The organism is Priestia sp. YIM B13491, assembly GCF_042787605.1.
GTDB lineage: Bacteria > Bacillota > Bacilli > Bacillales > Bacillaceae_H > Priestia > Priestia megaterium_E.
Genome location: NZ_JBHZOR010000006.1, coordinates 229,162 through 286,832, shown reverse-complemented (window position 1 = coordinate 286,832; position 57,671 = coordinate 229,162). Strand labels below are relative to the sequence as shown.

Annotated in this window: 52 protein-coding genes, 2 pseudogenes and 1 other annotated feature (2 of these 55 only partly in view); of the genes and pseudogenes, 45 read left to right on the top strand and 9 right to left on the bottom strand. The window is 38.8% G+C overall.

The window, feature by feature from the left end:
• From ACFX4E_RS21865 to ACFX4E_RS21850, 4 genes are all read left to right on the top strand, one after another.
• Positions 1 to 111, top strand: the 3' end of a protein-coding gene (locus tag ACFX4E_RS21865) for a hypothetical protein (protein WP_028408158.1). 300 nt of this gene lie to the left of the window's left edge; only the last 111 of its 411 coding nucleotides appear in the window; the start codon falls outside the window, past its left edge; it ends in the stop codon at positions 109 to 111.
• Positions 112 to 582: 471 nt separating this feature from the next.
• Entirely contained in the window at positions 583 to 861 is a 279-nt protein-coding gene (locus ACFX4E_RS21860) for a hypothetical protein (RefSeq protein WP_028408159.1), read from the top strand.
• Between the two features lie 255 nt (positions 862 to 1,116).
• A complete protein-coding gene (locus tag ACFX4E_RS21855) occupies positions 1,117 to 2,118 on the top strand; it encodes a DUF3231 family protein (protein WP_098249472.1) in 1,002 nt (333 codons plus the stop codon).
• 159 nt (positions 2,119 to 2,277) lie between these two features.
• Positions 2,278 to 2,625 (top strand): DUF805 domain-containing protein, encoded by a 348-nt coding sequence (locus ACFX4E_RS21850; protein WP_098333008.1) that lies wholly within the window; start codon positions 2,278 to 2,280, stop codon positions 2,623 to 2,625.
• A 32-nt stretch (positions 2,626 to 2,657) separates the two neighbouring features.
• Here ACFX4E_RS21850 and ACFX4E_RS21845 read toward each other — a convergent pair whose 3' ends face one another.
• Complete coding sequence (locus tag ACFX4E_RS21845; RefSeq protein ID WP_252123365.1) at positions 2,658 to 3,842, bottom strand: iron-containing alcohol dehydrogenase; 1,185 nt, start codon at positions 3,840 to 3,842, stop codon at positions 2,658 to 2,660.
• A 158-nt stretch (positions 3,843 to 4,000) separates the two neighbouring features.
• On the opposite strand from ACFX4E_RS21845, the gene ACFX4E_RS21840 reads away from it, so the two are divergent.
• From ACFX4E_RS21840 to ACFX4E_RS21815, 6 genes are all read left to right on the top strand, one after another.
• Positions 4,001 to 5,101, top strand: coding sequence for a sugar diacid recognition domain-containing protein (locus ACFX4E_RS21840; RefSeq protein ID WP_377259565.1), 1,101 nt, complete (start codon positions 4,001 to 4,003; stop codon positions 5,099 to 5,101).
• A 127-nt stretch (positions 5,102 to 5,228) separates the two neighbouring features.
• Entirely contained in the window at positions 5,229 to 6,497 is a 1,269-nt protein-coding gene (locus ACFX4E_RS21835) for a GntP family permease (protein WP_057235837.1), read from the top strand.
• 22 nt (positions 6,498 to 6,519) lie between these two features.
• The gene (locus ACFX4E_RS21830) at positions 6,520 to 7,656 is read left to right on the top strand and encodes a glycerate kinase (protein ID WP_377259568.1); all 1,137 of its coding nucleotides are present in this window, start codon (positions 6,520 to 6,522) and stop codon (positions 7,654 to 7,656) included.
• Positions 7,657 to 7,927: 271 nt separating this feature from the next.
• Positions 7,928 to 8,875 carry an alpha/beta fold hydrolase gene (locus tag ACFX4E_RS21825; RefSeq protein ID WP_377259627.1) on the top strand — a complete coding sequence of 316 codons (948 nt, stop codon included), beginning with the start codon at positions 7,928 to 7,930 and terminating at the stop codon, positions 8,873 to 8,875.
• Positions 8,876 to 9,045: 170 nt separating this feature from the next.
• Complete coding sequence (locus tag ACFX4E_RS21820) at positions 9,046 to 9,387, top strand: GNAT family N-acetyltransferase (protein ID WP_377259571.1); 342 nt, start codon at positions 9,046 to 9,048, stop codon at positions 9,385 to 9,387.
• Positions 9,388 to 9,576: 189 nt separating this feature from the next.
• Positions 9,577 to 9,792 carry a DUF3951 domain-containing protein gene (locus ACFX4E_RS21815; protein ID WP_323618950.1) on the top strand — a complete coding sequence of 72 codons (216 nt, stop codon included), beginning with the start codon at positions 9,577 to 9,579 and terminating at the stop codon, positions 9,790 to 9,792.
• A gap of 9 nt (positions 9,793 to 9,801) precedes the next feature.
• Here the strand turns inward: ACFX4E_RS21815 and ACFX4E_RS21810 are convergent, their stop codons facing one another.
• On the bottom strand, positions 9,802 to 10,554 hold the full coding sequence (locus ACFX4E_RS21810) for a uracil-DNA glycosylase family protein (RefSeq protein WP_377259574.1): 753 nt from the start codon (positions 10,552 to 10,554) through the stop codon (positions 9,802 to 9,804).
• 333 nt (positions 10,555 to 10,887) lie between these two features.
• Between ACFX4E_RS21810 and ACFX4E_RS21805 the strand changes: the two genes are divergently transcribed.
• The 6 genes from ACFX4E_RS21805 (at position 10,888) to abc-f (ending at position 18,693) form a co-directional block, all read left to right on the top strand.
• Positions 10,888 to 11,922: a LacI family DNA-binding transcriptional regulator gene (locus ACFX4E_RS21805; RefSeq protein ID WP_377238202.1), complete on the top strand. Its 1,035-nt coding sequence runs from the start codon at positions 10,888 to 10,890 to the stop codon at positions 11,920 to 11,922.
• 311 nt (positions 11,923 to 12,233) lie between these two features.
• Positions 12,234 to 13,493: an ABC transporter substrate-binding protein gene (locus ACFX4E_RS21800; RefSeq protein WP_377238203.1), complete on the top strand. Its 1,260-nt coding sequence runs from the start codon at positions 12,234 to 12,236 to the stop codon at positions 13,491 to 13,493.
• Between the two features lie 89 nt (positions 13,494 to 13,582).
• Positions 13,583 to 14,515, top strand: coding sequence for a carbohydrate ABC transporter permease (locus ACFX4E_RS21795; RefSeq protein WP_098524907.1), 933 nt, complete (start codon positions 13,583 to 13,585; stop codon positions 14,513 to 14,515).
• Positions 14,515 to 15,345, top strand: coding sequence for a carbohydrate ABC transporter permease (locus ACFX4E_RS21790; protein WP_377238304.1), 831 nt, complete (start codon positions 14,515 to 14,517; stop codon positions 15,343 to 15,345). The genes ACFX4E_RS21795 and ACFX4E_RS21790 overlap by 1 nt, the downstream gene beginning before the upstream one ends.
• A 26-nt stretch (positions 15,346 to 15,371) precedes the next feature.
• Positions 15,372 to 16,694, top strand: a complete 1,323-nt coding sequence (melA, locus tag ACFX4E_RS21785; RefSeq protein WP_014459694.1) for an alpha-glucosidase/alpha-galactosidase — start codon at positions 15,372 to 15,374, stop codon at positions 16,692 to 16,694.
• 370 nt (positions 16,695 to 17,064) lie between these two features.
• Positions 17,065 to 18,693, top strand: coding sequence for a ribosomal protection-like ABC-F family protein (gene abc-f / locus ACFX4E_RS21780; RefSeq protein ID WP_377259577.1), 1,629 nt, complete (start codon positions 17,065 to 17,067; stop codon positions 18,691 to 18,693).
• A 221-nt stretch (positions 18,694 to 18,914) separates the two neighbouring features.
• Here the strand turns inward: abc-f and ACFX4E_RS21775 are convergent, their stop codons facing one another.
• Positions 18,915 to 21,047, bottom strand: coding sequence for a GDYXXLXY domain-containing protein (locus tag ACFX4E_RS21775; protein ID WP_377259580.1), 2,133 nt, complete (start codon positions 21,045 to 21,047; stop codon positions 18,915 to 18,917).
• A gap of 336 nt (positions 21,048 to 21,383) precedes the next feature.
• Here ACFX4E_RS21775 and ACFX4E_RS21770 point away from each other — a divergent pair, with 336 nt between their 5' ends.
• From ACFX4E_RS21770 to ACFX4E_RS21710, 13 genes and pseudogenes are all read left to right on the top strand, one after another.
• Positions 21,384 to 21,737 carry a YwqH-like family protein gene (locus tag ACFX4E_RS21770; protein ID WP_377259583.1) on the top strand — a complete coding sequence of 118 codons (354 nt, stop codon included), beginning with the start codon at positions 21,384 to 21,386 and terminating at the stop codon, positions 21,735 to 21,737.
• A 6-nt stretch (positions 21,738 to 21,743) separates the two neighbouring features.
• Positions 21,744 to 22,016 (top strand): DUF5344 family protein, encoded by a 273-nt coding sequence (locus ACFX4E_RS21765; protein WP_216889627.1) that lies wholly within the window; start codon positions 21,744 to 21,746, stop codon positions 22,014 to 22,016.
• Between the two features lie 200 nt (positions 22,017 to 22,216).
• On the top strand, positions 22,217 to 24,625 hold the full coding sequence (locus tag ACFX4E_RS21760) for a T7SS effector LXG polymorphic toxin (protein ID WP_377259586.1): 2,409 nt from the start codon (positions 22,217 to 22,219) through the stop codon (positions 24,623 to 24,625).
• Positions 24,626 to 24,637: 12 nt separating this feature from the next.
• Positions 24,638 to 25,039, top strand: coding sequence for a ribonuclease toxin immunity protein CdiI (cdiI, locus tag ACFX4E_RS21755; RefSeq protein WP_098999515.1), 402 nt, complete (start codon positions 24,638 to 24,640; stop codon positions 25,037 to 25,039).
• A 269-nt stretch (positions 25,040 to 25,308) separates the two neighbouring features.
• Complete coding sequence (locus tag ACFX4E_RS21750; protein WP_377259589.1) at positions 25,309 to 26,046, top strand: DUF4261 domain-containing protein; 738 nt, start codon at positions 25,309 to 25,311, stop codon at positions 26,044 to 26,046.
• 135 nt (positions 26,047 to 26,181) lie between these two features.
• Positions 26,182 to 26,382: pseudogene (locus ACFX4E_RS21745) on the top strand (tetratricopeptide repeat protein); the annotation flags it as partial.
• A gap of 212 nt (positions 26,383 to 26,594) precedes the next feature.
• Positions 26,595 to 27,062, top strand: a complete 468-nt coding sequence (locus ACFX4E_RS21740) for a DUF6985 domain-containing protein (protein WP_377259592.1) — start codon at positions 26,595 to 26,597, stop codon at positions 27,060 to 27,062.
• Positions 27,063 to 27,447: 385 nt separating this feature from the next.
• Entirely contained in the window at positions 27,448 to 27,837 is a 390-nt protein-coding gene (locus tag ACFX4E_RS21735) for a hypothetical protein (protein ID WP_377259595.1), read from the top strand.
• A 504-nt stretch (positions 27,838 to 28,341) separates the two neighbouring features.
• Positions 28,342 to 28,655, top strand: a pseudogene (locus ACFX4E_RS21730) (hypothetical protein).
• Positions 28,656 to 28,929: 274 nt separating this feature from the next.
• Entirely contained in the window at positions 28,930 to 29,337 is a 408-nt protein-coding gene (gene imm48, locus ACFX4E_RS21725) for an Imm48 family immunity protein (protein ID WP_377259598.1), read from the top strand.
• A gap of 457 nt (positions 29,338 to 29,794) precedes the next feature.
• The gene (locus ACFX4E_RS21720) at positions 29,795 to 30,151 is read left to right on the top strand and encodes an Imm3 family immunity protein (protein WP_377259601.1); all 357 of its coding nucleotides are present in this window, start codon (positions 29,795 to 29,797) and stop codon (positions 30,149 to 30,151) included.
• Positions 30,152 to 30,385: 234 nt separating this feature from the next.
• Complete coding sequence (locus ACFX4E_RS21715; protein ID WP_377259603.1) at positions 30,386 to 30,982, top strand: DUF4352 domain-containing protein; 597 nt, start codon at positions 30,386 to 30,388, stop codon at positions 30,980 to 30,982.
• Positions 30,983 to 31,729: 747 nt separating this feature from the next.
• Positions 31,730 to 33,232 carry a malate:quinone oxidoreductase gene (locus tag ACFX4E_RS21710; protein ID WP_377259606.1) on the top strand — a complete coding sequence of 501 codons (1,503 nt, stop codon included), beginning with the start codon at positions 31,730 to 31,732 and terminating at the stop codon, positions 33,230 to 33,232.
• A gap of 114 nt (positions 33,233 to 33,346) precedes the next feature.
• On the opposite strand, the gene ACFX4E_RS21705 is transcribed toward ACFX4E_RS21710, so the two are convergent.
• Positions 33,347 to 33,913 carry a DUF6434 domain-containing protein gene (locus tag ACFX4E_RS21705; RefSeq protein ID WP_377259609.1) on the bottom strand — a complete coding sequence of 189 codons (567 nt, stop codon included), beginning with the start codon at positions 33,911 to 33,913 and terminating at the stop codon, positions 33,347 to 33,349.
• Positions 33,914 to 33,959: 46 nt separating this feature from the next.
• Positions 33,960 to 34,448 (bottom strand): DinB family protein, encoded by a 489-nt coding sequence (locus ACFX4E_RS21700; RefSeq protein ID WP_014459715.1) that lies wholly within the window; start codon positions 34,446 to 34,448, stop codon positions 33,960 to 33,962.
• 150 nt (positions 34,449 to 34,598) lie between these two features.
• Between ACFX4E_RS21700 and ACFX4E_RS21695 the strand changes: the two genes are divergently transcribed.
• The 4 genes from ACFX4E_RS21695 to ACFX4E_RS21680 all read left to right on the top strand — a co-directional run bounded on the left by ACFX4E_RS21695 (position 34,599) and on the right by ACFX4E_RS21680 (position 38,959).
• Positions 34,599 to 35,528, top strand: a complete 930-nt coding sequence (locus tag ACFX4E_RS21695; RefSeq protein WP_377259612.1) for an ADP-ribosylglycohydrolase family protein — start codon at positions 34,599 to 34,601, stop codon at positions 35,526 to 35,528.
• Between the two features lie 51 nt (positions 35,529 to 35,579).
• Positions 35,580 to 36,086, top strand: a complete 507-nt coding sequence (locus ACFX4E_RS21690; protein ID WP_377259630.1) for a hypothetical protein — start codon at positions 35,580 to 35,582, stop codon at positions 36,084 to 36,086.
• A 175-nt stretch (positions 36,087 to 36,261) separates the two neighbouring features.
• Positions 36,262 to 37,167, top strand: a complete 906-nt coding sequence (locus ACFX4E_RS21685) for a phosphotransferase (RefSeq protein ID WP_377259615.1) — start codon at positions 36,262 to 36,264, stop codon at positions 37,165 to 37,167.
• Between the two features lie 79 nt (positions 37,168 to 37,246).
• Positions 37,247 to 38,959, top strand: coding sequence for a TcaA NTF2-like domain-containing protein (locus ACFX4E_RS21680; RefSeq protein WP_377259618.1), 1,713 nt, complete (start codon positions 37,247 to 37,249; stop codon positions 38,957 to 38,959).
• Positions 38,960 to 39,137: 178 nt separating this feature from the next.
• Here ACFX4E_RS21680 and ACFX4E_RS21675 read toward each other — a convergent pair whose 3' ends face one another.
• Positions 39,138 to 40,094, bottom strand: coding sequence for a patatin-like phospholipase family protein (locus ACFX4E_RS21675; protein WP_377259621.1), 957 nt, complete (start codon positions 40,092 to 40,094; stop codon positions 39,138 to 39,140).
• Between the two features lie 509 nt (positions 40,095 to 40,603).
• On the opposite strand from ACFX4E_RS21675, the gene ACFX4E_RS21670 reads away from it, so the two are divergent.
• From ACFX4E_RS21670 to ileS, 4 genes are all read left to right on the top strand, one after another.
• Positions 40,604 to 41,989 (top strand): cell envelope integrity TolA family protein, encoded by a 1,386-nt coding sequence (locus tag ACFX4E_RS21670; protein ID WP_377579867.1) that lies wholly within the window; start codon positions 40,604 to 40,606, stop codon positions 41,987 to 41,989.
• Between the two features lie 337 nt (positions 41,990 to 42,326).
• Positions 42,327 to 43,208: a phosphorothioated DNA-binding restriction endonuclease gene (locus ACFX4E_RS21665; RefSeq protein ID WP_217599182.1), complete on the top strand. Its 882-nt coding sequence runs from the start codon at positions 42,327 to 42,329 to the stop codon at positions 43,206 to 43,208.
• Positions 43,209 to 43,426: 218 nt separating this feature from the next.
• Positions 43,427 to 44,776, top strand: coding sequence for an FAD-binding oxidoreductase (locus ACFX4E_RS21660; RefSeq protein WP_377258388.1), 1,350 nt, complete (start codon positions 43,427 to 43,429; stop codon positions 44,774 to 44,776).
• A gap of 218 nt (positions 44,777 to 44,994) precedes the next feature.
• Positions 44,995 to 45,236: a binding site (T-box leader), on the top strand.
• A 52-nt stretch (positions 45,237 to 45,288) separates the two neighbouring features.
• Positions 45,289 to 48,387, top strand: coding sequence for an isoleucine--tRNA ligase (gene ileS, locus ACFX4E_RS21655; protein ID WP_377258391.1), 3,099 nt, complete (start codon positions 45,289 to 45,291; stop codon positions 48,385 to 48,387).
• Positions 48,388 to 48,640: 253 nt separating this feature from the next.
• On the opposite strand, the gene ACFX4E_RS21650 is transcribed toward ileS, so the two are convergent.
• The gene (locus tag ACFX4E_RS21650; RefSeq protein WP_098249514.1) at positions 48,641 to 49,144 is read right to left on the bottom strand and encodes an immunoglobulin-like domain-containing protein; all 504 of its coding nucleotides are present in this window, start codon (positions 49,142 to 49,144) and stop codon (positions 48,641 to 48,643) included.
• Positions 49,145 to 49,251: 107 nt separating this feature from the next.
• Between ACFX4E_RS21650 and ACFX4E_RS21645 the strand changes: the two genes are divergently transcribed.
• The 3 genes from ACFX4E_RS21645 (at position 49,252) to ACFX4E_RS21635 (ending at position 50,920) form a co-directional block, all read left to right on the top strand.
• Complete coding sequence (locus tag ACFX4E_RS21645) at positions 49,252 to 49,959, top strand: Type 1 glutamine amidotransferase-like domain-containing protein (protein ID WP_377258394.1); 708 nt, start codon at positions 49,252 to 49,254, stop codon at positions 49,957 to 49,959.
• Positions 49,960 to 50,043: 84 nt separating this feature from the next.
• Positions 50,044 to 50,628: a hypothetical protein gene (locus tag ACFX4E_RS21640; RefSeq protein WP_098333039.1), complete on the top strand. Its 585-nt coding sequence runs from the start codon at positions 50,044 to 50,046 to the stop codon at positions 50,626 to 50,628.
• 55 nt (positions 50,629 to 50,683) lie between these two features.
• Positions 50,684 to 50,920, top strand: a complete 237-nt coding sequence (locus ACFX4E_RS21635) for a hypothetical protein (protein WP_224357852.1) — start codon at positions 50,684 to 50,686, stop codon at positions 50,918 to 50,920.
• Positions 50,921 to 50,976: 56 nt separating this feature from the next.
• On the opposite strand, the gene ACFX4E_RS21630 is transcribed toward ACFX4E_RS21635, so the two are convergent.
• Positions 50,977 to 51,642, bottom strand: a complete 666-nt coding sequence (locus ACFX4E_RS21630) for a cupin domain-containing protein (RefSeq protein ID WP_098249516.1) — start codon at positions 51,640 to 51,642, stop codon at positions 50,977 to 50,979.
• Between the two features lie 231 nt (positions 51,643 to 51,873).
• On the opposite strand from ACFX4E_RS21630, the gene ACFX4E_RS21625 reads away from it, so the two are divergent.
• The 4 genes from ACFX4E_RS21625 (at position 51,874) to ACFX4E_RS21610 (ending at position 56,677) form a co-directional block, all read left to right on the top strand.
• The gene (locus tag ACFX4E_RS21625; protein ID WP_377258399.1) at positions 51,874 to 52,704 is read left to right on the top strand and encodes a glycosyl transferase family 2; all 831 of its coding nucleotides are present in this window, start codon (positions 51,874 to 51,876) and stop codon (positions 52,702 to 52,704) included.
• Between the two features lie 139 nt (positions 52,705 to 52,843).
• Positions 52,844 to 53,728 carry a superoxide dismutase gene (locus ACFX4E_RS21620; RefSeq protein WP_034651345.1) on the top strand — a complete coding sequence of 295 codons (885 nt, stop codon included), beginning with the start codon at positions 52,844 to 52,846 and terminating at the stop codon, positions 53,726 to 53,728.
• A gap of 625 nt (positions 53,729 to 54,353) precedes the next feature.
• Positions 54,354 to 54,911, top strand: a complete 558-nt coding sequence (locus ACFX4E_RS21615) for a 3D domain-containing protein (RefSeq protein ID WP_014459735.1) — start codon at positions 54,354 to 54,356, stop codon at positions 54,909 to 54,911.
• A 278-nt stretch (positions 54,912 to 55,189) separates the two neighbouring features.
• On the top strand, positions 55,190 to 56,677 hold the full coding sequence (locus ACFX4E_RS21610; RefSeq protein WP_050690644.1) for a DHA2 family efflux MFS transporter permease subunit: 1,488 nt from the start codon (positions 55,190 to 55,192) through the stop codon (positions 56,675 to 56,677).
• A 33-nt stretch (positions 56,678 to 56,710) separates the two neighbouring features.
• Here the strand turns inward: ACFX4E_RS21610 and ACFX4E_RS21605 are convergent, their stop codons facing one another.
• Positions 56,711 to 57,391, bottom strand: coding sequence for a DUF421 domain-containing protein (locus ACFX4E_RS21605; RefSeq protein ID WP_377258402.1), 681 nt, complete (start codon positions 57,389 to 57,391; stop codon positions 56,711 to 56,713).
• Positions 57,392 to 57,549: 158 nt separating this feature from the next.
• Here ACFX4E_RS21605 and ACFX4E_RS21600 point away from each other — a divergent pair, with 158 nt between their 5' ends.
• Positions 57,550 to 57,671: the start of a LytTR family DNA-binding domain-containing protein gene (locus ACFX4E_RS21600; RefSeq protein ID WP_014459738.1), read on the top strand. It continues 523 nt past the right edge of the window; 122 of the gene's 645 nt are visible here — the first part of the coding sequence; the start codon lies at positions 57,550 to 57,552; its stop codon lies off the right edge, out of view.

Genomic DNA, 57,671 nt, shown 5'->3' with positions numbered 1-57,671 from the left:
GGGGGTATCCTCATCTCATATTCTATAAAAAGTGTACTAAATATGACTACTTATAGTTCTGAAACAGTACGCTTTCATAAAGATATTCTATCTAGCTCAACTGTATATTAAAATAAATATAGTAGCTTAATCTATTGCTTGTTAATATGCTGCTAGATATGTATCTTTTTAGAAAAAAATAAAATAACTTACTGAAATAGTCTTTATATAGAACAGAACAAGCAGATTCTTAATTATTAAGAGCCTGCTTGTTTTACTTTATACCCAGCATTAGATTCTTTATTTAACAGCTTCTTTAAATTCTTTTCGTGGCTTAAAGGCTGGAGCCTTTGTAGCATCAATAAATTCAGCTTTATTCATATCTAAATACCTCATTCCTTACTGTGTATAGTCTGTGTAGACAAAAAATATATCATAGTTTCCTTATAAGGATCAAACCTATGTTCTTTTAAATGCATCATGCATCTGCTAGAAAACTCTAAAAAAAGTTAACATTGCATGTTTTGTTTCCTTTTTGTTAGGGAAATGGAAATAAAAGAAAGATAAAAAGGATTAAAAATGAGGAGAAGGAGTGGCAAAAAAGTGGTATATAGTCAAGTAGTAAGAAAACCTGAGTTTCAACAAGCGGAATCGGAAGGGTTAAATGAAGCCATTCACGAGTACATAACTCGTCGTACACGTCACAATGCACCGGTTGTGGATGCGCTTCGATATATTATGACCATTGAACATAAACATGAACGCATGCAGGTAGCAGCAGAACTGTTCGGATCAGCTATTCAGCGTGTAAAAGATCAAGATATTATTCAATATCTAAAAAAATGCGGAAGCTACAAAAGAATTTCTGATACGATGGAATAAAAACGTTTTCTTTGAAAAAGCGCCTTTAATGAGAGGGGGCTTTTTTTGTTTCTTCCATTTAAAAGCGAGGGTAAATACATAGAATTCTTCCAATTTGTGCATAGTAAATGAAGCAGAATTAATTGAGGAAGAGACAGAGTTGTGTATCTGACTGCGGGGACGAATGTTAAGGTCTAGAATAAAGTCTTCATTACAGATACCCACTCTTGAATAAATGAAGATTTACGTATGTATGCCTAGCAGGAGGTTTAGTGCATGAGTCAAGAAATACCGTTAAGTTCAAGTGAAATTGCTACTCTTTGGATGACCTATCAGCAAAAAACAATGACCCAAAGAATTTTGGAATATTTTATTGCACAGGCAGAAGATGACGGGGCAAAGGAAATTATGCAAGATACGCATAGGCAAGTGGTGAACTACATTGAAGATATCAAAACAATTTTACAGAATGAAGGGGCTTCCATACCAGTAGGATATACAGAAAAAGATGTAAATATAGGCGTTCCTAAGCTCTATGATAAGATGTTTGATATTATGTTTCTTCGCCTTTTAAAAGAAATTAGTATGGGGCTACATACGCTTCATTTAACCATGTCCTACAGAAAAGACATGATCTCTCTCTATAAAGAGCTTACCGCTTTCACGCAAAGTGGCTATGACAAATGTGTAGATTATCTTCAGGAAAAAAACGTGCTTCCAAGGCCTCCAGCTGTTTCCGTACCTAAAAAAGCGAAGTTTGCTGAAGGCACAGATTACATGAATGGAATCCATTTATTTTCGAGTAAACGGGCATTAAATACTGTAGAAGTAGCACATATTTATTACGCAATTGAAAGCAATATTTTTGGCATGCAAATGATCACAGGGTTCGCTCAAGTAGCAAGTGAGCCTGAAGTGAAGAAGTACTTTGTAAAAGGAAAAGAGCTGGCTAAAAAAATTGTAAGTGATTATAGTAAAATTCTTTTGGAAAGCGATATTCAGACGCCTGCGACGTGGGGAGCGAAAGCGACCGAGTCAAAAGTAGCACCCTTTTCAGATAAACTAATGATGTACTGCGTGAGTTTATTCTGCAGTTTCGGGCTAGGAAGCAACGCTTTAGGCACTGCGTTTAGTTTGCGTGGAGATCTTCCTCTTACTCTTGTCAGTACCGCCAAAGACATTTTAACATACGGGCAAGACGGGGGAAAAATCATGGCTAAAAACGGATGGCTTGAAGAACCGCCAAGTATGGAAGACCGAAATGATTTGATTAAATAGAAAAGCATAATACATTATGAAAACTTCTTTTTTGAAAGAAGTTTTTTCTTTTGCATAAAAAATGTCGTTATTTGTTTGTTTAACGGTTTGTTTTTTGAATAAAAAGGATATATAAACTATAAATTTACAATTTTATACTAAAAAAGGAGGTTGTTGCATATGAAGTGGTACATAAAAGTGTTGAAAAATTACGGGACGTTTTCTGGCAGAGCAAGCCGAACTGAATACTGGATGTTTGTATTGGTCAACTTTGTTATTTCATTTATTCTTTCTTTCATTCAGTTCTTTATTGATAAGCCTCTTTTTCTGCCGGTAATCTACTCGCTATTGATTGCAGTCCCTTCGTTAGCGGTAGGAGCAAGAAGGCTCCACGATACGGGAAAAAGCGGATGGTGGCAGCTCATTACATTAGTTCCACTCATTGGCGGTATTTGGCTAATTGTTTTATTCTGTCAGCCTAGCGATCCAAAAGAGAATCGTTTTGGTACAATGGCAAAAGCAGCATAAATAGAACTCCCCCTTACACAAGGGGGAGTTTTTTAGTGCACAGGTTCTACTATAGCACCATCATACGCCGATTGGTAAATAGCTCGGATGTCTTTTTCAAGAAGAGGCAAAGGACTGCGAGCGAGAATTCGTTTTTGCTGGACGCCATCTTCTGTCAGCTTTTGAAGGGCACTTTCTGGAATATCAAATCCGCGAAGGGTTTGAGGAATGCCTACGTCTTTGACAAGTGACTGCAGCTGTTTTACACACTGATAAGAAGCTTCTTCTGTTGATAAAGAGTTAGCGTTTCCGCCTAGTGCTTCAAAAATATCTCGCATCTTTTCCACACAGCTGCTGCGTATGTAACCCATCACATAGGGAAGCAATACGGCATTTGATTCACCGTGAGAAATATGAAACTGCCCACCTAATGGATATGCAAGCGCATGAACACCGGCTACGCCTGCGTTAAAGAAAGCAAGTCCTGCTAAATAGCTTCCGTAGCTCATCTGAGTTCGCGCTTCTTTATCTTTGCCGTTTTCTACAGCTGTTCGTAAAGAAGAGCTAATCATGCGTATAGCCTTTAGTGCTAAGGCATCGGTTGCTGGATTTGCATTTACTGATATATAAGCTTCAACGGCATGAGTTAATGCATCAACCCCTGTAGCCGCCGTTACTTTAGAAGGCACGCTTAGCGTAAGCTCAGGATCTACAATGGCAGCGTCTGCAAGCAAGTAGTCGTGGGTCACAACGTCTTTTGTGCTTTCAAGAGATAATACAGAAATATTGGTTACTTCTGAGCCCGTGCCGGAAGTTGTGGGAATTAAAATTTTCGGAAGACCTTTTTTTGAAATTTGTTTTGTACCAGTTAAGTTCAAGTATTCTTCTACAGCTCCGTCATGAACGGCTAAAACGGCCGTAAGTTTTGCTAAATCTAATGCGCTGCCGCCGCCAACGCCAATGACTAAATCAAATTTTCGGCTTTTTGCGTAGGATACGAGTTTTTCACCGAGTGCTAAAGGCGGCTCTGGTGCCGTATCTGCATATACATCTACTTCGTATCCATTTTTAATGAGGGGAGAACTCACTTTATCCACAAGTCCAATGTCTTTTAACACGGGATCTGTGACAATTAAAATATGAGCAGGGTGATATTTTTTTACTTCCGGAAGCAGTTGCTGAAGTGATCCCCATCCTGTATAGCTAAGAGGGGTAAAAACTAGTTTTGACACAGTCATTCTTTTATCCTCCTATAGGCACTGTTTTGTTGGCGGTTTCAAAGATGTGGTTTTGCTTCTACGTATATTATAATGAAGTATCGCAAATTTTTCATTGAATACAAATTAGCTGTCACGAAAAAATTGAGCTTTACTTCACAGAGGCAAAGGATGGGGAAATGTTGAGATACGTAACAAAAGAATTAGCTCAGAAAATTGTGTGTAGAACGATGGAGATTATTGATTGCAACATTAACGTGATGAACGAAAAAGGAGTCATTATTGGTTCGGGTGACAAAAAGCGAATGAATCAAATCCACGAGGGAGCGTTGATGGTATTAAAAAACGGCAGTTCCTACGAAATTACTCAACAGCAGGCTGACTCGCTGAGCGGGGCCAAACCGGGCGTGAATTTGCCTATTTTCTTTAACGGGGAAATTGTTGGAGTCGTGGGATTGACAGGACTGCCAGAACAGATTCGTAATTACGGAGAACTCGTGCGCATGGCGGCTGAAATGATTTTTCAAGAAATGATTTTGATAGAAGAAATTCAATGGGATGAACGATTAAAAGAAGAGGTGGTTCATCAGCTTCTTCAACAAGAAGACCCGCTTGACTCCTTATTTTTTGACCGGGCGAACCGCTTTGATATTAACTTATACCTTCCACGAGTGGCACTGATTGTTACAGCGGACAATCGCCATGAAGTTATGAAGCTTGTAAAGAAATACATAGCTAACAATGACCTATACGCTATGCTTCCAGACGGAGTGGTCATATTAAAATCTACAGAAGCAGGCAGCGCTAGCAGCTATGCGGAACAGCTGGAAAAACAGCTTCAGGCGTCTGGTATGGTGTGTAAGTTAGCGGCAGGATCTGTTCAAGCTGACCTTAAAGGCCTTCATGTATCTTATCAGCAGGCAAAAGATACGCTTGCCGTCGGTTCTAAGCTTCACCCAGAAGCTGTTTTCTACTGCTATTCGGATTATCAAATTCCCGTGCTGTTACGTCAAAGCGCCGGTTTTCAAGAAAATCATGAACTGTTGCATCACTATGAAAAGCTGAAGGAATACGATAAGAAAAAAGAACTTATCGAAACGTTAACGGTCTACATAGAAGAAAATGGCGAAGGAAGCACGGCAGCTAAAAAGCTTTTTATACATCGAAATACGCTAAGCTACCGTCTAGATAAAATCCAAAGCATTACGGGAAAAGATCCAAGAAAAGTCAAAGACCTTCTTGAACTATATGTAGCGCTACTGCTATCTAAAATTTCATAACTGTGCACGTGCATAAAAGATCTTGCGATAGTGAGGTCTTTTTCTGTTGAAGTGACTAATGAAAGAATATAAGATAGCGCTTACAATTAACATTAGGGACAGGAGAAATAAGAAAGGGGATGGCTTTATGGACGTTCAAGTAAGCGCGTTAGGCGCGATCTGTGCATTAGTAATTGCTATTATATTAATCTTAAAGAAAGTGGCTCCCGCATACGGAATGATAGCCGGAGCTTTAATTGGAGGATTGATTGGCGGAGTTAATATTGCTGATACCGTTAATTTAATGATTGAAGGGGCACAAGGCATCATTCCCGCAGTGCTGCGGATTCTTGCAGCTGGTATATTGGCCGGGGTATTAATAGAATCGGGTGCTGCAGCGGTTATAGCAGAAACCATTGTAAAAAAACTAGGGGAAACAAAAGCGCTTTTAGCTCTAGCGCTAGCCACACTCATTCTTACGACAGTAGGTGTGTTTGTTGATGTGGCTGTGATCACAGTGGCGCCTATTGCTTTAGCCATTGCTAAACGTACGGGTATGTCAAAGCCTGCTATTTTATTAGCAATGATTGGAGGAGGAAAGGCAGGAAATTTAATGTCTCCCAATCCTAACGCTATTGCTGCTTCGGATGCATTTAATATTCCGCTTACATCCGTGATGGCTGCAGGAATTATTCCCGCTGTATTTGGCGTAGCGGTCACTTATCTAGTAGCCAAACGATTAGTGAAAAAAGGAACAATGGTTCAAGCTGAAGAAATAGATACAGTGGATGCAAGCAGCTTGCCGCTGTTTTTAACGGCCATCATAGCACCAATTGTTACCATCGTGCTACTGGCGCTGCGCCCGCTTTTTGATCTTAATATTGATCCGATGGTTGCTCTTCCTGCAGGAGGGATTGTTGGTGCCATTGTGATGAAAAAAGGAAAACAGCTTAATACATATGCTATTTCTGGATTAGGGAAAATGTCAGGTGTAGCCATTATGCTTCTCGGAACTGGGACACTAGCAGGAATTATTGCTAACTCTCAGCTAAAAGACGTGATCATTCAAGGGTTGTCTGCCATTGGGTTGCCAGCTTATGTTTTAGCTCCGGTTTCAGGTATTTTTATGTCAGCGGCAACCGCTTCGACAACGGCAGGAACAGCAGTCGCAAGCCAGGTTTTTGGCTCGACGATTTTAGAGCTAGGCGTTTCTGCTTTAGCCGGTGCTGCTATGGTTCATGCCGGAGCGACCGTACTTGATCACCTCCCGCACGGAAGCTTTTTCCACGCAACGGGCGGAAGTGTAAATATGAAAATAAAAGAACGTTTAAAATTAATCCCTTACGAATCGCTTATTGGACTCATTATGGCAATTGTATCCACGCTGATATTTGGTGTATTAAAGCTATATGGCTAAAAACTAAAAGGAGTGTTTACGCATGAAAATTGTGATTGCACCGGATTCATTTAAAGAAAGCTTAACAGCTCTGAACGTTTGTGAAGCGGTTGAAAAAGGAATAAGAACTCATTTTCCTAACGCGGAGATTAGTAAAGTACCTATGGCAGACGGAGGAGAAGGAACCGTTCAGTCGCTTGTAGACGCGACGGGCGGACAAATCATACAAGCTAAAGTAACCGGACCTTTAGGTAAAGAGGTGGAAGCTTTTTATGGAATTCTTGGAGACGGCAAAACGGCTGTTATTGAAATGGCAGCCGCTTCAGGCCTTCATCATGTTCCGGTGGATAAACGCAATCCGCTTATCACAACAACGCGAGGAACCGGTGAGCTCATTCTCAAAGCATTAGATCAAAAAGTAAAGCATATCATTATTGGCATCGGAGGAAGTGCTACAAACGATGGAGGAGCCGGTATGGCAAAAGCTTTAGGGGCAAAGCTTCTTGATGCTAACGGAGCAGAAATGAAAGAAGGAGGCGGCAGTTTAAACCAGTTAGCTGCTATTGATCTGACAAACTTGGATTCCCGGCTTGCTGAAGTCAAAGTAGAAGTGGCTTGCGATGTAGACAATCCGTTAACGGGTGAAACCGGAGCATCTGCGGTATTTGGCCCTCAAAAAGGCGCAACTCCTGATATAGTTAAACAGCTTGACCGTAATCTAGCTCATTACGCAGCAGTTATTGAAAAAGAAATGGATATTCATATTCAGAACGTTTCTGGTGCCGGGGCGGCAGGAGGACTAGGAGGGGGCCTGCTGGCATTTTTATCTGCAGAGTTAAAGCCAGGTGTAGACATTGTCATTGAGGCTACTCAGCTAGAAAGCTATATTAAAGATGCTGACCTTGTCATTACCGGTGAAGGAAGAATAGATGGACAAACCATTTACGGAAAAACCCCCATTGGCGTAGCAAAAACAGCAAAAAAGCATAGCGTTCCCGTGATAGCGATAGCAGGGAGCATTGGAACGGGAAGCGAAGCTGTATATGAACACGGTATTTCTGCGTTATTCAGCGTCGTGCCCGGAGCGGTCGATCTATCAGAAGCACTGGAAAAAGCCGGTGAAAACATTGAAAGAACGGCTAAAAACGTAGCGTCAGTTATACGCTTAGGCATCAAGTGAAGGAGTTACAGTTTTTATTGTTCTCTTTTTAATAAATAGTAAAAGGTCTCTTTCATCAGAAGAGGCCTTTTTTTCGTTTAGTACTGAAGTAAGCTGCTATCATTCTTTTGAATTTTATATAGGAAATAGAACTAAACGTTTTCTGAAGCGTCATAGTAAGTAAGCAGTTACAAAGATTCGCTAGCATGGGCATCTGCTTGTTAAATGCTACTTACGGAAAGGAGAGGTAAACGTGCAAAAAAAGTTTAGGTTCTTGAGAATTTTACGAAACATGATAGTAGCTATGTTAGGGATATGCATCATTTGGATTGTAACGAATCAAGTTATAACGGCAGTGGAAAAGAAAAAGTACCCGCCTATTGGTCAATTAGTAGAGGTTGATGGCAGAGATATTCATGTATATACAAAAGGTAAAGGGGAAAATACGATTGTACTACTAAGCGGGTTGGGAACGACTGCGCCTGCACTGGATTTTGAACCGTTAGTAAATGAACTGTCGAAGGATAATAAAGTGGTGGTAGTAGAACCATTTGGATACGGATGGAGTGACATTACGAATAAAAAACGTACCGTAGAAAATAGTGTAAGTGAAATAAGAGAAGCTTTGCAAAAATCGGATATAAAAGGTCCGTATATATTAATGCCGCACTCAGTTTCTGGCGTATACAGCATGTATTACGCTAATAAATATCCAGATGAAGTAAAAGCAATTATTGGAATAGACCCTACGTTGCCAAAAGCGCTGGATTATTTTAAAGAAGAAGCGCCGAATATACCAAGTTTGATGAGTGTTTTAGCGCCAAGTGGACTTGCTCGCTTAGCCCTGCTTACTAGTCCTAATCAGTATCTACCGCTAGCCGAAGAAGGAACGTATACAACAACAAATTTAAAAATGACAAAAGCAATATCCAGCTGGAAAGGCTACAACAAAAACGTCATTGATGAAGCAAAAGAGCTGAACAACAATATAAATAAAACTCTCGATATGTCGTTTCCTTCAAAGATGCCTGTAATGATTTTCACTAGAAAAATAGATAAAGAACCAAAAGAAGAAAAATCTAATATCACGTTTTATCAAGATCAATTAAGTCACGTATCGTCGCAAAAACTAGTTGTTTTACAAGGTCATCACTATTTACACTGGACGAAGTACAGAGAAATGAGCGAATATGTGAATAATTTTATAGACACATCTATTAATTCAAATAAAAAGAAATAAAGTTGATTTAAAAAAAGGAGTCCGAACATTGGATCTCCTTTTTCTAGTACAGTGAAGAACGATAACTAATTTATTCGTTCTACGTCTATAAATGTTATAATTAACCAATAACTGGAATGTTTTATATATAAATGAATTTCAAGAAAGTTGATAGGAAAAGGAGTAACATGATGAAAAGTCAAGTTCGTTTACTAAGGGATAAAGAATTAGAAGAAGCAGCAATCATCTATACAAACGTTTTTAGTGGGTCACCGTGGAACGAGCCTTGGAGTACAAACACTGCTTATGCTCGTTTATACGATATCAGTAAAACTCCAGGTTACATAGGGATAGGTTACTTTCATAGTGAAAATAATAAACTCATAGGATTTATAGTAGGAAATGAAGAACAGTGGGCGAACTATAAGACGTTTTATGTAAATGAAATTTGTGTGTTAAGCAACACTCAGCAAACTGGCGTAGGAACGAGCCTTTTATCTTTCCTTAACGAGTTACTTATACAAAAGAAGTGAAAGAAGTCTACGTGTCTACAGAAAGAGGCCAAGGCAAACCAGAACGTTTCTTTGAAAAGAACGGTTTTGCGACTGATGAATCTCGTATACTGATGGCGGTAAATGTAGATTGAATATAAGTGAATGGGTGTAGGGTATCCGTTTTGTTGTTCCAGGAGGAACGGTTTATAAAGCAGGAGGAAATAATTTATGATTTTTTCGCTACTAGTTTTAGCCGCTATTTTAACGGTGAGTATTCCGTTGATGATTATTATGATTAAAACGGTGTGGCAGCGAAAGCTTCCTCGTAATTACTATACGCCGTTTGACTATCTTGCTGCACAAACAGAAGAAGAGTTTCATGAAGAGCAAAATGAACGAGAACTAGAAGAAAAAGAAGGAGATGTTGTAAACAGAAAGAGCTAAAGGTCGTTTTCAACTCCTTCTGTTTACAGCCCACTCCTCCACAATTTCCGTGAATTCATCTAGGTGTTCTTCAAATATTCGTTTTCGATGTCCGTTAGCTCCGGATGGATGAGGAAAGCCAAATAAATACGTATGCCGAGAAAACGAAGGTTCACGCGAAAGTTTTCTTAAAACATTCTCAACCGCTTTTCCTAGCGGAACGATTAAGCACGGATTCTTTATTTCGCTCAATTCATGTGGAAACACTTCAAAGGCATAGCGAGAAAGAAGCACTGCTCGTTCGATTGGCGGCTGATGCCCCGTATAGTTTTTTCCTTTATAAAACACAGGATATTTCAGTACAGACGTTGTATGCAGCAAATCTCTCTGTGAAGCAAATAGCTCAGCGGCACCGTTAATGCCCATGACTTTTGCAATTCCGCATTGATCTAACATGTCTATTAAATTGACTCTCATCGTTCCGCTAAAGCTAGCTGCTTTTTTTGTTTCGTACAGGACTTGTTCAAGCTGATGATGAGACAGGCTGGAAACGCATTGTTTAAAAGCAGTTTTCATTTGAAACCAGCCTGGTGTGATGCCGGCAATGACAATATGAGCGTCTGGATTTATGTAATCGTTATGAGGCGAGTAGTACATGCTTAATTCACGTTCTTGAGCGATTAAAAAGTCTTTTTGCAACAGCTGTTCTTTCGTAAAATTCACATTATGCAATTGTTGAATGGCAGGCAGACATTGTTGAAAATAAGAATGTTGGCTAATCATAGGCTCTCTCTTTCCTTATCAGTATTTCTTCTTTTATTTTCCCCAACAAACCGTTTTATATCAAATATGAACAAATTCTTACGAGAATTAATATTTACTAAAAGTTTACTTAAGTTTTAGTGCAGTGTGATAAAAACAAAGTAGTAATAGCGGCTTTTTTGTCATTTTAACGGCAGAACTAACAAAAGAAATGAAGAATTTTGGAGAATATTTTAATAAATTCACTGAAATTTTAAAATTATTTATTGAAAGCGTTTTATTAATATGCTATTCTTCCAATATAAGAGATAAATATTTAGTAAAAATAGAAGATTATAATAGAGAGGTAAAAAGATGGCAACTTTAAAAGATATAGCGGCGTACGCTAATGTTTCCAGTTCAACTGTATCCAGAGTACTAAATAATGATCATACGCTTTCTGTATCTGAGGTTACTCGTGAACGCATTCTCCATGCAGCCAAAGAGCTGCAATATACGCCCGTGAAGATACGAAAAGGAACGGCAAACGGAAAGGATATAGAAGCTCCTCAAATAGGTATTATTTTTGCTCAGTCCCTTGAAGAAGAGTTAGTAGACCCTTTTTTCTCTTCTATTCGCCATGGAATAGAGAGTGAATGCGCAGAAAAAGAAATTTTTACAGTAAAGTCATTTAGGCTAAAAGGCATGAAGCAAGAAGAGCTGCTGCAGGATCTTGATGGAGTGATTGTAGTGGGAAGAGTTAGTCCAGAAACGGTTCAAGAAGTGAGCAATCATTTAGATACTATTGTTTTTATTAATCACAAAGCGGATGAGGATTTGTACGATTCGGTCATGATTGATTTTGAGAAAGCTACTAAACACGCATTAAATCATTTATTTGACCTCGGTTATAAAAGAATTGGCTATATCGGAGGGACAGAAAGAGAACATTATATCAATGGAAGTTCTATTATTGAAGATCAGCGTCAAACGGTTTTTGAACGCGTTATGCATGAAAAAGGCCTGCTCGATTCTGAGAAAGTTTATGTCGGCGAATATTCAATGAATGAAGGATATGAGCTGATGGCACAAGCGATTAAGCAAGGAAATCTTCCTGAGGCATTTTTTATCGCAAGTGATGCAATGGCAATAGGAGCAATGCGTGCCCTGCAGCAATCAAATATAAAGGTTCCTGAAGACGTAGCGATTGTAAGCTTTGATGATGTGGATGTCGCAGCATTTGCGAGCACGCCGCTCACAACGGTTAAAGTATATACTGAAGAGATGGGAAGGCAGGCTGTTAAAATGCTAGTAGATCGGTTAAGCGGCAGATCCGTTCCTTTAAAAGTCATGGTGCCGACTAAATTAATTTATCGTGAAAGCTGCGGAGCCTTACTCAAAAAACAGTAGCCTAAAAGTTATAACTTGAAAGGGGGTGATAGAAAAGAAGAATTCATACATAAAGAGTGATAAGGGGGAAGGAAAATAGAAAAAACCATAGAAAAAGCAGGTTAAAAAGCCCTAGAAACTACATACTTATTGGCAGATAAGTATGTAAATGAAAAAGCTTTTTCATCTCTAGGACTCTTTGAACCTTTGTAAAAGTATAGGATTAAATTATAAGTGACTTTATTTCGTTGTGCAATGAATTTGTCTATGTATAAATAACTGAATATTCAGTTATTTATGTCTTGATAGAGTATAAGGAGGAAAAAAGATAAATGAAAAAGCTTACGTATCTTTTCGTTCTATTACTAGTCTTTTCTGTTGTGGCAGCGGGCTGCGGAAATAAAGAAGCGGCAACAGGCGGAAATGGGAAAACAACGCTAACGCTTTTTTCTACGATGAGTAATAAAGGGGAGAGAAAAGCGCTTCAAAGTGCGATTGCAAAATTTGAAAAACAAAATCCAGATATTAAAATTGATGCGAATTTTCCGGGTAACGGCTATGAAGATATGCTTCGTGTGAAAATGGGTGCAAATGATATGCCGGATTTATTTGATACGCACGGCTGGTCTCAGCTTCGCTACGGGGAGTATGTAGCGGATTTAAAAGATATGGATTGGGTTCAGCATTTGGATCCAGCGCTAAATCAAATTTTAAAAGATAAAAGCGGCAAAGTGTATGCGTACCCTTTAAATCAAGCAAAAGACGGAATTAGCTATAATGCGACGCTGTTAGAAAAATACGGAATAAAGTCTCCTAACACAATGGATGAATTTATAACAGCATTAGAAACAGTAAAAAAGAAGAGCAAAGGAGAAGTAGCGCCTCTATGGATCCCAGGAGGGGAAAATGGCAATATTGCTCAAGTGTTTGATCAGCTGGCTACACCTCAGCTTATTACAGCAAAAAATAAGAACTACGCTAAGCAGTTGGAAAAAGGAACATTTAATTGGTCAAACTACACGCCGCTAGCGGAAACAATGGCAGAAATGAAGAAAAAAGGGCTGCTGAATGAAGATGTATTAACCGCAAAAGTATCTCAAGCAACGGAATTAATGGCTCAAAATAAAATTGCTTTCACATTTGTGGGCGGATCTCTTGGACCGGATGCAACAGAATTAAATCCTGAAGTAAAAGTAGGAACAGTACCGGTGCCTGCTATTCATAAAGGCGGAACGCAAAGCTGGATCGGCGGAGAGCGCTTTACCCTTGCTGCGTGGAAAGATTCTAAACACCTTAAAGAAGCCAAGAAATTTATTGAATTTGTGTCACAGCCGGAAGTTGCCAAAAAGATTGCCGAAGGAACGTCTTCAGCATCGGCTCTGACAAACAATAAAACACAAAACTACTACTCTGAATACTACGATAAGTATAGCGATATTAAAGTTGAGCCATACTTCGACCGAAAGTATTTACCTAGCGGTATGTGGGCAGTGATGTCTTCTACAGGTCAAGAATTGCTAGCGGGAAGTTTAACGCCAAAGCAATTATCAAAAGAGATGGAAAAAGAGTACAAGCGTCTCAGTAAACAATAAAATAGTGTGCAAAAGTTCCTTGTTCGCCGAGAAGCAGGGAGATAGGCTTCTGCTTCTTTTCAACACAAGCTGAAATAGGAGTGAACACGATGAATGAATTAGTCAGGAAAGAGCCGGTTTCTGTAGTAAGAGATACGAAAAAACGAAAGAAAAAATTAAAAGCAGAGTCCTCTTTATGGTGGATGTACCTTCCCGGCTTAGTAATTATCACCGTTTTTATTATCTATCCTTTTATTAACGGAATTAGACTTTCCTTTACTAATTGGAATGGGTTTTCACAAACATATGATTGGATTGGGCTCCAGCAGTATAAACGTTTGCTTGCAGATCCAACGACTTGGCTTGTGATAAAAAATACGCTGCTCTACGGAATAGGCAGTACTATTTTTCAAAATATTATTGGCTTGTTATACGCTTTGCTTCTGAATCAAAGCATTAAAATGAAAGCTGTAACAAGAACAATTGTCTACCTTCCGGTTATTATCAGCCCAATTATTATGGGATATATCTGGTACTTCTTTTTTGCCTACCAAGGAGGCGCTTTAAATGACCTTCTTGTATTTTTAGGCTTTGAGAAGATTAATGCTTTGGGAACTCCAGAGCTTAACTCTTGGATTATCGTGTTCGTCAATACGTATCAATTCGTTGGAATTGCGATGATTATTTATTTAGCGGGGCTGCAAAGTATTTCAAAAGATTATTACGAGGCAGCGCAGCTTGACGGAGCATCGGCTCTTCAGCAGTTTAAAAACATCACGCTTCCACTGCTTATGCCTTCAATTACAATTAATGTCGTTTTAAATATTATCGGAGGTTTAAAACTGTTTGACGTAATTGTTGCGCTGACAGGAGGAGGGCCTGGAGATGCATCGCAGTCAATGTCTACTTTTATGTATGACTTATATTTTAGAAGGCAGGACGCCGGCTATGCTGCAACTCAAGGTGTGTGCATGGCGCTCATTATCTTAGTCATTAGCTTATCAGCACTTGTGTACTTTAAGCGAAAGGAGACAGAAGCGTGATGGACTATACAAATAAACGGAAAAAGCGATTTTTTACCTTTCTAGCTCTTTGTATAACGCTCGTTCATATTGTCCCTTTTTATATTCTTGTTACGACTTCTTTAAAAGCAACCGGGGATTTTAGTTCCAAATGGGTATTTCCAAAAAGCATACACCTTGAAAATTTCAAAGCGGCTTGGGAGCAAGCGAATTTAGGCAGTTCTTTTATGAATACGTTTATCATTACGTTCGTTTCGGCGGTTCTGCTTATTTTTCTAGGATCAATGGCTGCGTACCCTCTAGCGCGCCGCCAAACGAAACTAAATAAGTACGTCTATTTTATCTTTATCGCCGTGATGGTAATACCGCCTTTAACAGCGTTAGTTCCGCTGTACAAAATGGTTGTGAATATGGGGATGATGAACACATACCAAATTGCTATTTTAAATAATGTCGCAGCATTTTTGCCGCTAACGATCTTTTTGTATGCGGGTTTCATTCGCTCCACTATTTCTAAAGAGCTCGAGGAAGCAGCAAGAATTGATGGGGCCGGCACGTTAACGATTTTCTTTAAAATCGTATTTCCACTGCTAAAGCCTGTCACTGCGTCTATTTTAATTATTGCAAGCGTCTACATTTGGAACGACTATCAGTTTGCAATTTTCTTCCTTCAAGATAAGGAAATGCATACATTAACCGTTACGTTAGCAAGCTTTTTTGCCGAAAATCAAAATAATCTTAGCTTAGTAGGAGCAGCTGCGATTATTGCGATGCTTCCAATGACCATTTTATTTTTAGTGCTACAAAAATACTTTATTGCAGGGCTTTCATCAGGATCTGTAAAAGGATAAAACCAATACGAGGAAGGAAGATGACAATGTCTAAAATCACATTTATCGGAGCGGGAAGTACAGTTTTTGCAAAAAATATTTTAGGAGACTGCATGTTTGTGCCTGCTTTAGCTGGCTTTGAATTTGCGCTATACGATATAGATGCTGAGCGTTTAAGAGATTCGGAAAATATGCTAAACAATCTAAAAGAAAACTATAAAGTGAATATTACGGTTAAAGCCTATTTGAACCGCAGAGAAGCTTTAACAGGAGCAAAGTATGTGATTAACGCCATTCAAGTAGGCGGTTACAAACCAAGCACCGTCATTGATTTTGAAATTCCTAAAAAATACGGCTTGCGTCAGACGATTGGAGATACAGTAGGAATTGGAGGAATCTTCAGATCACTGCGCACGATTCCAGTGCTGTTTGATTTTGCAAAAGATATTGAAGAAGTATGTCCGGATGCGCTGTTTTTAAATTACACCAATCCAATGGCAACACTAACGGGTGCAATGCTGCGCTATACAAATGTAAAGACGGTAGGCCTTTGTCACAGTGTTCAAGTATGTACAAAAGATTTATTTGATTCTCTCGGAATGGATCATGAAGGAATACAAGAGAAAATCGCAGGCATTAACCATATGGCATGGCTGCTAGAAGTAAAAAGAGATGGACAAGATTTATATCCAGAAATTAAGCGTCTGGCAAAAGAAAAGCAAAGAACAAAGCATCACGATATGGTGCGTTTTGAGCTAATGGATAAGTTCGGTTATTATATTACCGAATCGTCTGAGCATAACGCAGAGTATCATCCATACTTTATTAAACACAAATATCCAAATCTTGTTGATCAGTTTAATATCCCTCTTGATGAATATCCGCGCCGATGCGAAGAGCAAATTAGCAATTGGGAATCCATGAGAGAAGAAATGGTTAACAACAGTCAGCTAACTCATACACGTTCGCATGAGTACGGCTCTAGAATTATTGAAGCAATGGAGACAAACGTGCCGTTTAAATTTGCGGGTAACGTATTAAATACCGGAGGTTTAATTAGTAACCTGCCGACAAAAGCGTGCGTAGAAGTTCCATGTGTTGTAGACCGAAGCGGTATTATGCCGACTTATGTAGGAGATTTACCAGAGCAGCTTGCGGCGTTAAATCGCACGAATATTAATACGCAATTATTAACTATTGAAGCAGCTGTCACTAGAAAAAGAGAGCACATCTATCAAGCAGCGATGCTAGATCCTCATACAAATGCGGAATTATCCATGGATGACATCATTCGTATGTGCGATGATTTAATTGAAGCACACGGCGAGTGGCTGCCTGACTTTACAGGGAAAGTGAACCAATACGTGTAATAAAAGAATCCTCGGCTGAGATCAGCTGAGGATCTTTCATGCTTAGGAAAAGAAGGGAATATCATCCAAATGGATATTGACATTTAAAAATGTTCATCATACACTGTAAGAAGCAAGTCATTTTATACTAAGAAAGGAAAGGTACCGTAGACAATGGATAAGTAATCCTATTTTTTTAGACATTCTTTTAAAACTTTATTTTAAATGAACATTTGTCTAGATAGGATTAGTCTGTACATTTTTAGGTGCCATTTCTATATGTCTTATATGAAGTGATTTCTCCCTTTTTTTACTCTATAAAAGGGTGCATATTTGCGTATGCCTAATTATGACCTCTAATCCTCTCTAGAAATCCTAGGGAGGTTTTTTTATGTTATTGTTAGAAGCTATAAATATTGAAAAAAGCTATGGAGATCGCCTGCTGTTTCAAGCAGAGAAACTTCAAGTACATCGCGGAGAGCGAATTGGAATTGTGGGAAAAAACGGAGAAGGCAAATCGACGTTGCTTCATATTTTAATGAAAAAAATGAGTCCAGATCAAGGGATTGTGCAAACATATGGCCGTTCCTCACTGATTCCGCAGCTTGATGTTCAAGCTACATCGGCTGTTTCTCCTGAGATGAAAAGTCAGTGGAGTGTGCCAACTGAAGCGGACTTTCTTAGCGGAGGAGAAGAAACAAGAAAGAAAATTGCAGCTGCTCTTTCATCCGGCGCGGAACTGCTTGCAGCCGATGAGCCAACGAGCCACTTAGATGTAAAAGGCGTAGAGAAATTTGAAGAAGAAATGAAGTCTTTTACAGGCAGTCTGCTGCTGATTTCACATGACCGAGAATTATTAAACCGCCTTTGTACGTCTATTTGGGAAGTAGAAGACGGCAAAATTCACTGTTATGAAGGCAATTATCAAGAATATGTGACGCAAAAAAAACACGCAGTTGAAAGACAGCAGTTTGAATATGAACAGTATGTAAAAGAAAAGCAGCGGCTTGAACTGGCCTCTGAAGAAAAAAGCCAAAAATCAAAGTCGCTTAAAAAAGCGCCGAGCCGCATGGGGAACTCTGAAGCGAGACTTCATAAGCGAGCGGTCGGAAAACAAAAAGCGAAGCTAGATAGAAGCGCAAAAGCGATTGAAACAAGAATTGAAAAGCTGGAGAAAAAAGAAAAGCCAAAAGAAATGGAAGAAATTCATTTTGACCTATCGCAGTTTCACCAAGTGCACAGCAAGCAGGTACTGAGCTTTGACAAAGTATCAGCATCAGCTGGTAATCATATGTTGTTTCAAAATCTAAAAGGCGGTGTGAAGCCAGGAGTGAAAGTAGCGATTGTCGGCAAAAACGGTGCCGGAAAATCTACGCTGCTGAATATGATTGAGCAGCGAACAGAAGGAATCACGGTTGCGAAGCCTGTAAAACTGGGGTTTTTTCATCAGCGCCTTGAAAATCTAGATCCCGCTAAAAGCATTTTAGAAAACATTAAAGAAGACAGTCCGTACACCGAGCAGTTTATTCGTACAGTGCTATCGCGCTTACTTTTCAAACGTGAAGACGTGTATAAAAAAGTAGAGATGCTAAGCGGAGGAGAACGAGTCAAAACGGCATTAGCAAAAGTCTTTTTAGGAAACTATAACGTTCTTCTTTTAGATGAACCGACCAACTATCTTGATCTTCATACAAAAGAAGCGCTGCAGGAAGTGTTAAAAGCTTATCCAGGGACGATTTTATTTGTGACGCACGACCGCTATTTTGTTAAAAAGCTTGCGACGCATGTTTTGACGTTAAAACAGTCCAAAGCGGAGCTCGCGGCGATTGAAGACACGGGTAAAAGCAAAAAAGCGTCACAGCAGCAAAATGAAGCCGAGAAACTTGCGCTTCAACTAGAATTAACAAAAGTGATTAGCGAGCTTTCTATCACGCCAGAAGGAAAAGACAAGCAGCGTCTTGAAAAAAGATACGAAGAGCTCTTAGAAGAAAGAAAACGATTAAATAGAAAGGAAGGGTAATATCACTTCACCTAACAATGAATACAATGATGTTACTGAACATCAAAAGCGTATTGAAGGAAAATTAACGGATATGAATGTAAAAGGAACGCCCAAAAGAATAAAATGGATTGGCTATGGAATCATTATTTTCTTTGTGATTCTTATTCTAACGATGACCATCGGCGTATTTATCAATTAAAACAAAAAGCAGCCGCTTCAATGTTGAAGCGGCTGCTTTTTTATTTGCCTACTTTTGTAACGATCGCATCTCCATTTTTTCCAACTCGTACAGTAGCAAAACGAGCTTCGCTTTCCACTTTGCTGCCGGTTCCTTCTGGAATAAAATAATGTTCAATTCCGTACTGAATTCCCCAGTCGTGATAGCTGCCCGTAATGACAACGTCTTTTTCTTTAGAAGTATACGGCTTATTCCAGTCATCATCCGCTTGGTAGATTTTCGCGTATTTATACACGCCTTGTTTGTCAGGACGAAGAACGAGCTTCACTTTTTCTCCGTCTTTCACATGAGGTAAGGTAACGTGCGCAATGTCGTAATTCAGCTCAACATAATCGCCTTGCAGCAGCGAGCGCGGATCGATCGGCTGTAAAGCGAGCTTAATTTCTTTTCCGTTTTGAAGAAGTACTTCGTTTTTAGTGAAAATGCCGCCCAGCATAATAAGCTGAACAAGAATGATGACCCATACAGCGGTTCGGCTGCGGTCAAGAAACGACGGCTGCGGCTGATCAGGCGTTGACAGGTCCCATTTCCTGCTTAGGAAAAGAAAGATCAGACCTAAAATAACGAGCACAAGTGATTTATTAAATAAATCCCACACAAAGTCGTAATATTTCATCGCTAAAAAAACAAACCAGAAAATCATGCCGACAATAAAATCGTATTTTGGCTCTTTTCGTACCGTCACAAATAAAAAGACGGTCGAAATCACAAAAAACACCGTGCAGTAAATAATATTTAAAAAAGAAGGTTCGCTTAATTCAGTCAGCGACAGTAAAAAGATAAAAGCAAGAAGCAGCGCCGCTTTTTTAAACGCGTGGTGTACGTTTATCGCGTACACAGCGGCATTTAATAGAAACAAAGCGAGCAGCACATAATCTATTTTGATAGTGTCATAGTAAGCAGTCGGAACCTTTATTAACAGAAGCCCTTGCACTAGCACAAAAAGCAACAGGCGAACGGGCGTATGCTTCGTGAATACTAAAAGCGCTACAAGTGCGATGACGTAGATAAAAAACAGAATGTCGTTCACAAAAAAAGAAGCGCCGCCGCTAATTAATACGCCCATCATTAAAAGCGTATATTTCACGGTTGGAATATCTGCTTTAATCAAATAACATGCCACAATCAGCAAAACGCCAATCACAAGCATTCCGTTTGTTGGGTACGTTCCTGTAATAAGTGTGACAAGTCCTCCTAAAGAGCTGCTGCCGATCACCGATGCAATGGCCGTAATCCCAATCACCGCTATTCGTTTGATGACGCGGAGCGAGGTTTTTTGTGCTGACGTGTTGGCAGTGAGCCATTTGACAAACCATACGCTTGCACCAATAAACAAAATCACGAATCCTAAAGCTAAGAACAGTGACCACTCAGCGTAGTGTTTAAAAATAAAAGAGAAAAACTGTTCAATAACAAATAAAGCAAATGCCACAATGGAAATTCCTAAAAACGACCTTTGCGGCTCCACTTTTGAAAAATAAAAAAAGGAGCTTAGTAAAAACAGCAAATAAAAAATAATAAGACCAATCCGTAAGCTAGAGCTGCCTGTGAAATCCGGCAGGGAAACAGTTAAAAAAATGTAGTGAAACAAACAAAACGCCGCATACATGATCACAGGAGACGAGCGCTGTTTCTTTTTTATGATCCAAAAGATGAGTAAGTTCACAAGCGCCATTCCTGCGTAAAGTAAAATTGTTTCATGTTCGCCTCGGTGTGAAACTGCGCCTGTTGGTGAAATGAAAAAAGCCATGGTGAATTGAAATAAAATAAACGATAACACGTAAAATGGCTGATACTTTGTAAAAAAGCTAAACAAAATAACCGGCACAAGCCAAATTAAAAACAGCCAGTACGATTCAGCGTGCGTGTTGTAAATTTGAGAAAGAAGCGCGATGCTTAATCCAAATGAAAGAGCGCCGGCCAAAAGCGTCCAGTGACTTAAAAACGCCTGCTGAGGAAGCAGCTTTCGCACTGCAAACGCACTTCCGTAAAACAGCAGCATCAGCCCCACACTCAGCGCAATTTTAGTGTAGCGGTCAAAGCCTTGCCAGTTCGATGCGAAAAAATATAAAATGCCGGACAAAACAAGAGCCAATCCCAGTAAATAACCGAGTCTTACGAGCTTTTCTCTCATACTCAACCTCCTCTTTATATTATGTATATACTAGCGCATGTTTAAATATTTGGAAATAGAAAGGATGAATGCGTTTTAACAAAAAAATTGTGTAAAAAGGCCTTTTAGTGGCGTGGAAATAACAAGTGAAGTAGTCCAAAAATCTTGATAAATTGTCAATGGTAAGATAGTTTTGGTTATTTTATCCTGAAGAGTGGGTATTGAACTAAAAACCTACATTATTCCCAAAAAATATAAGAAAACGTGCTGATGTGCTCTCTTTCTTTATTTGATAAGTTATAAAAGGGAATTACTGTTAGAAGACCCAAGAGATAGATATAAAGGAAGTGTCATCATATGAATGAGATGTTTGTTGCTCATCTATATACTCAAGTGAAGCAGGCACATGAAGATATCCAGCAGCTTACGGCTAGTAAAAACACGTTAACGGAAGTCAAAGGAGAGCTTGAACGTGCAAAGGAAAAGGTAAAAGAACCAGAGCTCACTTCCGCCACTTGGTCAGGCAGCCTTGCTGTTAGGTTTGAAGACATCCGCACTGCTATGTTAGATGAATACGATGATTTGCTGACCCGTCAGCTGACGGATGCCCTCACGACAATTGATGCAAAAATTACGGCGCTTCAATCAGATATACAAGGGATGGAACGCGCCATTAAAATGCAAGAAGACGAAGCAAAAGATAAGGTGTGATGCAATATGGCAGACGAAATTAAAGTAATAGATGGTGAAATTAATAGAACGCTTAGTGACCTAAGCGCTTCTGCGCAGCAGTTTCAGCCGCTTTTTCCGTTTCACGTAGGAAGCGGACAAGAGCTAGCGGTGCTCGATGAATTAAACCAGCTGAACCAGCAGCTTCAAACGTTAATTGTGGACTACAAGCAAACGCTCCTCGATGATTTGAACGCCACCAAAAAATCCGTGCAGTCCATAAAAGAAGCAGATGAAAAAGCTGCAAACGCCGCTAAATAATGTTCATATTTTATATAAAGCTATCAAAAACAACCTTTCAACCAGCATAGATTTGGCATTCAAATAAAAAGGTTTTATCTAGCGGATGATGCAAGCCTTGTAAAGAGGAGCGTCCGCTTAGGTTTAGAAAAATGACGGGCGGTTGTTCGTTAACCGTTTGTTGTTTTTCTACATCGATACAGCTAGGAGGTTACAGATTATTGAAAACACTTGATGTCGATGCTTTTCACGAGAATATTCAAGCTATCTTAGACTCTATTAAAAGTCAAAAAGAACAAATTCAGGGCCTGATTTCACAGGTTCAGGCATTTTCAAGCTTAGATGATGCGTTTAAAGGAAAAGGAGGAGAAGCGATTCGGTCTTTTTACGAAACGGGACATGCTTCTTTTTTAACGCTGTATCATTCATTACTCACTTCCTATGAAGCTCGACTAACTCAAATCACACATGCGCTGCGCTCATTTGAACCGAGCGAAGACGGCTACATCACGCAGCCGTTTCTACAAGACACTATTCCTGCGCATTTAAATCAAACAAGAAATACAACCGTTTCGCTTGTCGATCAAGCGAATGCAGCGATTCAAAAAGTCAGTCACCTTGCTTCAGTTTCAGCGCTTAACGACCAAGGTTTTTTAACAGAAGTAGAACAAGCAAAAAACAAAGCGGACAAAACGATGAACGATTTAGTCCGTTTTGACGAACAGCAAACGCAAAGCCTTTCAGTCATTCAAGATCAGCTGACGTCTTTAAACTCGCTGCTTTCTAAAGTGAAAGCTGGGTTTCAAAATGGTTCCATTCAGCCGAGCAATGTAAGTGAGCTGAGCGCGTTGGCGAAAAAAGCGATGACCGATTCAGGAGGCGTCTCGGTTTTTGAAAAAGGCATTCAAACAACCTTGACAAGAAAAGAAAAACAAGAGAAAGTGATAAAGGAAGTAGGCCTTGAAAAGCTGATTCAACTTCAGGCAATGACGCCTGCTGAGCAGTTAAAAGAAATTCACAGGCTTGAAAAAACGACGCCTTACATAAGAGAAGTGCTAACGCAAATTCAGCAGGATACAGCACCTGCTAACATGAAAAAACTAGCGGAACTGTCACCTGCAGAGCAAGCGGTGGAACTTGAAAAAAGTCCATATCTGCAGGCGCTCAACGATTCTTCAACTGTAGGCATGCTAGCGTCTCAACAGATTCTTCAAAACGCTACGGGCGTTGAGGGAATGCTTATGCAGTCGGTGATGCGTCAGGGTCAGGTTAGGAGTGTTGGGACTAAAAAAACAGCTGAATCCTTTGACTTTACAGAAATCTGTGAAAATCCTAAAGCTAAAAAAGAAGAAACTGGTATAAAAGCTGTAGTCAAGGACGTAGGAGAAGGTGCTGTCACCTTAGCAAAAGGTACAGTTACGGGTAATAAAGGAGTAGCACAAGACTTTTTGACCGTAATAGAACAGCGATTAGATAAATGGGACAACTCCTGGTATGACTTTGGAAACCTTGTGACGGTAGGTGGGTTTGATGGAGCTATCGCTCTCAAAGAAGGATTGGATGAAAGAGGGGAAAAATCGTTTGATTCACCGTATGACTTTGTCAATCACGCAACGATGGGACTTCTAGATGTAGGGCAGCAGGCACTTAATCCTGACAAACCTCTTTCAAAAGAGCACTGGGAAAACAGCATGATTCTGTTTGCAAGTATAATTGGAGGAGCGAAACCAGTAGGTGCCGTAAAAGCTGTTCCAATGGTAACAAACGTTCCGCGTGTACCTGCACATAAAGCCACCAAAACATTGAGTGACATGCGGAATGTCGTCAGCCCAAAAGCAGCAAGCAATTGGTCGAAGAAGGTGTATGAACCTGTTCAAAAGCAGCTTCAACCTTTACTAGATGCTGAGATACCGACTTTACGTCCTCAACCTCAACTGTCATGGATAGGAGATGAGTTACCTGGAAAGACCGTTGGTGAAGCGTTAAATGGGTTAACGACGTATAAGATGGGGAATGTTTCGAAAGGTCAGTCCAAAGCGTTGGAGAAAGTGGAAAAACCTGGTGGTAAAGCGGATGTTGAAGGGGTTTATGATCAGGATGCGGTGGTTAAGGGGAATATAAGATATAAAGAAGGCTACTATATTGAGCATTTAACTGGGAAAGTAGAAAAGTGTACAAAACGTCACGGTGTAAGTGGTGGACATAACTATGATGAATTTAAAAAATACTTTGATAATAGTGATCAATATAAATTAGATGAAGTTAAGAAGGATGAGCATCCAGATGTTAAAGGGGTATACGATATAGAGTATAGATTAAAAGTTGAGATAAAAGATTATAGAGGACAAGGAACCGGAGAATTTAAATTTGTACCAAAGGAAGATAAACCTCCTCATAAGAAAACGGTTTATGACCCTGCTTTAATATCCAGTGACGAAATTGTTCGATTGGGGAATGAAGCAATGGAGGAAGGTATTGAATCGTCAAGAGTTAAACAATTAAAAGGCCAGACAAATAAACAAATGATTCGGGGAGTTTCAAGTAATGGATTGAAGTTTGAAGGATTTAAAAATACTGATACCGGGGAAATAGAAAATTTTTATCCAGTATTGAAATTTGGACAGAACTAAGGAGATAATACAATGAGTACTGTTTTTGATGATAAAAATAAGTTGATTCGAATGTATGAGGAGCAAGGGCTCCATAAAGGTTCAGTTATTGATGTGCTTGGTGATTTTGTAATGGAGTATGACTTTGTTAGGATACTAGAAGGCTTTTTGGAGGAATATGTCGAAAGACGGGATTATATGGGTGTAGTATATTCAGATGAATTTGATAGAGATGATGAAGAATTTTTTGGAGAAAATAGAGTTCTATTCTACTATGGTGTAGATGAAGAAATAGAAAATATTGTAGATTATGAAGAGTTATGTAAATATCTTCAAACTGCATGCCAATTTTACATTAAAAAACATCCTGAGCGTACTGAAAACGTGAAAGAACTTCTTTTTAAGATAAAAGATAAATATAATATAAAAGGTTAATTGATTCCTCTCTTTAAAAAAGAGATTATTGAAGAGTTGTTGATGAAAACTAAAGGCAAATATGCTTATTAAATAAGGGATAGTAAAAGCACTTCTGAATAAATCCAGAAGTGCTTTTTTCTTGAAAACTATAAAAACCATTAGACAAATTACAAAAAAATCTTGAAAAACTCAAAGAAGAATCTATGCATGCTATTCAAATTAAGCGAATTGAGCTATTTTTGAAGAACAGCTAGCAATAAATTAATTTATTATAAGTGGGTGAGAGCGTGGAAAATAATCCGAAAATTATTTTGGGAATACCGGGCACATGGAAAGATAGACAAGCATTTAAAGACAAATTTAACGAAAGTCAACAAGAGTTTGTATACCTAGGGGAACATATAGGCAAATTACAGACGCCTGAATATTTTTATCAAGTGGAATTTGTTAATGAACATATTCCTCATGTAGCTGAAGCGTTTGAGCTTTGTGGAAATGGGACATTTACTAAAGATGATATTGAAACCCTTCAAAATCACCGTAGTATGGCATATATTATTGCAGAAGGTGGATCACTTGAGCAAGTTTTTGAAATTATAAGTGTCGGGAAGGCAGTCCTTCAATCGGGCGGTTTAGCAGTGAACGTTGAGTCATCTGGAAAGGCCACTACCAAAGATAATTGGTTAGAATACGTTAACAATGGTACAGAGAACAGAGCATTTGCTGCTTTCGTTCAAATGTCTAGAGAAGAAGATGTGTTTTACACCTGTGGTATGCATAATTTTGGCTATAAAGATTTACTAACATCTACATCTAATACCAATCCAGCTGAAACAGTAGAGTTGTTTCAAACCTTTTGCCTATATACGTTGATCGAAAATCCTGTATTTAATAGTGGAGAAACATTTAGTGTTGATCCTAAAGCTCCGGTTTTTCAATTAAGGGAAGAATCGTGTGTGCTGTTTGAAAGTGATGACCCTTTTTATAACCCTTATGGGGTTTGGCGTTTAAATAAAATAAGCTAGTCATTTAAAGAACAAGGTTGAAAAACTTTGTCCTTTAAGCGTTAATCGGAGATGTAGAGTGTACTACTAATGGTTCAGTGGTATTACCATATCAATTTGAGGTGGATGGTAAATAATTATTGGGAGGGATTTGTATTGGCACTCAATGATCAAGTGTATGACCAAATTGTAAAGTTATGTAGTGAAGGAAATGCTTTTGTTGAAAAAGGAAAAGATGATAAAGCAATAGAGAGCTATATAGCTGCTCTAGATTTAGTTCCGTTACCGAAGAACAATTTGGAAACAAGTACATGGATTTATACAGCATTAGGAGATACTTATTTTTCTAAGTATGAGTGACTGGTTTACAGTTAAAGATATCCTTGAATTTGAATTAATAGCTCATTAAGGAAAGCCATTAAGAGATGCTATTTTAATACTAATGTAATAAGAGCAAGAATAGGAGAGGTGACGTTTTGTATTTTTACAAGAGACAGTCTTATAATACTTGCTATTTGTTTAAAGTACGTTGTGGAAATGACAATTAGTGGTGGAGTAGGAGAGATAAGATGAAAATAAATGATGCGGTTTTTGGTGAGCTTGAATATGATTTGGTGTGGTCTAAGGATACTAGCATTGTCTTTTTAGACCATGAAGTTGAGATAGCGCTAATGGTAAAAGGTGCTGAGAATGGTAAGTTTGATAAGGAACAATATGCAGCATATACTTCACTTATGCAAAATTGGGAACAGTTACAACAAAGCCTTTTGCAATCAATATTAGACTACTACAAACAAGAGCGTCAGGATCTAGGTTATGATATTGAAGTAAATGAACACTATCCATTCGTTGAAACAACTAATGAAATATCAGAGATGATACGTTTAGATGGAATAGTTGTTCCCTATGTAGGTTCTTTTGACGGTCGGGATATTGGACTTACATTTAATTGTACATGGGATATAGAAAATGGGCTAGGGATTCGTTTATTAAATGAAAAAGTAGCTGAAGTAGGTTACCAGGATGTTGCAATTTGAAATAGGCTGTTAAAAAGTAAAAACTCATGATGGTTGTACCGTCAGGGAGTACTGTGTGTAATGATAAAATAGAAAAACGGAGTACGAGCTTAGGTGAGATGACATTTTACTGGGTGATGAATAGACACAATGAAGATGGTGATAATTTGTCAAGAAAGAAGACGAACGATTACAAAAAACTTGATATACTCTTTTCAAAGTTTTTTTGAAAAGTGAATATATAGAAATTCTAGAATGGAATGTTCTCTGTCCAGACCTTATTGACTCAATTTTTGTTAATGAAGAAGATTTATGACAAGAAGACATAGTGGAGATTGTCTCACCCTATGAAGAAGAATTCCCTATTATTAATTAACTAAAGATATAATGTTACGGGAGGGCGAAAATGAGTAGAGAATATCAAGTAAATGAAAGTAAAGAAGAGATTGATAAATTGATGGTAATCTATTTTAATTTCATAAATGGAAAATATCTAGAAAAAGCATTAAAAAGCTTTGCTGAAAGCAAAGGTTATGGACAAGAGATTGTCTTTGCTCTTTTTCAGTCTGATTTAGATGAATATGATATGGCGCAACTGCCTAGACTACTAGATGAAAAACATGTTTTGATAGAGTTAGGGTATCCAGCTGTTAAAATTGAACAAATAGCTTTTTTAGATTTTGAAACATTTTATGATTATTTAGATATAAATGTACATAAGGAAATGGAGAAAAACCCAGAGAAAACTGAGCTGATAGATTTATTGGCAGAAGTGAAACGTAGTTTATGTATATAATCTTTTTATCATTACCTAAAAAGGCACTCTATCAGCTGAATGCGGAATTAAGTGACAAAGTGTTGTGAACTCACTACTGAGTTTTGGATATATGATAAAAATCTAGCTTTTATAAACGGGGAACGATCCCCGAATATATAGTAAAGCAATTGAAGCACAGCGACTAAGCACCATATTTTGAAAACATAAATCGTAGTAGTGTTTGCTAAAGGAAGTAGGTCTTGAAAAACTAATTCAACTTCAGATAATGACGCCTTTTGAACAGTTAAAAGGCATTCACAAGCTTGAACAAACATTGCCTTACATAAGAGAAGTACTAACACAAACCCGGTAGGATATAGAAGCTGCTAAATTAAAGAATATATTGATTACTATCAATAGTGTAGCCTATCCAACTTATGAGAATGTATGGGAATGGCTACAAGAAGCAGTTAATGAGCTTAGAGAGCGTAACAGATAATCAATGTGTACTAAAAAAATGTAGATAGAGTTTGGAGGATTAATATGGGTATAGCAAGTAAAATGGGAGTTATATTAAACGAAAGAAAAAAATGAACCTAAATGATGATTATGGTATACAAAAAAGTTGGAACGAAATAATAGAACTTCTCTCAGAAAATGAGGAAAATACTATAAGATATTTAGAAAATTGTAGTAAAGAGGATTTATATTGGATAAGTGAAGTGTTTGGAGATGTGGCAGAGATTATACAGAGTAAAGAACTAATTAAGCGCTTAAGAGAATTGGATCGAAAATTTCCGGAATTAGAAATGACAAAAGATATTGATATAGCAGAAAGCTATATGAAAAATCCTTAAATTAAAGGATCAGAGAATTCAAAACATTAAAAGCGACAGTATGAGGAGTATTTAATTTACATGATACGCTACGGAAAAGGCGGTGTTCATCTCGTACTAGCAATTGACGAAAATAGAATATGGGAAAAAGAAATTTAGGTTCAGGTTGGCATAAAGGTGTTTACGGAAGAAATGTTTAAAAAAAGTATAATTAATAGATGGTTATATTCCATGTGGATGAACGGGAGAATATCCTAAAAGAGATATAAAAATTATATGATAAGGAGTGAAGTTTTTGGCAGAAAATAAAGATTTCCTCAATGAATGTATAAGTATTACAAACACTACTATAGATAAGGTTTTTAAAATAGACAGCAATGATGAACAAGAAAAGCAAATCTTGGGTGCGTACCTTTTTGGAATGTTTAATGGGTTAGGGCATGAAAAAAATAGTACACCTGTTGAGATACAGGGTGCTATGATTCAGGTTGTAAATGAAAAACTAAAGTATTCTTTAGAGTCTGCTGTTCAATTTAGCCAGTTTCTTATTAACTCCACCGATAAAAGTTTTCACCCTACTATGTTTGCTATTATTCATAGAGGGTTGGAAGGATATTTTATGTATAAAAATGGTGAAACTGAAAAATCATCACGAGATTTTTGTGATATTATTGAAGTGGTTAAAGCAGCCACCGAAAGGTAAATGGCTAAAGTAAATGGCGGGCATGTGAATCTAGAAAGCGGTCGAGATCATGGAAAGCCTATTAGTATATTGAAAATTTCTTGAGAACTTATTCGGAAACATGTCTTACAAAAGGGAGTCAATAGTATTATCGCTATTGGCTCTTTTCGATTGTTAAGATGAAAGAGGTACATTCAAATGAAAAGATTTTACTTACATCATAATGAACTAGTTTGAGCCGCTTAGCTTTATACAAAGTTTGGTGCGAATTGTTTTACGGTGGAGGATTAATAACGTTAAAGGGGAATGTATAATGAGGATTTTGCTAATCGAACACATATCCCTATAAGGCCCTCTTGATTAAAAAAGAGAGAATAGGTAGGAACTTGAATTTAGTTGAAAAAATAAAAGGTATATTATTAATTGATGATGCGGTAAAGAAGGACGAAAATGGTTACTTTATTGGAGGGGAAGACTATTGAAAGATTGGGAGTATAATGAAATATTTGATGCAATTCAGGAAACATATGAAGAATTGTTAGATGAAGGCAGAGGGTATAGATATGCTATAGCAAAACTAACGGATGAATTTGATAATTTAGGCAAGGTAGAAGATTTTATTGTGGATACTGCTATTGGAGAAATTGCAATTACCCATGAGCAAGTTTTCGTTGGGCACATTAGAGGTATAACAGGGAGGTTAGGGAAATTTAACCCAAAAGAAGCGAAAAACGAGCTAACATTAGACGAAATAAAAGATTTATTGCCACGAATGAATAAAGTAATAGAAGGACTAAAGCATGTAAAAGCCGATCATAACCCTTCAGTGGAATAGTAACATTACTTAAGTACGTGATGATGAATGGCAATTTGCTAAGGTATATGAGTACTGCTATTGTCTAATGAATGAGTTTTGAGCAGAAGGTCCTTATTTAATATATAGAACAGTTGTAATATATTTACTTTTGACAGATTGTTAGTATTTGGTATATCCTATTTTTGGATTAAGAGTTACGTATATTTAACTCTTTATACATAAAATACTAATTGAAAGAAGGAAGAACCCGTAATGAGTAAGAAAAAATGGTTAATAGGAGCAAGTACATGCTTCCTAGTATTAGGGCTTGCGGCTTGTTCGAGCGGAGAATTAGAAAAGGCTAGTGGAAATGAGAAACACTCAGCTGAGTCATCAGAAAAGAAATCGGACGATAAAGGGCTAAATGTTGATGCGAAGTTTGATAAAGAAAAAACGGATAAATTATACAATACGGTCACCCAAAAATTAGGTGAAACTGCTAATGTTGATGATCTTACGATTACAGTAGACTCTCCACAAGTCTTAGCGGATGATGATTTATCTAAAAATAAAAACGGACAGTTTATCAAAATGAATATTACGATTGAGAATAAAGGAAAGAAAAATCATAAAATAAGTGAGCTACTTCATTTTAATATTCAAAAAGGAGACACTCAATACTTTGCTACAGTTGTTTCTGGTGCCACAGAGAATCATTTGAACGGAAACATTTCACCAGGAGAAAAACAAAGCGGTATTGCAACGTTTGATATACCAAAAGAAGGCGATTTTAAGTTTGAATTTAGCGGTTTTAGTAAAAATCGTGGTATTTGGACGTTTACACAAGATGATATTCAACCAGCTCAATAAGAATCAAAATAAGTCACGTGCTAATCGTGGCTTATTTTGATTGAACTCAGCAACAACTATGGCGCATGAACAAGGCAATTAAACAAATTTAAAATGAAAAGCATGTAAAGTACTGTTAAGTATGTCCTATGTAAAAGTCAACATACATGTTAGGTTTTATAACATAAATTTCTGAATAATCATTTACTTATTCACTTATTTCATGGTATGTTATATGACATAGATATTGTAACTTGCAATATCTGTTGAGAATTAGCTGTTGTAATATATACTTATTTTTCTAAAAATGCACCTGGATAAGCTGGTGCTCTATACATATATGAATACATCTACGTATAACTAGTCAAAAAGAATGAAGGCTTTTCTATTTATAGTGCTGTTTGTTCTTTTAAATGAGTATAGTTATAGTAGGTGAAATTTTCAAGACAATTATTTTGGTTTTTAAGCTGAATTTTTGGAATAGTTTGTTATTTTATTGATCAATGCTTTGCCACTTAGAAGTAGGTATAAAAGTTTACTAATAAAAGAAAATGCAGACGGAATTTAATAAGTTTTTTGGAATTTGTGGGCGATTTTCTCACTTTTTTATCATTTTTGAATAGTTTATAATCATCAGACAATTATACTGTGATATAGTTATAAGTGAGACAGAAAAAGGTGTGTTCTTAGGTCGCACCTGAATTTTTTTACTACGTAAGCAGGAGCGCCTACATCTTTTTACAAATATAGGGGATGAGGAAGGTTATAATGAGCAACGTACAGAAAAAAACAGACGTTATCTTAATTGGTGCCGGAGTCATGAGCGCAACTTTGGGATCATTACTCAAAGAGTTAGCACCTGAATGGGACATTAAAGTATTTGAAAAACTCGCAGACGCAGGGGAAGAAAGCTCGAACGAATGGAATAATGCAGGGACGGGCCATTCTGCGCTGTGCGAACTAAACTATACATCAGAAAAAGCTGATGGATCTATAGATATAACAAAAGCGATTCGAATTAACGAGCAGTTTCAGCTGTCAAGACAGTTTTGGTCTTATCTTGTAAGCAGCAAGTTGATTCGCAATCCGCAAGATTTTATCATGCCAATTCCGCATATGAGTTTGGTACAAGGGGAAAAAAATGTATCGTTTCTGAAAAAGCGTTTTGAAGCGCTGTCAAACAATCCGTTGTTTCAAGGAATGGAGTATTCCGACAGTCCTGACAAACTAAAAGAATGGATTCCGCTAATCATGAAGGGGCGCACGTCAAATGAACCAATTGCCGCAACTAAAATTGATTCGGGGACAGACGTAAACTTCGGTGCTTTAACACGCATGTTGTTTGATCATCTGAAGAATAAAGGGGTTCACGTTCATTACAAACGAAGTGTAAAAGATATTAAACGTAAAAGTGACGGTATGTGGGAAGTAAAAGTCGCAGATGTAGACAGCGGCAAAGTTGAGTACCACACGGCAAAGTTCATCTTTATCGGAGGTGGAGGCGGAAGCTTGCCTTTACTTCAAAAAACAGGTATTCCTGAATCCAAGCATATTGGAGGATTCCCGGTAAGCGGATTATTTATGGTATGCAATAACCCTGAAGTGATTGCGCAGCATCACGGGAAAGTATATGGAAAAGCCAAAGTCGGAGCTCCGCCAATGTCGGTTCCGCACCTTGATACACGCTATATTGATAATAAAAAGACGCTGTTGTTTGGTCCATTTGCCGGCTTTTCACCGAAATTCTTAAAAACTGGTTCAAACTTGGACTTAATCAGTTCTGTAAAGCCGAATAATATTTTAACCATGCTAGCAGCAGGCGTCAAAGAAATGGCGTTAACAAAATATTTAATTCAGCAAGTGCTGTTATCAAATGAAAAACGTGTGGAAGAACTGCGTGAGTTTATCCCGAACGCTAAAAGCGAAGACTGGGATATCGTTGTAGCAGGCCAGCGTGTTCAGGTAATCAAAGACACGGAAGCCGGAGGAAAAGGAACGCTTCAGTTTGGTACAGAAGTTGTAAGTGCCGCTGATGATTCTGTTGCTGCACTTCTTGGGGCTTCTCCTGGTGCGTCAACGGCGGTTCACGTTATGCTAGAAGTATTGGAAAAATGCTTCCCAGAAAACATGAACAAGTGGGAGCCAAAAATAAAAGAAATGATTCCTTCCTACGGCATGTCATTAGTTGATCATCCAGACTTCTTTAACGAAATTCATGCGTCTACTTCACAGACGCTTGGTTTAATTAAAAAAGAGTCCGTTTATAGCTAAAGATTTTACGCCGCAACAAACAGCACATGCGTATGTGAAGAAATCTACAGGCGTGCACAAACACCACCTTTTCTTGAGGTGGTGTTTTAATGGTCTTTATATGTAGAGTTTGATTTAAGAGCGGTATTGATTGCTTCCAGGCTGAAGTTTCAAATGCTTCCACGCTGCAATTGCATCATCGCGGCTTTTTCCATTATTTTTCGGATCCTTAAAAAAATCGCGAATAAACCGGTTGTACTCAAACTGAGGCGCAATCTCTTTTTGATAAGAAGGCTGCTTTTTTCGTTTTTCTTCTTCATGCCACGCTTTTACCACATCTCGATAGGTTTTCCCTACATTTTCTTTAAAGTAGTTTTGAATATACGTGGAAAAATGAAACGTAGGATGAATGGCTTTCTTAAAAAAAGCCCGTACTTCTTGACTGCAGCGATGATTTTCTCCAATGACGGTATCTAATGTTAGCGGCGCTTGTGTTTTAGAGGACGAGCGTCTTTTAGAAGGTGCTCCTGAGTGTTGAGTGTCACCGGTTGTTAAAAACACTTCAATTCTTTTTGAAAGTTCCATTTTAGATCCAGACGGGCTCATGTTGTTTTCACGGCAAAATTGCTGCAGCTCGGTTTTGAGCCAGTAAAAATCGGTAAAGTCTTTGATAAGTAAATCTTTTGTAAGTTCAGGTCGCATCGTTTTCACCTCCATATATTTACTATAGAACGTTTGTTCTTGTTGGTCAATTGTTTTTAGAGAAGTACGAAGGAATGTCTTTTATGTTTCTTCCTACATAGTGAGAAGAAATAGGCTGTTTATTCACCTCTCTTGCCCAAATAGAAAGCTGGCCGATGTGATGGATTTCATGAATGATGATGTGATGCAAAATGTCAGCTTCCGTGTAAGAAGTAGAATCCCAAGGGACTGTTACGTACCTTTTGTTGGAAAAATTCAAATGACTTAGAAAGTCGGCAATTTCGGGTCTATGTGCGGAAGAGAGTGCTTGAAGCTTTTCGAGCGTATCGTGTTCTTCAAAAGAAAGAACGATATCTGGTTTACCTTGGATGGCGCGTATCCAGCTGTCTTCCACATCAATAATATGAAACAGAGTTTGTAAAATGCTTCCCGTTCCTCCAGTCCGCTTCTTCAACAGTTCTTCTCTAGAAAGTTGATAACACCAGCTAAACCATTCATCTCTCACTTGCCAATTATATTCAAAAAAATGAATCATCTACCGCACCTCACATGTTTTTTTACCTCTTATTTAAATTAGATGAACGCTGGTAAATTCCTTTTTATAAAGAAGAAAAAGCGTCTAGGCAGGGTGTCTCTTGCAAATTCCAAAATCAAACAATTACAATAATAGAAAGGAGTTGATCACATGACGCTACATAAAAAAGTACTTTCTACGATTCTAGGAGGAGCTGTCGGAGACGCTTTAGGCGTTCCAGTTGAGTTTAAAAAGCGCGATTCATTTCGAATTACAACTATGACAGGCTACGGTACGTATAACCAGCCTAAAGGAACGTGGTCAGATGATACGTCTTTAACGATGTGCTTGATTGATAATCTACTAGAAAAACAAGATGAATATGATTTAATGCAAAAGTTTGCGAACTATTGGTCGTACGGCTACTGGACGCCGTACGGAGAAATGTTTGATATTGGCATCGCAACAAGCGAAGCGATTCGCCGCTATAAAAGCGGTCTTCCTAAAGAAGAGTGGGGAGGAAGCGCTGAATACGACAACGGAAACGGAGCGCTTATGCGTATTGCCCCGCTTGCGTTTACACTACGTCAGGAACCTAGCTTTATAAAAAGAAAAGAAGAAATAGAAAGAATTGCGCACGTTACGCACCGCCATATGCGCTCTACGCTTGGCTGCATTCTATACGTGGAGCTGCTTATTCGTCTTCTTGACGGCGACGAGCCTTTTGAAGCATATGAAAAAGCGGTAAATCTCTGTCAAAAGCAGTTAAGAGATACGGAGTATGAAACAGAGTTCACTGCGTATGAACGAGTGTTAAACCTAAGCTTGCCGAACGCAGCGAGAAAGGAAATCGGGTCAACCGGATACGTCGTCAGCTCGCTAGAAGCATCGCTTTGGTCTCTTCTGCAAAGTGATGACTACAAAGAAGCTGTACTTACTGCTGTGAATTTAGGAGAAGACACAGATACAATTGGCTTTATTACGGGTACTATGGCAGGAGCATATTATCAGCTGGATGGCATTCCTAAAGAGTGGATTTGTCAGCTTGCTAAAAAAGAAGAGTTAGAGAAAGCGTGTAAGAAGTTTGCGGATATATGTTAATGGATAATAAAAATTACTTTAAAGAGCAGAGGAGATAAAATGAAATTTTCTATGGATTTTGGCGATACCAATTTTATCGGAGTGGCCAATGCAAAAGAATATCAATCATTTGTCGATGAGGATTGGGAGCTAGATCAGCTTTTGAACCATTTTGGCAGTGAAATGAAAAAGAGAAATATCCTAGTATGTCAAATGACAGAAGAAGGAATTGAACACTCCTGGAACGTAGAAGTGAAGATTGAAACAGAGTCGGATATAGGTACATACTTTAGAAAAGCAACAGGTTATATAAATGTAACCAATCATCAGCTTTATCTCGTAGATTATGACTGCCTTACGATGGCCGCCCAGTTTGAAGATCAGTCTGTGCCTGATCAAAACTGTTCTAAGTATAGAATTGATATTAAAAACGGTATGTACAAGGTCGAGCTTATTCAATTTTATAATGTTGACCAAGATGAGTATACAGGAAATGACCAAACGGATCTTTTATTGAACTTTATTAAGATGGAGCATGTTGAAGAAACAGCCGATGAGGTATTTTGGTGTACGTATTAAGTAGTAAACGTACCGTAGGCTACTAACTTAGAGGCGTAGTGTGCCGTTCTAAGGCATTCTATCTTATTTATATACTCACTGAAACCCTCTGGCTTTGCGTCAGAGGGTTTTTATGGTCAAAATTATTTATAGTATACTTTACATACAAACTTCACGTTAAAGAAAGGTGATCACAGTGCCAAATGCATGGGATGCAGAACAAATCGTATCAGCACCGCTTGCCAAAACGCTAATCGAGACGCAGTTTCCAGAACTTGCGCCCGCTGTAATTTCGCTGCTTGGCTACGGCTTTGACAATACGGTTTATCAAGTAAACGACCGGTTTGTTTTCCGGTTTCCTAGACGAGAACTAGCAGTGAGGCTACTAAAAACGGAAAATCGGCTTTTACCAAGTCTTGCTTCTCAATTGCCTCTATCGATTGCAGAGCCCATTTTTTTCGGTAAGCCGAATGCAGGATATCCTTGGCCGTTTACGGGCTATCACTACGTGCAAGGAACTCCGCCTGCGAGATTAACAGAAGAAGAGCGCATACAATCCGCTTCTGTACTAGCAAGGTTTCTTCGTACGCTGCATCACTATTCTCATTTAAAAGCCCAAGAGCTCGTGCCGTTTGATGAGCTAAATCGGCTTGACATGATGAAGCGAAAGCCTGCGCTAGAGAAATATGTTAAGCAAATGAAAGAGCATAACCTTTATTCTAACCAAGGGGTTCTTGAAGACTATGTAAATGACATACAAGAAATTAAGTATCAAGAAAAACATGTACTAGTTCACGGAGATATTCATATTAAGAACATGATTGTTGATCAAAACAATATGGTTTCAGGCATTATTGACTGGGGGGATGTTCATATTGGTCATTCAGCAGTTGACCTAGCGATTGCCTATAGCTTTTTACCTCCTCAAGGAAGAACACGGTTTTTTAAAGAATATGGTGAAGTGGACGAAGAAACACACAGACTAGCAAAATGGAAAGCCGTATTTACAACCGTAGTGCTGGTGGCACACAGTTACGATCAAGGAGACAAACAAACGCTAGAAGCGGCTCTAGAAAGCTTGAACCTGATTTTTCAAGAGTAATAAAATTGTAATAGAATTTCTGTTCAATTCCTGTATAGTTAAGAAAGGATAAAAATAAAAACAACAGGTGAAGCAAAAGATGAATACAAGCCACTGGAATGAATCAGCAGCACATTTACTAGAAAGGTGGATACAGCTATATAAAGAAAAGGAATCTCTTATTGGAGAAAAGGAATCTTTAAACATGCTAAAAGAAGAAGTAGACGGGATGGATAAAGAAAAATTTCTCTCCATAGTAGAACGTCATTTGCAGAAAGTGTATGACGAACTGGAAAAAGAACGGACAGAGTACAACATGGATAACATTGAATATATGATGTTAACGTTTCTTTCAAACGATTATCCGGAGTACATAAAAAAGCGTCAAAGCAATATGGGACAGATTGAACAGTTAACAAATATACATAGGAATGTGACAGAGCTTTTGGGAAAAGAACTTTTTTCTGAAGCGGATATGGCAGCGTTTAGAAACGACTTTTTTCAACTAACAGAAAAACATGCTAACACGTCATCGTTAAAAGAAATGAAGGAAAACTGGAATACGTATTTGTCAGCGTTCGTTGAATTTCAAAAAAAGCATGAATATGTAAAACGAGCGATAGCCACAGTACTCGAAGAAGACAAGAGCTTGAAGCAAGAGTGGCATCAGCTAAGCAAAAATAAAGTAGTGACCAAACAAAAAGCGACCGCCTTTCGCACGAAGCAGCATGAGCTAAATGAAAGTATTCGAAAAGTCACGACTGCACAAAAACAGTTACTCGAACTTCACTGGCCTGATGTTCGCAGTCAGTTTGATGCGCTACAAGAAAAAATGAGTAAGAGTCTTTCTACTATATTAAAAGAAACGGAATGCAGTATGGAAGTCATTAGCCAAAACGATGCAAATGAACACGCCAAGTTAAAGCAATCACTTAACGACCTAAATGGAGTTCACAAAGTCGACGTTCATCAAACGTGGTTAGCGGCTTTTATTAAAAAATCACGACCATTTTTTAACGAACTGAGTGAAGATATCAAGGATACTCGGCGTCGAGAGCTATGGAACCGAATTTACGGCATGTATAAAGGAATAGCAGTAAACGAGTTTATTGTTGCATATGAAGAATTTTTAGCGCTTCAGCCGCTTGCCAGTGTAAAAAGCATGGAAATACAAGGGTCATTAGCTCGGTTGAAGTTAAATATAAACCCTGTTACGCTGCCAGCCTACGCAGACTTTCCCATGCTCAAAAAGCAGCAATCATCACGGCGCACTTTTCCTATTTTAATAGGAGGCGCTATCGTCCTTGTCTTATTGCTGACGATTGTATATATGAATCGTGACAATCAAACGGCAGAAACAAGCTCAAACATAAAAGCTACGGCCAGCACGAAGTCGTTAAAAAATGAACAGCCTAAGCCAGATGCTGTAAGCAAAACGGATCTTGAAAACTTTTTTATTTCTTATAAAGCTGCTTACTTTTCAAGCTTAAACAGCGGAGACTTTAGTGGGATGGCTCCTTATATTGACTCGGGTCAGCCAGTTTATAAACAGCTAAAAAGCTATATCACATCACTCGCCGGAAAAAACGTATCGTTTGCTAACGATCAGTTTCTAGTGAAAAAGACAGAATCACATGACGACGGAACCTACGACATTTATACAAACGAAGTATATACGTTCACCGACTCATATGATGCAAGCACGCAGTTTAAGAAAGAACGAATTTATCATGTGAAAGCTGCTGGCAAAGACAAACTTCAAATTACTAAAATTGATACGTTAACAGATGAGCAGAAGCCGGTGGAAGAGTGAATGGTTTCTGAGAGATTACAAATAACCGCTAGTTCCTTTTTGGAGCTAGCGGTTGTTGTGGTTGGGGGAGTTGAAAGTGGTTAGGGTGAACTCTACGCTGCCAGCGTGGATATCTTGTTATATAAACTTTTAAATCTTTCCATATAGAAGCAAGAAATTAATCTAAAGTACGATCATATTAATTCCAGTTTTTCTCGATAAAATGAAATGCCGGTCGTAAATTTGTTTTATTAGCAATTGAAATAAGAGCGGGTACCACTGAAGGATCCGTTTTAGAGAAATTAGGAATCCTCGGATTTAACCGGAAAAACTGTTCGCCTAAAAGCTCAGAGCTAACCATTGATTCATAATAGCTCGATCCACCAGAGATAATCTGAAGAAACGGCAGCAACGGTTCATTAGGAGACCGGTCTAAAAGTACTCCCCAATTTGGCGGAAGGTCCTCCATATCTTCAGGACGTATGTTATCGGCACTAACCATTCCCCATCCCTTGGTATCTCTCCTTAATTGAGTTGGCTGCTCACCTGTTCCGATGGATAATACGGCAATTTGATCCAACGGCTGCTTTGCTTTTCCCACTGCAAACGCGATACTAGCTGTACTGGTATTAGTTGCTACTGTATAACCATCCACATAGTTTTGATAAGCTCTTTGCGTTGCGGGAGCAGCGCTGCTCCTAAGTATTACGTCACTTGCTTTTTCATTAAGATAGGGAGAACCAGGAAAATTATGAAATAACACAGGATTCCAACGATTCAGCTCTGGTGAAAATAAGTGAAAGGATGGCACAACAATTCGTTTCTTTAAGTCTCTAAGGCGAAGGTCTCGGGGGAAAAATGTTCGTATGGCTTTAATAAAACCAGAATAGGGTAGTTGTTGGTTAAAAACAGGTCCGCCCGGTCGGGAAACGCTGAACGCCGGTAAGATGTGATCTTTGAAAAACTGAAACGTCTCTTCTGGTGATCTTCCGCTTGCTAGTGCAAGAGCAGTGAATGAACCAATGGAATTTCCTGAAAAAACATTGGTTTCACTAATTAAATTTGGATTTTGATGAGCCAATCTATTCAAAAGCTGTAAACTTAAAGCACCTAAAGTACCGCCTCCATCAAAGGTCATGATCCGATATTTTGTCAAAGGTGATTTCTCCTTTCGAATCCCATCAGAGGTATTATTCTGTATATGTTTATTTGATGTGTTGGAAAGGTATGAGTATCTCTTTTGCCGCTCCTTTAGGAGCCAGGTTATGTAGATGAACATTCTTAGAAATAAATAAAGATTCCAACGAACAAAACCATCAGCTAAATCTTAGCCGATGGTTTTATTTGTGTAGATGTTGTTAATAGGGAACATTTCCTTGCTCAATTACAAAAATAAGAACAAGAAAGAGTATGAAAATGGAAATGAAGCTGAAAATATTATACTCATAACATTTCGTTCCTTCTTTTAATCTTTTCGCTCCCCTTATAAGTGCAGGCCAAATCTAAAATAGCCCTTTTAAAGAAATTAAAGGAAATATAGTGCCTTTTTATACACCATTTTATTGTAAGATAGATTAGTTGCATATGAATCGAATATTAGTAGGTTCATACTAACTTACCTATTATTAGTGTAAGGAATCAAGAAAGAGTGAGGGAAAGGTCAAAATGTCTAAGACAAGGTATAAAAACCAAAAAGAATCCAATGAAGAAATTGCAAAAGCTTATATAGAGAACGATTATACAAATAGTCAGAATAAGCTGTTGCTAGTATCAAAAGCTAATTACGGGAAAAAAAGTTCAAATGTATGCTACTCGTCAGTAGACGATAAAGGTATGAATTTTTATGAATTTAACAACAACGCTGAACAGAATTTAATGTTAATTGAGCGGTATGAATGGGCTGATTTCTCTGGCGTTACAATTGACCATAGCATTACAAAATCAGTATTTACATTTGTAGGTCATGGTGAAAATAGGGATATTACAATAGAAGGAAAAGGAAAGGAAGTAGAGCAAGTTATTCGTAACCACTATTCTATGGAAGTTAACGTAGTAAAAAGACCTGTCTGGACTAAGGTATTAGGATATCGTTCACAGACAACTTGGAAAATGTTTGCGGCTTCGACTGTTTATACATTAATTCTTTTATTTATTTTAAATGCTTTGTTACCAGCATCTACTCATAATTTTATTACGGGACTATCTTTATTCCTTTTCCTTCTAAGCATCATAGGTTTCCTTGTTGGATTAATAAAGCCAAAATGGGTATTGCCTAAATTTAAAGTCAAAACAAGAAAACGTGTATTATTTTCTTATCTATACTTAATTCTTAGTTGTTTATTTATTGTTGGAATCTTTAGTGATGAAGAATCAACATCTACTCCTGCTTCAACTCAAGTAAGTTCTTCGCAAAACAGCGTCACTGTTTCATCTAAAAAAGATGGTGCTGATAGCAGCAAGCAAAAAGTTGAAAAGAATGATAGTGATAAAGCAGTAAAAGAAGAGAAAAAACAAAAAGCTGAAGAACAAGCAGCAAAAGAAGAAGTAAAACGAAAAGCCGATGAGCAAGCAGCAAAAGAAGAAGCAAAACAAAAAGCTGAAGAGCAAGCAGCAAAAGAAAAGGCAGAACAAAAAGCTCAGGAGCAAGCGGCAAAAGAAGAGGCAGAACGAAAAGCTCAAGAGCAAGCGGCAAAAGAAGAAGCGGAACGAAACGCTCAGGAGCAAGCGGCAAAAGAAGAAGCGGAACGAAACGCTCAGGAGCAAGCGGCAAAAGAAGAAGCAGAGCGTAAAGCTCAACAACAAGCAGCTAGTCAACAGGCTACAACTAGCAGTTCTACTAGCAACAGTGGAAATTATAAGCCATTTGAAAATGATCCGAGTGATGATCAACAGTCTAATATGTCTTGTTCGGGACAAATCAAAGGTAACAAAAACTCGAAAATTTACCACGTACCTGGCGGAGCTTATTATGACAGAACTCAAGATAACATTGTTTGGTTCTGTTCAGAAGCGGATGCACAGGCAGCTGGATATAGAGAATCCCAACGATAAAAAAATATATGCAACCTTTAAAAGCTCTCCTATATGTTTCTTGGAGAGCTTTTTTCTTTATGAGAGGATTAATATAACGTATGTATCAAAGACACAGAACGAGTAAGTTTTAAAAGCAGAGAAGATATGAAAAAAGAATTCTTTGAATAAAACAACTTGGATAAGAAAGCTTAAAGTAGCGTTTTGTAAACGCGTCTGCAAATAAAGTTCCCTTGCTCATCTGATGCTGTCATATAATAGAATTAGCTATTATACTTACATTTATTAATACTTTTTCAAAAACGGTCTTAGCTCTAAGGTTTTAAATAGTTTTATAGATGGGAGTTAAAGCAAGCTTATGAACAGAGAAGAAGTACTACAAAAAATAAAGAACTTAAACATCTGGAAAAAAAGGGATCAAAGAGCTCCGCACAAACCATTGTTGATACTGTATGCCCTAGGTCAGCTGCAGTCTAAACAGCAAATTCACTTGCCGTATAGCGAGGTGAAAATTCCTTTAAAAGAGCTGCTTATGGAGTTTGGACCTTCTCGGAGTTCCTACCATCCAGAGCATCCTTTTGTTCGTTTGACAGGAGATGGAATATGGGAGCTAAGTGAAGAAGTTGATAAACGTAGCTTTACAGATAAATATTTGCTGAGCACAAATATAATGGGCGGTTTTACATCGGATGTTTATAATCTCTTTGCGAATGATCCTACGCTGCTTCAAGATGCAGCGCAATTTTTATTAAATGAGCATTTTCCGGATACGATCCATGAAGATATATTAAGAGCCGTAGGCTTGGATTTTGAAACACAGTTAAAGAGAAGAAGAGATCCAAAGTTTCGAGAGAAAATTCTTCAAGCTTACGGATATAGCTGCGCTGTTTGTGGGTTTAACGTTCGTCTTGGACATAATTTAGTTGGTGTAGAGGCCGCTCATATTAAGTGGCATCAAGCGGGAGGGCCAGATATTGAAAGTAACGGAATCGCTTTATGTTCAATGCATCATAAATTATTTGATCGAGGAGTTTTTACTTTTTCAGATCATAATGAGCTGTTGGTGGCAACTCAAGCACACGGCACAAATGGATTTGAAGAGTGGCTTATGAAGTATCATGGACAAAAGCTTAGAGATCCGATTCATCCGGCATATCAGCCGAGTGAAGATTTTCTTGGGTGGCATGTTAGAGAAGTGTTCAGGGGACCTCCTAGATATCAAGCAAGTGATATAAACTGATTTTTATAAATGATAGTTTGGTATGTTTATACTTAGGAAGTACTTTACATATAGTGGCGTCATTTAAAATACGTTAAAAATAAATTAGTATTCTGTCCAGAACCCCTCCAGTAAGTTTTCTATTCTCTGTTTCCTCCCCTTTAAACTGTGTGTCTTTTCTGAAGAAAATTCATAGGATATAGCATCTTATCTGTATGATGTAAGAAAGGGGTTATATCGTGGAGGAAACAAAGCTTACTGGACGAATCGTTACACCTGATGATGCGGAGTATGATCAGGCTAGAACAAATAATAATTTAGGTGTGCCTAAATTTCCGAGAATAATTGTATTTTGTCAGAATACAAACGATGTAGTAAATGCATTGAAGTGGGTAAAGGAAAATCATGTCCCATTTCGAATAAGAAGCGGTAGGCATAGCTATGAAAATTTTTCATTAGTAAACGGTGGATTAGTGATTGATGGCAGTGAAATGGATAGAATCAAGTTCGACAGTAAAAGCATGACAGCGAAAATAGAAGCAGGAGCTAATCTAGGGAAAGTATATAATGAATTATGGAAAAAGGGAACGACTATCCCTGCAGGAACGGAAAGCAGTGTTGGTCTTGTAGGCCTTGTGCTTGGCGGAGGAATTGGGATGTTATCAAGGCTGTTTGGGCTTACCTGTGATAATTTGGTTGAAGTTGAAATGGCCATAGTAAATGAACAGAGAGAAGTTGAACTCATTAAGGCAAATAAAAATCACAACAGTGATCTCTTTTGGGCTTGTTGCGGAGGCGGGGGTGGAAACTTTGGTATTGTTACGTCTCTTACATTCAAGGTGCAGCCTATTTCAAAGGTGTCAATCTTTTCCATTACATGGGAATGGGAAGATTTCGAAGCTGCTTTTGATGCATGGCAGCACTGGGCCACAAATACCGATAAGCGCTTAACTTCGGAGATTGAGTTAAAATCGAAAGAAGCGAATCAGATTATTGCTCAAGGTGAATTCGTTGGTTCATCATTCAAGTTAAAGGAACTTCTGCAGCCTTTAATAGATGTTGGGTGTCCTAAAAAAGTAGTAATAAAGGAAGTTTCATATATTGAAGCTGTACAATTTTTTGACGATCCGAGTGGAAACCAACCCGCCCCTCGAAAAAGGTCAGGTTCTTTTCTTAATAAACCTTTTCCAAAAGAGGCCATCTTAACAATGAAGCATTTTTTAGAAAATGCTCCGAATGAAAAATCTAGTATCTGGCACCAGTCTCTTGGGGGAGCAGTGGAGGAAGTTGCCTCTAATGAAACGGCCTTCTATTATAGAGATGCTGTTATCGCACAGGAGTACCTTGCTACATGGAGTCATCCTTCAGAAGAGAGAGCAAACATTCGATGGATTGAAGAATTAAGAAATGCTTTATCGAGATATACAACTGGAGATTATGTGAACTGGCCGGACCGGTTCATCAGAGATTGGCCAACGGCTTATTATGGAGAGAATCTTAAAAAGCTTCGAGAAGTGAAACGAGCATATGATCCGTGCAATCTATTTCATTTCCCTCAAAGCATCCCGCCATTTGTTAACTGGTTTTAAAGATCATCTTTCAAGTCGTAGAGGCAAATAATACCCACCTTAAATGAGGTGGTTTTTTGTGTACATTGCCTTTTTCTAAGAGCGTGAAAAAGGCAGCAAACAGTGGTAAGCAGTTATTTTATCAATAGGCGACTGCATTATAAGAAAAAACATATATAAATTTCATAAACATTGACATTCCCTTCCAAACCGCATACAATAGCTACTAATAAAAGCACACAAATTCGTTGAAGAGAATCAGTACCCTGCAAGTTTGTTCCACAGAGAGCTGGTGATAGCTGAAAGCCGGTGTTCAAGCTGCAGGGGAATATCCTCTCTGAGAAGTCAAACTGAACTGTAAGTAAGTTTGAACGGTAGTCTACCGTTAAAAAGAACGCGTATGATTGTACGTTGCTGAGTGCTATTGATGAACGGATCAATAGAAGCCAGGGTGGTACCGCGGTTAAAACCCGTCCCTAGTCATAGGGACGGGTTTCTTTGTGTGCTTTTAACTTTAAAAGGAGTGGTATCACATGAAAGAAGTGAATGTAAGGGAGTCTTCGCAAGAGCGCGAACAGCGTATCCAGCAGCAGTGGCAAAAAGGAAATGTGTTTCAGCAGTCGATTCAAAGCAGGGAAGGGCATCCGTCATTTGTATTTTATGAAGGGCCTCCTACAGCAAACGGTTTGCCTCACGTGGGGCACGCGCTAGGCCGGACGATTAAAGATGTGGTGGCTCGTTATAAGACGATGACAGGGCATCAAGTGATCCGAAAAGCAGGCTGGGATACGCACGGACTGCCGGTAGAGCTCGGTGTCGAAAAGCAGCTCGGAATTTCAGGGAAGCATGATATTGAAAAATACGGCGTAGAAGCTTTTATCAACAAGTGTAAGGAAAGTGTGTTTGTGTATGAAAAGCAGTGGCGCACGTTCACGGAGCAGCTTGGCTATTGGGTTGATATGGAAGACCCTTACATCACCTTGGAGAATTCATACATTGAAAGCGTATGGAACGTGCTTGGCACGATTCATGATAAAGGACTTCTTTATAAAGGCCACCGCGTATCACCTTACTGCCCGAGCTGTCAAACATCATTAAGTTCGCATGAAGTAGCGCAAGGGTATAAAGATGTAAAAGATTTAACGGTAACGGTGAAATTTAAAGTGAAAAACCGCAATAATGAGTATTTTTTAGGCTGGACGACAACGCCTTGGACGCTTCCGTCAAACGTGGCGCTTGCGGTGCATGAAGAGATGAACTACGTTCGCGCCGAGCAAGGCGATAGCGTGTATATAGTGGCAGAAGCACTCGCAGACAAAGTGTTAAAAGGAGAGTATACGGTTTTATCTCAACATAAAGGAAATGAGTTAAAAGGGATATCGTATGAGCCGCCGTTTAATTTTGTGAAAGTGGAAAAAGGGCACGAAGTCGTAACGGCTGATTACGTAACGGATCAAAGCGGAACAGGAGTTGTTCATTTAGCACCTGCATACGGCGAAGATGATTACAGAGTTGTAAAAGAAAACGGCTTTTCATTTGTGAACGTAGTGGATGAAAAAGGACAGTACACGTCTGAAGTGCCGCCTTTTCAAGGACGTTTCGTGAAAGACTGCGACGTTGATATCGTTCGTTATTTAGCAAATGAAGGCGTGCTGTATCATAAAGAAAAGCATGAGCACAGCTATCCGTTTTGCTGGCGATGCGACTCGCCGCTTCTTTATTACGCAAATGAAAGCTGGTTTATCCAAACGACGGCGTTAAAGGAACAGTTTTTGAAAAACAATGAAAGCGTGACGTGGTACCCGGATCATATCAAGCACGGTCGCTTTGGCAACTTTTTAGAAAATATGGTGGACTGGAACATCAGCAGAAAGCGCTACTGGGGAACGCCGCTGAACGTATGGGAATGCGGTGAATGTCAGCATCAAGTAGCCCCGAAAAGCATCAAAGAGCTTCAGGAACATGCGTCTCATTCCGTGGTTGACAGCATTGAACTTCATAAGCCGTATGTAGATGATGTACAGCTAACGTGTCCGGTCTGCAGCGGAGAAATGAAGCGAACGCCGGAAGTGATTGACGTTTGGTTTGACAGTGGCTCGATGCCGTTTGCGCAGTATCACTATCCGTTCGAAAACAGCGAGCTGTTTCAAAAGCAGTTCCCGGCAGACGTAATCGCAGAAGGAATTGATCAAACGCGCGGCTGGTTTTACAGCTTGATGGCAGTTTCAATGCTGTTTACAGGAAAAGCACCTTATAAGCGCGTTTTGTCTCTTGGGCACGTCTTAGATGAAAACGGTCAAAAGATGTCTAAAAGTAAAGGAAATGCGCTGGACCCGGTGGATCTTATTCATACATTTGGTGCCGATGCACTTAGATGGGCGCTTTTAGCAGACAGTGCACCTTGGAATCCGAAGAAATTTTCAGAGCGCGTTGTGCAAGAAGCGAAATCAAAAGTTATTGATACGCTTGTGAACGTGTACGGCTTTTACGTGTTGTACGCCAAGCTTGACGGCTATGACCCTGAGCAAACGTATGAATTGAAAAAAACAAAATTGGATGAGTGGATTCTTTCGCGTTTACACAGCACGGTCAAGCGAGCAACAGCACATCTTGAAGATTACGGATTTACAAGCGCGGCTCGTGAAATCGCGGTATTCATTGAAGAGCTAAGCAACTGGTATGTGCGACGTTCCCGCGATCGTTTTTGGTCAGAAGGAATGGACGGAGAAAAAGCAGCGGCTTACGATACGCTTCATGAAGTACTAGTGACGTTAAGTCAGCTATTAGCACCGTTTACGCCGTTTGTTGCGGATGATATTCATGAAAATCTAACAGGGAAAAGCGTTCATTTAGCAGACTATCCTGTTTGTAATCAAACGAAAGTGAACGAAAAGCTGGAAAAAGAAATGGCAGCGGTGCTTCAAGTAGTGGAACTAGGCCGAAGCATCCGAAATACGCATTCGTTAAAAGTAAAGCAGCCTCTGCAAAGTCTTTCGCTTGTGGTAACGGAAGAAGATGTAGAGTGGAAAGCATATCGTGATGTCATCAAAGATGAGCTTAATGTAAAGAACTTTAACGTGGAGCAAGACGACGACAAACTTGTTTCATACGTATTAAAACTGGATTTTAAACAGGCTGGACCGAAGTTTGGAAAACAAGTGAATGAGGTCAACCAAGCGTTAAAGAACCTTTTAGAAGAGCAAGGAAAAGAGTTTGTTGAACGAGGCAAGCTGAGTGTTACGCTTGCTTCAGGAGAAAACCTAACGCTTGAAACGGCAGACGTACTTGTTGAAAAAGTGCCAAAAGAAGGTTTTGCAGTGGCATCAAACGGCACGTATACTGCGGTATTAGATACGGCGTTAACTGAAGAACTCGTGCAGGAAGGAGTCGCTCGTGAAGTAATTCGAGCGGTTCAAGACTATCGTAAAAAGCTGGATTTACCCGTGAATTTACGTATCAATTTGGAGCTTAGCGGAGACGAAGAAGTACGGAAAGCCGTCGCGAAGTTTGAAACATTGCTTCAAGAAAATCTTCTGCTGCACAGTCTCAGTGTGAAAGAAGCTATCGAAAACGGAGAGACGGTAAAAGTCGGAACAAAGCAAGTTACGCTTCGCGTTTTAAATCAGAGCTAATAAAGAGAGGCAAAGATAAGTTGAAGTAATGTACGAACGGTTTATCGATTAACCGTTCGTTTTTTCTGTTTTTATAGTGAACGTAGCTGCTTCTAGCTGTGGATTGGAGGGCAAGACGAAGACTCCTGCGGAAAGCGAAGTCTTGCACAGGAATCAACAGCGGGGTAACAAGCAATTCATACTAATCATTCACCCGATTTGTTCGTCTTTAGGTGAGATGAATTTCGGTATTTCTAAATCTCTCTTTTTACCTTTAATCAAACTGCCCGAGAACATTCTTAAGACTCGGCCAGACAATTTCAAAAGGAGCCGCTAACACATACTCTTTTCCGTTTTCATCTTTAAAGTGCTGCACAAAACGATATTTTCCTACTTTGTAGTTAGGAGTTGCGATATCTAATTTGAGTGATTTTCCTGGCTTCAGCGTGACAGTTTTATCAGGAAACTCTAATCCGTTTAGCACAACTTCGTACCACTTTCCGTCTTTTAAGTGATCCGCCGTATTTTCATAAGGAATCGTTAAGGTATGCGTCGAATTGTTTTGAATAACAAAAAAGCCAAACTGCGTTTTATCGTATTTTTTACTGACAGCAGATAGCGTAATAGTTCCTCCATCAGTGTTAATGGAAGATGGGATGTTTTTTTCTTGTTTAGCTCCTAAATCCATTTTTTGACCGTTATAATCGATATAGCCAAAGATACAAAATAAGATAATAAAAATGCCCAGTATTAATAAAAGTGTTCGTACTATTTTCAAAAGCTTTGCACCACCTTTTTTTCACTCTTCCATTATACGGAAAACTTCTTGTTTGAAATAGTATGAATTTACATTTTCTATATCACTTTTTTGAAGGGAGAATTGAAATGAGACAAATTATAGCCATGGGCGGCGGAGGCTTTTCAATGGAGCCTGATAACCTGCTGCTGGATCAATACATACTTTCACAAGCTCATACAGATGTGCCGAAAATCTGCTTTATCCCTACAGCAAGCGGAGATGCGGATAACTATATAGAAAGGTTTTATGAAGCGTTTGAGAAGTTGGTATGCACACCGTCTCATTTATCGCTGTTTTCTCAAAATTTTATAAATTTAAAAGCATATGTGCTACAGCAGGATATTTTGTATGTAGGCGGCGGTAATACAAGGAATATGCTTTCTTTATGGAAAGAGTGGGGACTGGATACGATTTTAAAAAAGGCTTATGAAAAAGGAGTGATCTTAGCAGGAATAAGCGCAGGTTCACTTTGCTGGTTTGAAGAAGGCGTCACTGATTCAATGAACAACAAACTGTCTAAACTAGATTGTTTAGGGTTTTTAACGGGAAGCAACTGTCCTCACTATGACGGAGAAAGCAATCGAAGACCTTCGTATCACGAGTTAATTGCAAGCGGAGAAATGAAAGAAGGCTATGCTGTAGATGATGGAGTCGCGCTGCATTTTAAAGATGAGAAGCTATCCGCATCAGTTAGCTCAAGACCAACAGCAAAAGCATATGCTGTTGATCGAAAAGAGGAAGAAGTAGTTGAACGCGAGCTTCCGGTGACCTATTTGGGTGATGACAAGCAATAAATGGCCGCGTCCCATGTTTCTCTGTATAAAATGGAGCTTATTCGTACATATATAAGCAGAGACTCTATATAGGAGGTTACTTCAGTGAGTTATGAACGATACTGGGGAAACATACATGAACAAAGCGATAAGCTGCAGAAGTTATTATCGTCGTATTGGCATCAGTATTCGGATTTTGGAAACTGGCAGTTTTGGGTGGTGCTTGCTTCGCTCGTTCTTCCTCTTGTGTTGTTGTATTTTACCGTAGACCGGACGCGGATCTTTGAGGTGTTTTTCTTCGGTTACACAGTGCACATGCTTTGGGCATATATTGATATTGCACTTGGAAGAACCGGTTATTTAACGCACACATTTTTCTTAACACCACAGCTTCCAAACGCAACAAATATTACTGCTTCTATTTTGCCGGTAGGCTTTCTGCTCCTTTATCAATATTGTACGAATCACCAAAAGAATTTTTATCTGTATACAATTCTGCTGAGCGCTGTTTTTTCATTTGGACTGGCGCCTCTTGAACACCATTTTAAATTTATTGATTCAGGAAAAGGAATGAGCTTGTTCTATATTTTTCTGATTGATATAGGGATAACGCTAGTGGCGTACTGGGTTACAAGGCTGCTTGTAAAAGCAAAAGCCGCAGCCTATCGTAAAGTGGAAAAAGAACGTTGAAAAAATGTTTGAGGGTTATTAGTTAAGGGTATACATATATTTAAGATAAATTGAGGTGAAAAAATTGTATTACTACCGCATTTCAGAAGGACAAGATGAAACGTACTCTGAGACAATTGTTGTTCATGAAGAACAGTTTGATCAAGGTACATTTGAAAAAATGGTGAAAGAAGCGATGGTCGATAAGCCTGGCAAAATTGATCAAGTGGACATTGTGAAATATTTAATTGGACATTATCATTTCCAAGTTGCATATATTGAAGCAGCCTTTCATAGTACATATACAGATTAATAACGTTATGTATTCATTAAGAAACCCCGTTGCACTGGCAGCGGGGTTTTTTGCCTCTACCAGTATCGATAGTGATAAGGGTTTTGAGGTTGATAATAAGAATTCTGAGGCGGAGGATACGTATAAGGAGGAGTCTGGTGGTGAACGGGGCTTCCTTGTTTTTTCTTTTTATAGTGTTCTTTTTCTCCGCATTCGTCTGTTGGTCCAATTACGATGGTTTGATTTTTTAACGGAGCCAGCGTTTTCTTTAGTTGCTCGGGATCTAAGCAGTACGTGTGAGCAAGGACTTCAATAGGCGTCTTATTTAAAATGTCCGATCCAAAAATGTATTCCGGGTAAGGGGCGTCAAAAATGGCAAGTAAATGCGTATTGTCTTCAGACGCAATCTCCCAGTGCCACCAGCCTTGAGGGATATTGGCTACTTGACCGGGAGTAATTGGAATATTTGTGACTTCGTTGTTAAACGGATTGATTAATGAAACGACGGCTGAGCCTGAAATGCAGTAAACAAGCTCAGCGGCATTTTGATGATAGTGCGGTTCGACCACGCGGCTTTTGCTTAAGTAAATATCAAGTAATGATACGTTTCCAAGAGTATTTAGCACATCTCTTCCTAGCCGGTTAATATAGTTTTCATCATTGCGCGTATTAAGTCTGTTTTTGTTCAAATCGGAAAAGTATTGTACGTTTGGATTATTGTAATCCATATAGGGCGTTGACAACGGTCTCCAGCTCCGATCCTTGAATTTTTTATGATGCTGTATCGTATGTGAAGAGTTTTATTTCGTGACAGAAGCCTAGGAGGATAGGTAGGTAAGGCCTATTTTTGATAAGGTGTACAAACATTTGTCCACTGATTTTCATACACTGTAACAGGTTCTTTTTTTACAGAGCCATGATCAATGTCAGACGCATAAGACGGATCATTTTAAGGAAAGTGAGTTGCAGAGCTGTTGCTTGATCAATATGAAAAGATAAATAGTACGTATGAAAAGCTGGATGAACTTCAGCTGCCGTTTGATAAGCCCGTTTTAGTAGGAGTCGAGTGGAACGGAGTGCTGTTTGAGTTTTTAGTAAGGCTGAAAAAAGAGTCTTCTCATTTGCTTGTGTTTGGTTCAGGAGGAGGCGCAAGTCAAGAAATGCCGGCAGGTCCTCCATATTTTCAGCGCCATTCGTGGATGAATGAATTCCAAGATTCAATTATTTATTATAACGATCCTACGCTTTATTTAGGAAAGGTGTCGCTTGCGTGGGGGCAAGGGACAAGCGACCGTTTTTATTTAAAAGATATTACGTTTTTAATTGAAAAGTTCATGAAAAAAGTGCAGGTGAATTCGTCTAATGTGCTATTTTACGGATCTTCGGGCGGCGGCTTTATGTCAATGTTTTTAGCGGGATACGTAAAAGGAGCAAAAGCGCTTGTCAACAATCCGCAGACGTGCTTGACCAAGTGGCTGAAAACGCCGGTTCGGCAAGTGTTTAATTTATCTTATCCGACCCTAACAGAAGATGAAGTGATAGCCTCATACGGTGAGCGAATTAACGTAGTGAAGTTTTTTCGCCATATTAACTATGTGCCAAAAGTGTATTACTTGCAAAACGGGGCGTTTGAATACGATATGGACAATCACTTGCTGCCGTTTTTAACGGATTTGCAGGATATGCCAGACGACTGTGAAATTAATAATATAAAAGTGGAGCTCTATTATAACCCAAAGCTGAAGCATGCAGCTGTTAGTAAGCAAGAAACGATTGATTATGTAAATATGGCGAAGAAGATATAAGAAAAAAGGCAAGAGTTTATCCTTTAAGGAGCTCTTGCTTTTTTATGTCGAATTTTCTACCTCAATAGATACAAGTAGGAAGTTATGTTGCTTTTTCTTTTGAATATGATAGTGAAGATGAGGTGTAAGGAGGGAAAGTATGGCCGATCAAGATGAGAGAAAAAGATACTTGATGGAAGTTCAGACCTGGCTTGAACAAGTATGTGATCCTGTATTTGAAGAAGCCATTACAGAAGTAGATATAACGTCATATATAACGCGCACGCAAGAAGACGTTCTTGAATATTTAAGCGAAGAAGATGTCAACGAATATACGTTAGAGGAAATCAATAATGCAGTGCGGCATATTGATAAAGTTTTAAAAGAGCGGCTTGGAGACGACGGCAGGGAGCGAGAATCGATAGCGCCAGGACAGCATGAGCTGCCGCCGCTTGGCTATAGCTATTCAGCTCTTGAACCGTATATTAACCGAGAGATCATGCGTCTTCATCACAGCAAGCATCATCAAAGCTATGTAGATGGATTAAATAAAGCAGAGCTCATGCTGCAGCAAGCCCGTAACACAAACAATTTTGACCTCATAAAACATTGGGAACGGGAAGCTTCTTTTCATGGCTCAGGTCATTATTTGCATACAATCTTTTGGGAAATTATGAGCCCAGAAGGAGGAGGGAGGCCGAGACGACAGCTGCTGCAGCAGCTTCAAAAAGACTTTGGCAGCTATGAGAAATTTATGATGCACTTTTCTCAAGCTGCAAAAAAAGTGGAAGGTGTGGGCTGGGCTATCTTAGTATGGTCGCCTCGTTCGCGAAAGCTTGAAGTCTTACAGGCTGAGCGCCATCAGCTTCTCACGCAGTGGGATACGATTCCGCTGCTCGTATTAGACGTATGGGAACACGCCTATTATTTGCAGTACAAAAATGAACGTGATCCGTACGTTGATAATTGGTGGAAAATAGTTTACTGGCCAAATGTAGAAAAAAGGTTCGAGGCAGCTAAAATGCTTCAGTGGCAGCCATATTAACGAGGAATACAGGCATCTTAATTTCAAATAAAAAGGCTATGATAAAAGTATTTTAGTTGAAGAAAGATCCGAACGATGAATTGAGATTCTTAATGGAGAATCCAACACGTTCGGATTTTTTTATTGTTATGGCGATCATGTATGTATGCGTTTCTAGCAGTTGATTGGAGAGTAAAACGAAGACTCCTGCGGAAATAGTGGGATAGATGAGACCCCGCAGGAGCGCAGGCGACGAGGAGGCTCATCGGCCACCCGCGGAAAGGGAAGTCTTGCACGGAAATCAACAGCGGTGTAAAAAGTGATGTATATTAAGCTCCTTTAACGCATTTATTAATTTTAAATAAACTATGTTCTAAATAATCAATATAAAACAAAGGATAAGCCTCTAGAACCAGTTAAATGTTACAAATGAAATAATCTATTATAAATGTGTATAAAAGCACCGTCATATACCTAAATATGTATGTTTTTGAAGAGTAAAGGTGATTAATTTACTAGTTTAAAAGGAAGAATCTTTATTTTTATTGTAACTAAACTATCAAACTATTGACATGCTACTGAAATATAACTGTAATATTCATGTGTTATTTTTTATGTATTGGTAGATAAAGGGGAAATCAATTACATGAAAAAGACAATGATTACGTTCAGTTTAGTTCTAATGTCACTGTTCGGAGTGGCAAGTGGTGCATCAGCTGCAACAAATACATATACAGTAAAAAGCGGAGATTCGCTATACAAAATTGCAAAGACATATAAAGTATCGGTTAGTCAGCTGAAACAGTGGAATAACTTAAAGTCAGACAGCATTCATCCGAAACAAGTATTAAAAGTATCTCAAGTAAAATCAAGCACGCCTGCTAAAGCAGCGCCTGCGAAGTCTTCAAACGTTGTGAAAGAATTTAAAGTAACAGCAACAGCGTACACAGCGAACTGCAAAGGCTGCAGCGGAAAAACAGCGATTGGAATTGACTTGAAAAAGAATCCAAATCAAAAAGTGATTTCTGTTGATCCAAAAGTGATTAAACTTGGTTCAAAAGTATACGTAGAAGGTTACGGCACGGCAATCGCAGCTGATACGGGCGGTGCGATTAAAGGAAATAAAATTGACGTTCTTCTTCCTTCTCAAAAAGAAGCGTTAAAATGGGGAAGAAAAACAGTAAAAGTTCAAATCTTAAAATAAGTATTTCTTAAGGGAATGAGAGCCTTCGTTGAAGGGCTCTCATTTTTTCTTCATTAAAGGGCATGCTACTTTATATATACTGATGGAAAAGTTTTACGAAAATGATCATATTTGTTGACAAATATTTCGGAAACGGATATATTTATCCGGTATATAATTAAGTTCATTAAATATTCGTGACATAAATTAATAGAATGAACACATAAAATATATTCTTAACCTGTTTGTCATCTGAAGATTTACATACAGATAATTTTAAAGGGAAAGGTCTTGTTAAAATGAATACACAAACACAACAGTCCGATCAAGCCCGAACTCGGTCTATTTTTGGCGTAATGATAATGGGAGCGCTCGTCGCTTTTTTAAATCAAACGCTGATTAACATTGCGCTTCCGCAAATGATGGATCATTTCCATGTAACGGCGGCTACGGGCAACTGGTTAACAACCATCTTTATGTTAGTAAACGGAATTGTTATTCCAATTACAGCATTTTTAATGAATCGATTTACGACAAGGCAGCTGTATATTACAGCAATGGGGCTGTTTACAGTAGGAACACTGCTTTGCGGTATTGCACCGACATTTTCTGTTATTTTAGTGGGACGCGTCGTGCAAGCAGCAGGAGCAGGGATTTTATTTCCGTTAATTACCAACGTTATTTTTACATTATTCCCGCCTGACCGACGCGGTTTTGCGATGGGGATTTTTGGTGTAGCGATGAACTTCGCACCGGCAGTAGGGCCGACGCTTTCTGGCTTAATAGTTGAGCACTACTCATGGCGCGTTTTATTCTTTATGATGTTTCCAATTGCACTTATCAACGTAATTGCGGCAATTATTTTAGTGAAAAACGTGACGGAAACAAGCCGACCAAAGCTAGACGTGCTTGGCGTTATTTTATCAACAGTTGGATTTGGCGGCTTGCTGTATGCGTTCGCTACGGGCGGTACAAAGGGCTGGACCAGCACTGAAGTATTAGCTATGTTCATTGTAGGCGGTATTTCAATTCTGTTCTTTATTTTCCGTCAGTTAAAAATCGATCAGCCGCTTCTTGAATTCCGTATTTTCCGTTACCGTATGTTCACATTAACAACAATCATTAACGTGATTGTGACAATGGCAATGTTTTCAGGTATGATTTTAATGCCGATTTATATGCAAAACGTACGCGGCTTCTCACCGTTTCTTTCAGGCTTGCTGTTACTGCCAGGAGGAATTGTAATGGGGATTATGTCTCCGATTACAGGACGGCTGTTTGATAAGTTCGGCGCAAGATGGCTTGCTGTTATTGGTTTAGCGATTACCGTTGTGACAACATATGAATTAACAAAACTTGAAACGACAACAACATTTATGTATGTGATGATTGTTTATACTGTTCGTATGTTTGGTATGTCGCTGCTCATGATGCCAATCTTTACAGCAGGATTAAATGAGCTTGCGCTTAGCTTAAATAAATACGGCACGGCGATGGTTAATACGCTTCGAATGGTTGCTGGAGCTGTAGGAATGGCGTTCTTTGTATCTATTATGATGAATCAAGGTGAAAAACACGTGAAAAACATCGTCACGAATCAGCAAATTTTGCCAACAGATAAAGGCAGTATGGCTGAAGCTGTGAATCAAGGTACAGCAATGGGTATTAACGATGCGTTTATGATTGCAACGATTTTAAGTGTGATCGCGTTTGTTTTAGCCTTCTTTATTCGTAAAACATCACCAAAAGAAGATACCATTACAAATCGTGTAAAAAAAGCAAGCTAATAAAAAATCCGTGCCTTTTGGTACGGATTTTTTTTATGAGTTAACTTTGTCTTTTTTATAGTCAATATAAAGCGATCCGTCGGACTGAACCTCAGCGTAAAAGACGTCATCAATTGAGTTGACTCCCGCTTTTTCTAGCTGTTTATGCAGCCAGTTGTTATCTACGTGCAGGTCCTTCAAAGCATCTTTATTCGCTTTTCCGTCGTAAATAACGCCTGTTGAAGTGGGAAATAAAAGCGTTTTTGACCACGAGTTCGGCTTTTTATCTTGTTTTTGCATAACGGAAAGGTTTCCGTTGATTTCTAATATGGCGTATTCGACATCTTTTATGGAAAATATGTTTTGCTGCCTCAGCATGCCTAAAAGAGATTCAATATCTAGCCGGACTTGTTTTAACGCCTTTTCCATCACTTTCCCTTGCTTAATCACAATTTTGGGCTCACCGGTAATAAGATGCCGCGCTTTTTTCGATTTCATTCCAAGATAGCCCATAGCGATCGTTAAAAATGTCCATCCTAGCAGAGAATACACTCCTTTATCAATCTCTACTCGCTTATCAGTGGAGAGGGAAGAAGCAATATTACCAATCGTAATCGCCGTAATGAATGTAAATACATTTAACTGGCTGATTTCTGTTTTTCCCATGAGCCGCGTTAAAAGAAGCAGCACAAAAAATGAACAGGCGATTCGAAACGTTGATTCAGCATAGCCCATACATTTCACCCTTCCTTCATTTCATTGTTTTATGTTGTGAAAAAATAGAAATTTTATGCAGTTAAAAGGATAAATTCCATGCTTGTCTCCCAATCGCTTTTGCTTTTGCGCTACAATAAAGAAGCAACGTGTTTAACTAGACAAAAGAAGGTGAAAAGATGAAACCATTTAAAGCATCCGCATTATTAGATGTCATCAGTGAATTGTTCTCCGATGAAGCGTCGATTGCCGTTTCAGATCTAGAAACGTACGTGTATTACCGAGCAAGCAAACGAATTAA

Coding starts and splice junctions, on each gene's coding strand:
- ACFX4E_RS21830 (WP_377259568.1), top strand. CDS start 6,520: ATGAAAATTGTGATTGCACCGGATTCATTTAAAGAAAGCTTAACAGCT.
- ACFX4E_RS21670 (WP_377579867.1), top strand. CDS start 40,604: ATGTCTAAGACAAGGTATAAAAACCAAAAAGAATCCAATGAAGAAATT.
- ACFX4E_RS21825 (WP_377259627.1), top strand. CDS start 7,928: ATGATAGTAGCTATGTTAGGGATATGCATCATTTGGATTGTAACGAAT.
- ACFX4E_RS21765 (WP_216889627.1), top strand. CDS start 21,744: ATGGCAGACGAAATTAAAGTAATAGATGGTGAAATTAATAGAACGCTT.
- ACFX4E_RS21690 (WP_377259630.1), top strand. CDS start 35,580: ATGGATTTTGGCGATACCAATTTTATCGGAGTGGCCAATGCAAAAGAA.
- ACFX4E_RS21775 (WP_377259580.1), bottom strand. CDS start 21,047: ATGAGAGAAAAGCTCGTAAGACTCGGTTATTTACTGGGATTGGCTCTT.
- ACFX4E_RS21850 (WP_098333008.1), top strand. CDS start 2,278: ATGAAGTGGTACATAAAAGTGTTGAAAAATTACGGGACGTTTTCTGGC.
- ACFX4E_RS21710 (WP_377259606.1), top strand. CDS start 31,730: ATGAGCAACGTACAGAAAAAAACAGACGTTATCTTAATTGGTGCCGGA.
- cdiI (WP_098999515.1), top strand. CDS start 24,638: ATGAGTACTGTTTTTGATGATAAAAATAAGTTGATTCGAATGTATGAG.
- ACFX4E_RS21700 (WP_014459715.1), bottom strand. CDS start 34,448: ATGATTCATTTTTTTGAATATAATTGGCAAGTGAGAGATGAATGGTTT.
- ileS (WP_377258391.1), top strand. CDS start 45,289: ATGAAAGAAGTGAATGTAAGGGAGTCTTCGCAAGAGCGCGAACAGCGT.
- ACFX4E_RS21835 (WP_057235837.1), top strand. CDS start 5,229: ATGGACGTTCAAGTAAGCGCGTTAGGCGCGATCTGTGCATTAGTAATT.
- ACFX4E_RS21840 (WP_377259565.1), top strand. CDS start 4,001: ATGTTGAGATACGTAACAAAAGAATTAGCTCAGAAAATTGTGTGTAGA.
- ACFX4E_RS21805 (WP_377238202.1), top strand. CDS start 10,888: ATGGCAACTTTAAAAGATATAGCGGCGTACGCTAATGTTTCCAGTTCA.
- ACFX4E_RS21795 (WP_098524907.1), top strand. CDS start 13,583: ATGAATGAATTAGTCAGGAAAGAGCCGGTTTCTGTAGTAAGAGATACG.
- ACFX4E_RS21770 (WP_377259583.1), top strand. CDS start 21,384: ATGAATGAGATGTTTGTTGCTCATCTATATACTCAAGTGAAGCAGGCA.
- ACFX4E_RS21615 (WP_014459735.1), top strand. CDS start 54,354: ATGAAAAAGACAATGATTACGTTCAGTTTAGTTCTAATGTCACTGTTC.
- ACFX4E_RS21610 (WP_050690644.1), top strand. CDS start 55,190: ATGAATACACAAACACAACAGTCCGATCAAGCCCGAACTCGGTCTATT.
- ACFX4E_RS21665 (WP_217599182.1), top strand. CDS start 42,327: ATGAACAGAGAAGAAGTACTACAAAAAATAAAGAACTTAAACATCTGG.
- ACFX4E_RS21680 (WP_377259618.1), top strand. CDS start 37,247: ATGAATACAAGCCACTGGAATGAATCAGCAGCACATTTACTAGAAAGG.
- ACFX4E_RS21695 (WP_377259612.1), top strand. CDS start 34,599: ATGACGCTACATAAAAAAGTACTTTCTACGATTCTAGGAGGAGCTGTC.
- ACFX4E_RS21605 (WP_377258402.1), bottom strand. CDS start 57,391: ATGGGCTATGCTGAATCAACGTTTCGAATCGCCTGTTCATTTTTTGTG.
- ACFX4E_RS21800 (WP_377238203.1), top strand. CDS start 12,234: ATGAAAAAGCTTACGTATCTTTTCGTTCTATTACTAGTCTTTTCTGTT.
- ACFX4E_RS21855 (WP_098249472.1), top strand. CDS start 1,117: ATGAGTCAAGAAATACCGTTAAGTTCAAGTGAAATTGCTACTCTTTGG.
- ACFX4E_RS21845 (WP_252123365.1), bottom strand. CDS start 3,842: ATGACTGTGTCAAAACTAGTTTTTACCCCTCTTAGCTATACAGGATGG.
- ACFX4E_RS21735 (WP_377259595.1), top strand. CDS start 27,448: ATGAGTAGAGAATATCAAGTAAATGAAAGTAAAGAAGAGATTGATAAA.
- ACFX4E_RS21645 (WP_377258394.1), top strand. CDS start 49,252: ATGAGACAAATTATAGCCATGGGCGGCGGAGGCTTTTCAATGGAGCCT.
- melA (WP_014459694.1), top strand. CDS start 15,372: ATGTCTAAAATCACATTTATCGGAGCGGGAAGTACAGTTTTTGCAAAA.
- ACFX4E_RS21810 (WP_377259574.1), bottom strand. CDS start 10,554: ATGATTAGCCAACATTCTTATTTTCAACAATGTCTGCCTGCCATTCAA.
- ACFX4E_RS21715 (WP_377259603.1), top strand. CDS start 30,386: ATGAGTAAGAAAAAATGGTTAATAGGAGCAAGTACATGCTTCCTAGTA.
- ACFX4E_RS21705 (WP_377259609.1), bottom strand. CDS start 33,913: ATGCGACCTGAACTTACAAAAGATTTACTTATCAAAGACTTTACCGAT.
- ACFX4E_RS21815 (WP_323618950.1), top strand. CDS start 9,577: ATGATTTTTTCGCTACTAGTTTTAGCCGCTATTTTAACGGTGAGTATT.
- abc-f (WP_377259577.1), top strand. CDS start 17,065: ATGTTATTGTTAGAAGCTATAAATATTGAAAAAAGCTATGGAGATCGC.
- ACFX4E_RS21790 (WP_377238304.1), top strand. CDS start 14,515: ATGGACTATACAAATAAACGGAAAAAGCGATTTTTTACCTTTCTAGCT.
- ACFX4E_RS21620 (WP_034651345.1), top strand. CDS start 52,844: ATGGCCGATCAAGATGAGAGAAAAAGATACTTGATGGAAGTTCAGACC.
- ACFX4E_RS21820 (WP_377259571.1), top strand. CDS start 9,046: ATGAAAAGTCAAGTTCGTTTACTAAGGGATAAAGAATTAGAAGAAGCA.
- ACFX4E_RS21740 (WP_377259592.1), top strand. CDS start 26,595: ATGAAAATAAATGATGCGGTTTTTGGTGAGCTTGAATATGATTTGGTG.